The sequence below is a fragment of the Pseudomonas sp. BT76 TE3572 genome (assembly GCF_050435365.1).
GTDB classification, from domain to species: Bacteria; Pseudomonadota; Gammaproteobacteria; order Pseudomonadales; family Pseudomonadaceae; genus Aquipseudomonas; species Aquipseudomonas fluorescens_W.
Map to the genome: position 1 here is coordinate 6049069 of NZ_JBNDKE010000001.1, position 57671 is coordinate 6106739.

Below are 57671 nucleotides of genomic sequence, written 5' to 3' on the forward strand. Positions count from 1 at the left end.
CAATTCCAGCATACGCGCTAACTATTTGTATGCGTCCGGGCATCACGCCTTGCGTGATTAAACCGGCTGCCACCTATGCGGCAGCAACTGATCGATTTCACTCGCGCGCTGCGTCGGCAGGCGCGTGATGACATCTTTTAGATACGCGTACGGATCATGGCCATTCAGCCGCGCAGACTGGATCAAACTCATAATCGCCGCCGCCCGTTTGCCGCTGCGCAACGATCCTGCAAAGAGCCAGTTCTTGCGTCCAAGAGCCCACGGCCGGATCTGGTTCTCCGCCCAATTATTGTCAATGGGTACGGCCCCGTCATCGAGGTAGCGCGACAGCGCTGCCCAGCGTTTAAGGCTGTAATCCAGCGCTCTGCTGATGGCTGAACCTTCAGGCACGAGATCGCGCTGGGCCATCATCCACGCATGCAGCATATCCATCACCGGTACGGCTTTTTCTTGCCGTATTCGGCGCCGTAAATCCGGCTCCAGGTCGCGCACTTCACGCTCGATTTCGTACAGCCACTGGATGTAGCGCAGGGCCTGTTCGGCGAGCATGCTCTTGTTGGTCGCGTGCAGTTCGAAGAACTTGCGTCGCACATGGGCCATGCATCCGATCTCGGTCACGCCGAGTGCGAAGCTGGCCTTGTAGCCGCCAAAATCGTCACAGACCAGCTTGCCCTTCCAGTCTTGCAGGAAGTTGCGAGCATGCTCACCGGCTCGGCTGGGGCTGAAGTCGTAAACGACTGCCGCTGTTTCGCAGAATTGGCTGGTGGCGTAAGCCCAAACATAAGAGCGATGGGTTTTCTTTGAGCCCGGCACGAGCATCTGCACGGGTGTTTCATCGGCATGAATAACCTGCTGCCCAAGCACTACGTCGCGCAGTGCATCGACCAGAGGTTGCAGCTGCACCCCAGTCACACCCACCCATTGAGCCAAAGTTGAACGTGGAATCGCCAGGCCGGCACGACCGAAAATCGATTCCTGACGGTAAAGAGGCAGATGGTCAGCAAACTTCGCGATCATGACGTGGGCAAGTAACCGGCAGTCGGGATTCCCTTATCGATGACCTGCGCCGGAACCGGCGCCTGGATCAGCGTTTCGCAGTCATCACAGACCCACTTGCCACGGACATGGCGCTCAACGGTAAACACGCCGGGCGTGTAGTCCAGCTTCTCGCTGACGTCTTCACCGATACGCTTGAGTGCGCAGCCACATGGGCAGTGAGTGTTGTCCGGTTCGTGATGGATCAACGTACGTGGAAACGCTGCTGGCAACGCAGTGCGTTTGGGCTTTTGCTTTTTCTCGGCGGGCAACGCAACAGGTTGCAAGGCTTGAAGCTCTGCTTCAATCGCCGCGATATCGGTATCGATCAGGTCATAGAGCAAGCTGGCCTGCTCAGGATTCATCTGCTCGCTACGCTTGGCAAACTTCAAACGCTTGAGTTGGGCGATCTCGTGGGTGAGCTTCTCGATAACCGTTTGATCGCGGTTGATCTTCTTGCCCATCGTCTCGACTGTCTTACCCAAAGTGTCGACTTGATGGTCGAGCGTCTCGACACGCTGTAACAACTGCGCAGCCAAAGCGCGCAGTTGTTCAGGGGTAAGATGGTCGAGATTGGGGATCGAAATCATGGCGCCGATTTTGCCAGAGCAAGCGGTTCGCGGCGATAGACTGATAGGCTAATGGCAGCCGTTAAACCAGTGTGATCGCACCGCCGGAGCCGGCGCGTTGCCATGGCAGACCCAACACCAGAACCTGGAGTTGTTCGGTATCCAACTCCATTTCAGAGCCTTGGCGAATGCCTGGCCAATGGAACTTGCCTTGGTTCAAACGGCGAGCCGCCAGCCAGATCCCGAAGCCGTCATGCACCAGAACTTTCATGCGCGTGGCGCGGCGGTTGGCGAACAGATAAGCGCAGTGCGGCTTCGCCGCACCAAACACCGCGATCACCCTGGCCAATGCCGTCTCGGTACCGGCGCGCATGTCCATCGGCTCGGTGGCGAGCCAGATGGAATCGATGCGGATCAAAGGACAAGCCCTCGGACAAAGCGGGCGCATCCGTCAGGGTCGGAAGTTGGCCATTTCACGATGAGCGATTGCTCGCCAAGCGGCAGCTCAATGATCACCGATGCTTCGGTCTTATGTTTTGGTTCAACCGGCGCGACTTTCAAAGGAATGAAAGCTGGCACCGCGACTGCCTGCTGATCACGGTAAAGCGGTAACCACCGGCGAACGACATTGGCATTAATCCCGTGACTCATCGCAATAGCTGCCACGGAAACACCGTGCTGCTCGCACTCTTGAACGACTTGGGTCTTGAAGGATTTCGGGTATGACTTACGTTGGCGCATGGCGATCCTGGCATTAAGGGTAATTGCGTCCGCTTAAAAATACGCGGACACAATCGCCCTTATTGCTCGGGCTCGGAAGGTGTGTTCCCCGGCCCCTTACGCATTACCGTCGTCGGCGTCACGATCAGATATCACCCCAGCCATGATCTGCCTTGAAATCCCATACGCACGCGGCACCGTCAAAGTGAACCGACCGAGGGAAAGCGCGGCTGCCTGCGCGACCTTTCTTCGAGACATCGTGTCAGTCCGCGAACAAACCGGGCACACCCTGACGGGTCGGCCGCTGGCCATGTCAGGGTCAGGGCCCCTTGCTCGTACGGTATCTCGATGCTGACCGATGTCTCAGGCTTTGCCTGATCTGTGGGGGCAAGTCGTTGGCGAATGGGGATCCTAACGTTAAGGGTGATTGCGTCCGCTTAAAAATCGTGGACGCTATTGCCCTTATCGCTCTTGACCGGCTAGTCGGCTAGATGACTAGCCAGCCGCTTACCATGGTTGAACGCTTCTTGCGCGACATCAGCGGTGTACCTACGTGAGGGCCGCTTCAGCTCAGTGCGTGAGCTGGAAAGTTCGATCACTACGTTCCTGGCGCTGCGAAATGCACAGCCGACTCGCTAGTTTGGAACGGCAAAGGAGAGGATGTTTTGAACAAAGATACAGCGAGCCCGTGACGCAGACTGGGAGAGCTACTACCCTCAAGTCTCACCCGATTCCGTATCAGCACCTTAACGTAATCAATACCTGTTGCAAGCAGCGCTCAGCGACTTTATGGCGCGCTTGATTTCCTGTTTGATTTCATCGGGTATCCACTGTCCAGCAGCCGCACGAATGAGCTGGTTGTCAATATCGGAACCACTGAACTGCTCCACATAGTCAGGTATGACAGCTTCAGTACCCGCGCCTCTAATGCTTCCAGCGGTAACGATAACTATCCTTTTAGGCGTGAGCAATCCAGCCTCTTTATGCTCGTTGTACGCGTAGAGGGAAAGCCCGGTAGTCGAAGACCACGCTTGAGCATCCAGGCCTTCCATATACTGTTGCGCTACTTCGCACAATGCATGCTGCTTTCGATTTTTGGCGGCTTCCCATTCGAATAATACATATATCACCGTACCCATTAGCGCCAAGGATACGCTGACAAAGAAGTAGACTTTCATCTTGAATGATCCGAGTTTGAACGTTTCAATTTTCCAATCATCGCCGTCCGAATGCGTGGAAGGTATGCGCGGGTCACTACGTGGCGGGTCCGGCAGGTCTGTTCCGCTTCCGACCTCAACCCCATCGCCTGGAGACCTTCAAAATCAGCAGCGATCTTCATTTCGCCGACAAGGTAGTCGGAAGTAGTTGGGCTCTTTCTGAACCCGCCGGATAATGCCTTAGTGTTGTCGGTTGACGGAAAAACCGAATCCCGACTTTGGATAGCACCCAACCGATGCTGGCACTACGCCCAGATCAATTATCGATGCCCACATCATCGAGATCCCAATGGCAACCGAGGTTAGTGGGCTGTCACAGTGTATGAGTTCCGATTCGCATATCGACTGACGTTTTCAGGGTTGGCAGACCCAAATCATTAATGACCTGGCAGCTCAAAGATTGCTGCGTTTGCAGTGCAAGGTAAATGCTATTTGGTCGCCTGATCGCTTAGTTCGACCTGACTGCACATGCTGATTTGGGTGTGGCGCTATTGCTATCAGAGCCGCGCATCATCTGATTGGCCCTTTGCTGCTGAGGGTAGGGGGAATGGTGGCCGACATGGTACCTGGCCGTGATGGGCGAGCCGCTTTAAAAAAGACTATCGCGGCGAGCAAGAGATTCCCACATGTCCAGGCGCTGGCTGAAGAGGGTGTCTTTTTTCAAGTCAGGTGTCCAACCGGGATTACCTGCAAGCCGGTAGCCATGCCTGCTTGCGACGCTGATCAGTTGCCGTAACGCTTGTTCACTGTCAAGGACCAGCACCGGATCGAGGTCATGTAGCACGGGACAGATGACCGTTGCCGGCAGGTTTGTTTCTGGTTCAGTGGCCACGTTTCCTTCGTCGGAACCGTGATGCACCAGCTTCCAGGCATCTGCGTAGCCGCTTAGTTCGGTGGAGTTGAATTCAGGGCGCAGTTCATGGTTGATAGTATCGGCGATCCGCTGTTCACGTTCGGTGATGCGATTGATCATCCTCTCGGTGCTAGCAGCGACTGGGTGTCGGTGGCTGGCCTGCAAGGATTGGCCGCTAGCCAAGAAATATTGCTCTGACTGGAAAAAGTTTAGAGGGCCTCGAGCGTCCATTACTACATCCTTGCGCTGGTCGTGGCCGCCGAAATTCTTCATATTTGGCATTACCGCCAATAAATCGAAATCGGCGACATATGCCTTCTGAACATGGTGAGAGCCATAAGTGGCGAGGCGTGGGGCTAATACTTGAATTGGTACGTCGCCGTTTTGAATTAAATAGCCTTTGTCGTTGGCCCCGGCAAGGGCGGCGAAAGTCTGGTAGCTGCCGTCGGGCGCTTCGGCATCAAGAATATAACCCCCATCATTGGGGGCCATGTGTAGCAATCCCGCACTTTGTAGATAGAGCAAGCGTTCATGGGTCAGGACCAGAGGTATAGCTTGTGGACCATTCTCTTCAGTGCAGCTGGCCTGAGTCTTAGAAGAGGCAGCAATTGCCTTGTCGGGCTGAGCCTGCAGCTTGCTCAAGCTTTGATCAAGGCAAATGAAGCCATACTGCGGGCCCCAATTGGCACTTTTGCCTTTGATCTCTAGGCCTTTGGTTGGGTAGTTGTCGTTTATAAGAGGTGCGTTGTGCGGATCCACAGGGCGAAATAGGATCAGGCAGTCCTCCCTGCATGCAATATCGTGCAGTTTTTCTAGATGACCGGGGCTAATGCCGGTCTTGTCTCGCACTGCGTCAATGGCCTGGGTCAATATGGCGGAACGAATAACCGAAGGCTTGTTTGGCAAGGCGCGGTGGCCGCTGAGGGGTATGTTAGGGGCGAATTGCGCCGAATCGAGGGTGAACCGCTCCCGCTTGGCCGCGAGCGCGGTGTCCAGATCTATAGGTGATGCGCTTAGCGAGCGTAGATTATTCTGATGATCGACCTCGCCGCTCACTCTCAGGCTAATTTTATTGTTCTTCGGGTAATCGTAATCAGCATGGTAGAAAAACCTGCGATCCTGGTCCAGTTCAGGTTTCTGGCCAGAAACTATATTGTTCAGTGCAGCATTCAGCACCCTGCGTCTATCAGAGCTTAACCGGGTTTTCAAGACACCTATCCCAAAACTCAGGCCGCCTACTTTTATTTTCGAGGGTAAACCCAATCGGGGAGTGGGTATCGAATACTCCGAATCTGACGGGGTGGCGTGAGAGACCTGCCTTCCTGTTTGAACGGCATTTGAAGTCGCAGGGGAAGAGGGGAGGGGGGGCGACTGACGATACGAGGAGCTTATAGAAATCAAGTAAGTCACCGTGCTAAAAAAATGAAAGGACCAAGGTTGATATCTTGCCCCTTGCCATAATTACAGCTAAAAAATTCATTAGTCCAGTTACATCAGCTCACTCCACTTATGACATTTTTTTACCATCGAGTTGCTGCGTCCGAATACCTGTCCAGCCCCGAAGAGGGAGCGACAGCTTTGCAGACGCTATGATTTTCTTCGGGTAAGAGTTTTGTAGTGATCGATATCGATTGGGTTCCACTGGGCCGTATTCGTCCGAGATCACCGCAGCACAGCGAACCTGCGAACAGCGAGTTTTAGGGTACGGTCTCTAAATTAAAATCTTCGAAGACTGGCTATGTTTTGTCGGTCATCACGTCGTGGGAGGCGGGTAGATGAAAGCATCCTGCGACTGTGCAATGGGGCTCGTGTAAGCAACTGAAGACTTAGACTGTGTCTGGATGATTTTTAAATGCCAATATCGATCGAGTCTATGGAACCGTTTGCCCACCAGACGCCACGCAGTTTTTATCTTAGACAGGCAAGCCCATCCATTATGAATCCAATTAAAGCTTTCTTTGCCATGATCCATCCGCCAGAACGCTAGCCCGTCTCGACTGTGCAAGCTTCGCTTCCCTCTCATTCAGGCGACTCTGGCGCTTCAACGGATCACTGTAATTCTGAACTACGGGAAAGTGCTTTTTTACTCACCCTCGGTCGAACCAACAGCTTTGACTCCAAGCGAACCATTGTCGGACGATTTGGCCTTATTAAATGTGCTTAATTGAATATGGAGACTGAATATGTCGTCGGAAGAGTATTTCGAGGAGTCCAGAATCAACAGCGCGACAATCAAAGGTATCGAGCGAGTACCTGGTGGCAAAAGTATTGATCGAGTACCTGGTGGTGGTCTTTATACGGAGGAGGCCAGACAGCGACGAATCGAGTACTTATTCAAGAAAACAGGGACCGAATTGAGCGAAGTAGCAAAGATGAGGTTCAGCGCCGATCAACTCCGCAACAACTGTGAGTCCTTGGTGGGGTCGGTCGAAATTCCGCTTGGCGTGGCCGGTCCGTTGATAGTTAACGGCCAGAACGCAAACGGCCATTACTATGCACCACTCGCGACTTCTGAGGGAGCGTTGATCGCCTCTATTGCTCGAGGTGCGAAGGTCATCTCTATGGCCGGTGGCGTCAACGCGGCCTTCCTTGGAAAGCGGATGATCCGAGCACCGCTGTTCGAATTCAAGACGATGACAGAGGCATTGTTGTTCGTGCGCATCGTCAACGAGAGTTTTGCTGAGTTGAAAGCCCAAGCGGAAAGCTCTTCGCGACACGCCGTATTATGCAGCATTGAACCGCAGGTGAGTGGGAGGTCTGTGCACGTACAGTTTATCTACGAAACCGGCGATGCCGCAGGTCAGAACATGACCACCACTTGCACTTGGAACGCCGTGCAGTGGTTACAAAAAGAGATTGCCGAAAAACATGGTATCCGCCCAACGTCATATGTACTTGAAGCGAATCTCTCGAGCGACAAGAAGGTAACCTATCAGTCCTACATTCGTGGTCGTGGCAGTCGTGTAGTTGCAGACTGTCTGTTACCTGCATCAATGGTACGTCGGGTTCTCAGGGTCACACCGCAACAACTGGTCCGTGGATACCGGCAACTCGCTTCTGGCGCGTTATCAGCAGGAATGGTGGGTATGAACATTAATGTGGCGAATGCGGTGGCGGCGATCTTCACGGCGACTGGTCAAGATATTGCCAGTGTCCATGAATCATCTATAGGCCAGTTATTTGTCGAGCTGAACGAAGATGATTCCATTTATGCTTCGTTGGTCCTGCCTAGCTTGCTCATAGGCACCGTCGGTGGAGGAACTGGATTGCCAGAGCAACATGAGTGCTTACGATTGATGGGCTGTGCGGGTGCAGGAAAATCGGCGGCCTTTGCCGAGGTCATTGCCAGTTTCTGCCTGGCCTTGGAGCTATCAACCCTTTCTGCCCTCGCAGCGGACGAATTTGCAAACGCGCATGAGCGTCTTGGCAGAAACCGACCGAAAACTTAAGCAGTGCTTAAAGGAAATGCTCCGTATCGAAAGATACGGAGCATTTTTCGTTATGGCTTACATCTAAGACAGCCACGCAGGCGGACTGGTCTCACTGGAGGGCTTGATAGGTCCGGCGGAGGGGGCGTGCAAGACCTGGTCAATGACATCGGTGGGCAGTCCGTGAAACCAGATGAGCAGTTTCTATTCCACTGCTTCCAAAACCCAATACTGGCGATGGCTGTCTCTGCGATGTCGAATTTGCCTTAAGGATCGCTGTTCGTAAGAAACGCGGGGGAGGGTACGAACTATACGATTCTCGAGTGGCTCTGGTGTCGATGTCATTGGAGTCGAAATGGGGCGGATATTGTGTCTGGCACAACAGCGTGTGGGGCGGGCTGACTTAGGGAGTACGCGTTAGCATTGGTGATAGATTCCTTACGGTACAGAAGGCCAGGCACACCGACGCTGGAGAATTGCAGTGGATTGACTCACGGCCTTGTGTCTGAAGTATTGTGTGCTCTGAGAGGGATTCCAGACACGAAAATGAAATAATTGAGTTGTCCGGAATTGAAATCCCGAACCATCGTCAACCATTACCGAGATGCTTGGTTACGTCGCTATCACTGGCGAGCGCATCCTCAGCGGAGGCAGGTCGAGTCGTCGCGAACGCGTTTATAGCAAGCGCCCTTGTGCTCGCTATACCGTAGGTCGCGACACGGCGATCATCGCCCGTCATGTCAGGTCTCTCTCAGACCGGATGCTTGACAGCCTTCTAATCCGCGGTCTTAAACATTATTTCCACACAACACCTTCGACGACTTCAACACACACTTGAGCCGCGTAAGCATCCCAATGCTGAACTGACCGCGAAGCCCCCTGCGCAGGCTTCCTAGTCCACCGCTATGCTATTAATGAAGCAGCGGCTGCAGCGGCTGCATGTTGCAGGCGCACCACCTGCGTAATTACTTCAATCGGGCGTTGAGCCGTTTACTTGGGCAGATTCTTCGTCCGAAGATACTTCCGCTGACTCTTCGTGCTTTGGGAAATCATCAGTTCCGGATTTTCCGGGTCCCGCAGCAACTTCTGCTGACTCCGCGCGTTTTGGGAAATCATCTGTCCTGGATTTTGCGGGTCCTCCACCAGCTTCTGCTGACTCCGCAGGTTTTGGGCAATCATCTGTCCTGGATTTTGCGGGTCTTCCACCAGCTTCCGCCGACTCCGCTTACCGCGGGAAATCATCTGTCCCGGATTTTGCGGGTCCTCCACCAGCGTCTGCTGACTCCGCTTACTGCGGGAAATCATCTGTCCTGGATTTTGCGGGTCCTCCACCAGCTTCCGCTGACTCCGCATGCTTTGGGAAATCATCTGTCCCAGATTTATCGGGTCAGGGACCAGCTTACGGTTATCCAGCGCTCCTTTGGAGATCGTATGTCCCGGATTGGCCGGGTCCGGAACCTGCGGCCGATCATATTTCCGATGATTCAGCACGCCTTGGGTAGTCGTCATTCCGGGATTTTCCGGGTCCGGCACCTGCTGCCGATCATACCTGCGCTTATTCAGCGCGCCTTGGGTAGTCATCTTTCCGGGGTTTTCCGGGTCCGGAATCTGCCCTTGACGCACTTTACTCACAGAGGAAGTAGAGCTCTGTGAAGGCAATAAGGACGCCAAGGACGTCGGGGAGGGGGCAAAGTGCCCCGCTTGAACGGGCTTTCGCGAAACATCCTGAGAATTGCTTCGACCTATCGATGCCTGCGTGAACTGACTTCGGGAGGAGAGAGCCGCCAAATGGCTAAATTGCTGATCACCACACATTCCGGATGGTTCATTGTTGCTCGTGACGGCAGGAGGAGAATCAGGCAGGTTGATGGATGCAGTTGCGCCAGATGAAGGCACATGAAAGTTGATGCCAATAATATCGTATTGGGACTGTTCGTTTAGTTTCGCGCGAACGGTTAAATTGCCAACCTGCCTCGCGCCCATTGTGCCTCTTGCGCTTGGTGCATCCACTTCTTGCTTATAGTGAGCTTCTGCTCCCTGGCTCGATTGAATTTGCAAAGCACCATCGGCGATACCATTACATACCAGCAATGCCAAAAGCTGGTCGGGTCCATTGGGCTGGGCTTCGATTTGTTTTAAAGCAAACTGAGTGTTAAGGCTCAGCCTGGCAGGCGAGAGAGCATTAGGGTGACTGTGCTCTGCCTGCGAGCCAGATGGCTCTGGCAGCTGACTGGCATTTACTGGCAGGATTCGGTACGAGGGGATACCTAAGTTAGAATTCATAGCTGCCTGTCGTGCTTTCCTGGTAATTTTGAATCGATATCAACGATCTCGATCCCAGTGGGTGGTGAAAATGGCCTATAGGTTCCAATCAGGAAAAACCGACTTAAATTTTGAATTTTCTGCAATAAATGAAATAGCGTTACTGTCGGTTATAAACGTCATTTATATAAATCTGACTAGGATGCCTATGCAGGGGGCTTCGCGGTCAGTTCAGATTGAGACCTTGCGCGGCTCAGTTGTGTGTTAAGTCGTCGAAGGTGTTTTAGGGAGATAAGGTTTAAGACTGAGGGTTAGAAGGCTGTCAAGCATCCGGTCTGAGAAAACCCATGATAAGATGATCGCCGCCCGCGACCTACGGTACCCTTCCAGTCTTGCAGGACGTTACGAGCATGCTCACCGGCGCGGCTGGGGCTGAAATCGTAGAGGACCGCTGCCGTTTTGCCGAACTGGCTGGTGGCGTAGGCCCAAACATAAGAGCGGTGGGTTTTCTTCGAGCCTGGAGCGGGCATCTGAACCGGTGTTTCATTGGCGTGGATGACCAACTGCCTGAGCACTACGTCGCGCAGCGCATCGACCAGAGGCTGCAACTGCACGCCAGTAACGCCAACCCATTGAGCCAAGGTTGAACGCGGAGTTGCCAAGCAAGCCCGACCGAAAATCAATTCCTGGCGGTAAAGAGGCAGGTGGTCAGCAAACTTGGCGATCATGACATGGGCCAGCAACCCTGCGCTCAGGGTAACCTTGTCGATGACCTGCGCCGGAACGGATGCCTGGATCAGCGTTTCGCAGTCATCGCACACCCACTTGCCACGGACATGGCCTTCAACTGTAAATACGCCGGGCGTGTAGTCCAGCTTCTCGCTGACGTCTTCACCGATGCGTTTCACTGCGCAGCCACACGGGCAGTGAGTATTGTCGGGCTCGTGATGGATCAACGTGCGTGGCAACTCTGCCGGCAACGCGGTGCGCTTAGGTTTTTGCTTTTTTTCGGTCGCCGCTGGCACTGCTTGCAAGCCATGAAGTTTTGCTTCAATCGCCGCGATATCGGTATCGATTAAGTCATCGAGCAAGCTGGCCTGCTGCGGATTCAACTGCTCGCTGCGCGTGGCAAACTTTAAGCGCTTGAGTTGTGCGATCTCGAAGGTCAGCTTCTCGATCACCGTTTGGTCTCGGTTGATCTTCTTGCCCATAGTGTCGACCTGCGACAGCAAATGCGCTGCAAAGGCACGAAGTTGGTCGGGGGAAATTTGGTTGAGATTGGGCGAAGAAGTTATGCTGCGGATTTTGCCAGCGCAGGCAATTCACAGCGATAGACCAATAGGCTAATGGTGGCTTTTAAAGCAGTGTGATCGCGCTGTCGGAACCCACTCGTTGCCATGGCAGGCCCAGCACCAAGGCTTGAAGTTGCTAGGCATCCAACTCCATTTCAGAGCCATGCCGAATCCCTGGCCAGTGAAACTTGCCTTGGTTCAGCCGGCGAGCCGCCAGCCAAATGCCAAACCCGTCATGCACCAGAATTTTCATGCCAGTGGCGCGGCGGTTGGCGAACAGATAGGCGCAGTGCGGCTTTGCCGCACCGAACACCGCGATAACGCTGGCTAATGCGGTCTCGGTGCCTGCACGCATGTCCATCGGCTCGGTGGCGAGCCAGATAGAATCGATGCGTATCATTGAGCGAGTCCTCGGATGAAGCGGGCGCATCCCTCGGGATCTGAGGATGGCAACTTCACCGTGAACGTTTGCTGGCCAAGCGGTAATTCAATGATTGTCAATGCTTCAGCTTTTCGTTTTGGTTCGACTTCCAAAGGAATGAAAGCTGGCAGCACGACTGCCTGCTGATCGCGGTAAAGCGGTATCCACCGGCGAACGACATTGGCGGTGATACAGTGCCTCATCGCAATAGCCGCCGCGGAAACACCGGGTTGTTCGCACTCTTGGGCGACTTTGGTTTTGAAGGGGGTCGGGTAGGACTTACGTTAGCGCATGGCGATCCTGGCATTAAGGGTAATTGCGCCCGCTTAAAATACGCGGACACGCCCTTATCGGCCGGGCTCGGAAGGTGTGTTCGCCGGCTCCTTACGTTGTGGCTGGTCGCGGGAGGGACGGGATGGCTGAAGGCAGTCTCTACTGTAGAGCCAAGACTTGAGGCGGCTACCCGACAATCAAATCCGGCCCTCTCGGGCATTCTAACTGGCTATTCGCGGGCTCGTTACGCAGCTGCAAACGTGCGGCTGCGATCATGCGTTTGATCCAGTCGGCACGGCTTTCAAGTACTGCGCCTGACGGTCAAGAAGCGAATGCGTGCGACGCTTGGCTATTCGGGATGAGCTGAAGCACCGACGGCATTGGCTCGTCCGGGCTCAAGGGCCGTGGCTCACTCGGGTGGTGAATGGTTATTTCAATTACCTCGCGGTGCCAGGAAACTTGAAGCTATTGAGTGGCTTCAGGAAGGCCATATGCCGATAACCAGAAGTTGCTTTTGTTAGAAGGGGCGTTTTCTTCCATTGACCGACCAGTCACTCTTCTATACTGTTGCTATTAACGTAGGGGACCACCGATGGCACGACCAAGAAGTGATACTAAGCGCAACGCGATCATGTCTGCGGCGATCAAGACCATCGCCGCGAAGGGGTTGAGCGCTCCAACGGCAATGATCGCGAAGGAAGCAGGGGTCTCGAACGGCGCATTATTTACTTACTTCGAGACTAAGTCCGACCTGCTGAATGAACTTTATCTGCAGTTGAAAGCAGATATGGCAAAAGCGACAACAACAGATCTTCCGACTGAGGCTAGCGTGCGTGATCAAATGCTTCATGTTTGGAATAGATGGCTGCATTGGACTCTTTCTCACCCACAGGAGCGTAGGGCAATTGCGTACTTGGGTGTCTCTCACGACGTGACACAGGCGAGCCACGAGGCGGCAAGCCGGTTCTATAGTGGTGTCGCTGAACTCCTAGACCGCAGTCGTGCTTATGGGCCAATGCGTGATGCGCCACTGATGTATGTCGGCTCGCTCGTTATGGCCCTGGTCGATGTGACAACTAATTATATGGCATCAGATATGGCTAACGCGGAGAAGCACGCTTCCACCGGTTTCGAAGCACTGTGGCGTATCGTTGCGTAATTTTCCGTCATTTAGAAGAGTGACTGGGCAAGCATTATTAGCATGAAACATAGCACTGTAAACATAGCACTGTCGGTTTCGGCCGCTCACGCTACAGAAGTGAAGGGCGTCTCACTGGCGACATGATTACTACGCCACCTTAATGCGAGCAATCGCTGCTTAGCGCTAAGACGGCGTTGCGGGAAGTGGCGATCAAAAAAAAGGCATCCATTAAATCCGATCAACGCTAATTGCTTACCCCTACTCAGTTCCAAGTCTCAATGCAGGCATCGGTTTATGGTGTCGGGAGTTTCATCTGATTAGATCAACGGACCGTTTAACGATGCTCATCATTTTTCAGCTGTTTCTCTCATAACGGTATCAATCATGTCTCCCAGCACCGCCGTGCCATCGTCGTGCGCCAGCCAGTCTTCTCCGCAGTTTAAAGATAGTAAGTTCCGCAACCCGGTCGCCATGCAAAAACATAGCCTTGCCGAGCTGATACGCATCGGGTGGGCTTTCACTTTCAACAAGCCAGCCAACACCGTTCCTGCGCGCGTGATCCCTGTGCGGGCATTAACTAAGAGTATGCTGCTCGGCGCACCTGACAGTACGCTTTACCGCCTCGGCCATTCGACCATGTTGATCAAACTGGCTGGTGAGTTTTACTTGACCGATCCGGTGTTCTCCGAGCGTGCTTCGCCGGTGCAGTGGGCTGGACCAGCGCGATTCCATGAGGTGCCAATTAAAATTGAGGATCTGCCGCCGATTAAAGCCGTGATTCTTTCACACGACCATTATGACCATCTCGACCATGCCACCATTCTCGCGCTGGCGAAGAAGACCCGTTATTTCTTAACTCCTCTGGGTGTTGGTGATCGCCTGATCGATTGGGGCGTCAACAGGAGTAAGGTGCGCCAGTTCGACTGGTGGCAGGAAGGCAATCTTGACGGGGTAGTTTTCGTTGCAACGCCAGCTCAGCACTTTTCCGGTCGCGGTATCAGGGACGGCAACGCGACACTTTGGGCATCCTGGGTGATACTGCATGATAGCCTGCGGGTTTTCTTCAGTGGCGACACTGGATATTTTCAGGGATTTAAGGAAATAGGCGACAAGTACGGGCCGTTCAATATTGCACTGCTGGAAACTGGCGCCTATGACACACAATGGGCGGACGTCCATATGCAACCGGAGGAAACGATACAGGCGTTTCTGGACCTTAAAAGCGCTTGGCTGGTACCGGTCCATAACGGCACCTTTGATCTTGGCCTGCACCCCTGGCAGGAGCCGTTCGAACGCATCACTGCATTGGCTAGCTTGCACGGAGTGGCGATAGCGACGCCCGAAATGGGTGAGCCACTCGATCTGAAGTATCCCCATGCCGGTAGCCAGTGGTGGCGGAATGTGAAGTAAACCCGCAACAGTTCCGGAACCGCCTTTCATTGAAATACCGCTGTCGACTTTCTTCATGGTGGGGCGAGGTGAGGGGGAGTTCAGAGATCGCCGTAGTTCGGGTGATATCCGTAGACACAGTGTTAAGGAAAGGTATCTCGCAAAACGGACTTCGATAAGATCTTCATTGGAGCCTCCGCATGGGATTAATGGTAATCAGGCGCCAATACGCGCATCAAAGGCCAGCATCGCGACTTCGGCTACATTCTCAAGATCGGAGCAGTCCGCGCCATCTCGCGCCAAGATAGACATGCCGCTTTGTACCGTCTGTATAAATCGGGCTAGTGTGTGAACGTCAACTGAGGCGGGAATCTCTGTTTCCTCAACGGCGCGATCGAGTCGTGCCGTCAGGCGAGCCAATGTGACTTCACGGGCAGACCGCACAAGATGACCCAGATCTGAGTGACCTTCACTGCCGACAGCTGAGAGCGTCACCATGCAACCACGGGGAATATCGACAAGACACCCAGTCAGAGCCGCAGCTGAATCCAGAAAAAAGCATTCGATTGCTTCTCGAGCGGTGTTTTTTGAGAAGAACTTGCCCCAGACGAGAGCCTCATAGTTGTCACGGTAATAATCTAGTGCTTCGCCATAAAGCGCTTTTTTCGAGCCAAAAGCGGCGTAAAGGCTAGGCGAACCTATGCCCATTACCCCTGTGAGGTCAGCCACGGAAGTCGCTTCATAACCCTTTTCCCAGAACAAGCGGGTGGCTTGCGCTAAAGCCGCGGCCCGGTCGAACGCACGTGGCCGTCCGCGCAGGCGAGATTTTTGCGTAGCGTCCTCATTCATTGGACCTCCTGATTTCTGTGTCGATTGTTATATTAATTCTATTGACATCTGACGGCAATGCTCATAGATTTTGTGTCGATCGATACATAAATATAGCACCACAGGGGCACTGGTCAGCATATCTGCTAGCCCAGCGTTTTCATCTGCATGTGATCCACCTGAATGCAATGTAAGAGGCCACAATGAAACATTCGCTGAATCGCCAGATCGTCATTGCCACACGACCCAATGGGAACGCCACGCGAGGTGATTTCAACCTTGTTTCACAGGCCATGCCGTCGCCAGGTGAAGGCGAGGTATTGATTAGAAATATGTTGATTTCGCTAGATCCTTATCAACGCAGTCTGATGGGAAATGCTTCCAGCGAACTGCCGCCGATCGATATCGGTCAGCCAATGTCAGGCCCGACGGTAGCCGTCATTGAACAGAGCAGAAACGAAGACTTCGCTGTTGGCGATCATGTGGTCAGTTGGTCTGGCTGGCAAGAATATGCACTTTCCAATGGTGCCGATCTTCAAAAGATCGATGCTGAAGCTGCACCGCTTTCAACAGCACTTGGCGTGCTTGGACACACTGGTCTCACCGCTTGGGTCGGCGTCAACAAATTCCTGGATCCAAAACCGGGCGGAACTTTCGTCGTCACCGCTGCAGCTGGATCAGTCGGTTCGGTCGCGGCGCAACTAGCCAAGTTGCAGGGGCATCGCGTGGTCGGCATCGCCGGCGGAGCCGCGAAAGTGCGTTACCTGAAAGATGAACTCGGTCTTGACGACGCGGTGGACTATAAGTCGCCAGATTTTGCAGCCCAGCTTGCGCGTGTGCTACCCAACGGACTCGATATACTCTTCGACAATGTAGGTGGCTCTTTATTTGAAGCGCTGATGCCGTATTTCAATATGAAAGCCCAAATCGTTATCTGCGGCACGATCGCGCAGTATGCATTTCCGGAAGCATCGGACCGACCGAACAGGCTTCCTGAACTTTTAAAGGCCTTTCTCTACCGGTTTATTGTGATTCGTGGCTTTGCTCTCCAGAACCATTTTGGCAGCTACCCAGAATTCCTTGCTGAACTTGCTCCGCTTGTATCCCAAGGAAAAATCAAATATAGCGAGGACTTTGTGGAGGGATTTGAGAGCATTCCAGGCGCTTTTCTAAAACTTTTTGATGGCCGCAACAACGGCAAACTGATTGCCAGAGTGATCCTCCCGAAAAACACCACTACGCGCAGAGGAGAATAATGATGAGTAAGCTTACTGATAAACTCGGCTTGGTCACCGGAGCGTTGCATGGTATCCGCGAAGGCATTGTATTGGCGCTTGCGACGCTTGGGCTTGGGTCTTCGTTTTGGTCTCATCTGTCGTCATGGCGACGCCTGATGAAAGTCGTTATGGCATGATTTTTGCCTAAGATTCACGCATCCCCTATTTGAGCATCGGCAACTGGCTGGTCGAAATAGGTGGCGAGATTGCGCACTTCGCTCTTCGTCCTGACGCGTCCTTGGTCGTGCTTGCCAGTCTTGGCATTTTGTTCCCGCTGCAATGGGGGATATGGAGCGGGGAGGCGTCTCCGTCTCTCTGGCTTTCGAGGGGGGAGGCGGCGAGTATAGTTAGCTGGCCATTCGGCACAGATAAGCGTCGAAGCAATTGATGGTCGATTGCTTAAAGCCGATGCATTCGAGCTCTATGATATTGTCTCCCGCCAAGCGGCCACAGGCGCCCAAGGCGTGCGCTTTGATCTGCGATTGATGTCTCTTCCAGCCGCCGGCAGGGCGGCCCCACCTCAACTGAGGTAATCCTGGAGATTGAGGGGAGACTAGCGTTAGCCCCAGACAGCGCCGTTCGACGATTGAATTCACGGCAAGCCATGCTGATCGGCTTAAGCATCATGATGTCGTTGTCTACAGCTCTGGGTCTTGAAGGCCATCCTCTGGTCTCTCCTGGCCTTTATTTCCCTGAGCAGCTTTGGATGCTGAGTGGGCTCTAAATTAACTGATGAGGGCTGGCGCCACAGTAGTTGTGGACCTAAATTAACGCTTGTTCCGAAGCCGATCATTACGACTGCTTTACAGGTATTTTTTGAGAGCAATGGTCTTCACCGCAATGTGGTGCCGGTTGACTATCCGAAACAGGTCAAGGCCAAGCAGCAGGAAGCATTAGATCCGCCAGCGTCGTGACAATTTTGGACAACATCAGGCACGCGGATCAAACGGCTCGATGGTGCGAGCATGTTCAGCATGCTGGTGGTGAGCGATTCGGGAAAGCAGAGAAACTAGTGTCACGTGGGTTCAGGCAGTTGAACGCAGTGAACAGACTGATGACGCGACGGAATCTAGACGGTGTCAAAACGGGCTTGTGGAAGCCCCATCTGTGGACGCAGTTGATGATCAAGGAGTTGGCTGACAGCTTCAACCCTATCTTACGGGACTGGATAAACCAATACGGTCGGTTCTACAAGTCGAAACTCGCACCGATCTTCAACTAACTCGACTTTGCACTATTTCAAAAATTTAAGTCAATTCTTTGCTGCTTGGAACCTATAGGCCATTTTTACCACCCATAGGGATCGAGATCGTTGATATCGATTCAAAATTACCAGGAAAGCACGACAGGCAGCTATGAATTCTAACTTAGGTATCCCCTCGTACCGAATCCTGCCAGTAAATGCCAGTCAGCTGCCAGAGCCATCTGGCTCGCAGGCAGAGCACAGTCACCCTAATGCTCTCTCGCCTGCCAGGCTGAGCCTTAACACTCAGTTTGCTTTAAAACAAATCGAAGCCCAGCCCAATGGACCCGACCAGCTTTTGGCATTGCTGGTATGTAATGGTATCGCCGATGGTGCTTTGCAAATTCAATCGAGCCAGGGAGCAGAAGCTCACTATAAGCAAGAAGTGGATGCACCAAGCGCAAGAGGCACAATGGGCGCGAGGCAGGTTGGCAATTTAACCGTTCGCGCGAAACTAAACGAACAGTCCCAATACGATATTATTGGCATCAACTTTCATGTGCCTTCATCTGGCGCAACTGCATCCATCAACCTGCCTGATTCTCCTCCTGCCGTCACGAGCAACAATGAACCATCCGGAATGTGTGGTGATCAGCAATTTAGCCATTTGGCGGCTCTCTACTCCCGAAGTCAGTTCACGCAGGCATCGATAGGTCGAAGCCATTCTCAGGATGTTTCTGTGAGTGAAGTGCGTCAAGGGCAGATTCCGGACCCGGAATACCCCGGAAAGATGACTACCCAAGTCACGCTGAATAAGCGCAGGTATGATCGGCAGCGGGTGCCGGACCCTGATAATCCGGGAAAGACGATCTCCCGTAACTTGAGTAATAAGCGAGGGCACGTTGCACGGCGGGTGGAGGACCCAAGAAATTCGGGCGAGATGAACCCAAACGCGCTGAATAAGCGGAGTACGGTGGAGGCCCCGAAAAAATTCGGGCCAGACGATGACCCAAAGCGCGCTGGATAAGCGTAAATATGATCAGCGGCGGAAGTGGACCGTTAACTCGCAATGGTATTGTAATCTGAAAGATGATGCACACCTTGAGCAAACGCAGTTAGAGTCAGTCGCGCCGGCATGTTCGATCTTATTGCTTACCGTATTTTCAAGAGCTTCTGCCCGGTGTCTGACATGTCGAGCAACGTCGGCTACATAAAATACTTCAACGCCGTGCTCGCCCGTATCGACGCCAACTTCGTAAGTGATCTGTGTCGATAAAGACGTTGAGCCATGTAGCGCGCTTTCCAGCATTCACTTCCATCGGTAATTCACCACGCACGTGGGCGTGACCATTGTAGGATATGTGAAATCCATGCGGCGGCAGCGGGCGGCACATGACCCGGGGCTATCTCACAGATTACTTGTTTCTGGGGCCGAATCTGGTGCCTGCATTGAAAGTCCTTCGGCAGTTGCTGTGCGCTCAAACGGTCGATGGGTGTGACGCCGAATGCCATCAGTCTGACACCGAAACGGAAGGTCTGTGATGTGGTGTTCGTAACCCCTCACTTTTCTAGGAGCATTATTATGAAGGTACGAATCGTGGACTTTCCCGAAGTCCGGGTCGCAGCGCTTGAACATTGCGGCCCAGCCGGGCTTCTCGATGAGAGCGTGTGCAGGTTCATCGAATGGCGCATGTGGAGCGGACAATCCCCCGTGACATCGAGTCGAACCTTCGGAATTCCCAATGGCAATCCGGACATCACGCCACCGGAAGCATTCCGCTTCACTATCTGTGGTGAGACTCACGAGGCAGTATCGCCTAATGAGTTCGGTGTGCGCGAGATCATCATTCCTGGCGGGCGCTGCGTTGTGGTACGACACTCGGGATCGCCGAATCAAGTCGGCAAAACTATCTATCCTATCTACCGCGACTGGCTTCCAGCTAGCAAGGAAGAACGTCGCGACCAGACGTTGTTCTTCGAGTATCTGAGCGTTTATCCCGAGACACCGCAGGATCAATGGCAAACTGATATCTATATTCCGCTGCAATAGCGGTGGTGGCAGCCAGTTTATTCAAGGTGAACATAGGGGCCAGGGCACCTAACTTTCCGAAAGCCTCGACGGCTACGTCAGTAATACTAATCCGATGTGCGTAGTCGACCTGGTAAGTCTGGGTTTAAAGGCGTCATCTCAATTCCTGCGTCCGGCTTGCTGCGATGGGGCTTCACATTGTAGGCGCGCACCAAGTAACGCATCAGCCATTGACGTTTGCACTCGGTAAGGCCTTTCAGTTCGACTGGAGCGAAGAAGGTCCTCTGATTTTCGGCCTGTTCCGACGCATCCAAATCTACCATATGAAGCTGCGCGCTAGTCGTGCATTTTAGTTGGTTGCGTACCCCAGCCAAGGCCACGAAATGTTATTCGATGCAATACCTGCTCGTTTGGCGCGCTAGGTGGAGTGCCACTTCGCGGCATCTACGACAACATGAAAACGGCTGTCGATAAGTTCAACAAATGCAACGACCGTACGGTCAATACCCGGTTTTCCGTCGTCTGCGCGCACTACCTGTTCGATCCGGACTTCTGCAACGTGGCCTTGAGTTGGGAAAAAGACATCGTGGAAAAGAACGCGCAAGACAGCCGACGACGGATCTGGCTCGATGCTCAAGATTGCATGTTCCACACCTTTGAAGAACTGAATGTCTGGCTCGGACAACGCTGCCTTGCGCTCTCGAGCGAGCTGCTTAGTCCGTAGTACAGCGGGGCGACGGTAGCGGACGTCAGCTGGAACGGGTGGAAATGATGCCAATGCCCACTGATTTTGACGGCTATTTCGAGCGCACCGTGTCGTCTCCAGCACCTGTCTGATGAGAATGGCGCGAAACGTCTGTATCCCTCCCGCATGGTTGTGATCGCCGATGAAACGATGATTGCCAGTCACGAGCCGCTCTTTGATCGAGATCAGGTCAGTTTTGACTGGCAGCACTTCCCCACTGATCGAACGCAAGCCGGGAGCGCCGTAATGACGCTCCGTTTGCCAATCTGCCGAAGCCGTTGCGGCTTCTCAAGCGCGGATTGATACGTCACACCCATGGTGACCGAGTAAAGATGTAGGTACTGGCTGCGGTTCCCATCACCGGGCTCGATGCCGTGTTGTGACGGGCACGCTGCGACCGGCTCGGTACGACCGATGAGGAAGCTCGCAATGCGTGACCTTATGGCGGAGCTCAAAGAACTCTATTTTCCGGCGGCCTACCGTCCATGATGAACCAAAAATCTAGGGGTCAGAATTTAAGTCAATCTTTGTGCTCAGGACGCTGGGTAGCGCGCTCTTAGGTACACCGTGTTCCACAGCACGATCGCCGCCGTTACATGTTGAGGCAGCTGGCACGGTAGCGCTGCTGCTCGAAGCTTCGATCCCTGATCTCGCCCAGGCGATTAAAGAACACCGCCCTGGCCAGGCCGTTCTGGCGCGGATAGCTGCCGAGCTCGCGCACCATCAGCGAGGCGGTGATGGTGCCCTGCTTGATCGAGCTGGCTCGGCGCAGGATGTCATCCCAATGGGCGCGGACGTGCTTATGTTTAGGATGCCGCCGATTAGCGCCAGTTGGCGTTCCGGGTTCTGGTCGAAGCTACTGACCTGGATGTAACCGATGCGTTGTCCCTGCAAGATGCCTTCATGGGCTAGATGGTCGGCAGGGATTGGGGACCCATCGCGATGAGATTTTGTAGCAAATAATCGAACCCTAAACCGCTTGATTTTTACCTGATGCCAAGATAAATATGTTTGACATGCCAGACTCTTGAATATCTACATTAACAATCTGATAGTCATTGTTATCTTTAGATAACTGAATTTCATGAAGAGAAATATCGTTTTCCCCAAAAGGATAATTTTCGTCCAAGACGTAACCTCTTGGCGGATTAGAGGGATCAATCAAAATATTCAAGATGGCTTGGTTCGAGGCTTTTCCATCGTCCGTGTTAGCGTGTTGCCTAGACGCTGCAAATTCACTGGCAATTTCTTGGACTGTAGTGATGCTAGCCAATCCGTAGTCACCTGCCGTATTAGGAGCAAACTCTGCACTGTGTATAAGCGCTTTCGTAACTTCTCGGTTTTTATTCATGCCCCAGTTTTTGTAGTTGGTAAGCTCAGGCATTTTCTCCGCATAACAAGCGATCCCTCGAAAAATATACTTTCCTTGAATGGGCGATAATTCAACTGCGAAATTTTTCATTTCGGAGGCAATAAATTCAACCGTCTCATCATCTTTGTCACCAGATACATAGGCCAAGATAGCATCCTGGAAATTATTGGCATCTTCAGGGTTTTTGTTTTTATCCGAAGCCCTTTGCTTTTCTAATAAAGACTGCTCATCTGGCGTAGTACAACGTTCTGGCGGATAAGCGTTATTTTTTGACCGCACTCGGCTTGCGAAATTTGGGACAAGCTCGTCATCACTGCTATCAGGTTCGTCTTGATCATGGGGCGAGTGGGCGGAGCGCTCAAGACGGCCTCTAACTTGCTGACTTAACAAGGTAGACGGTTGCCGGGCCGTGCGCGCCATCGCAGCGCTTGGGCTTGGCAAAGTCATGGATGCAGGCGCCTCAGATCCCCTTCGAAAGCCTACCCCCAGAACGTCATACTCAGACCGTTCATTCAACTTCGCTCGGATGACTAATATATCCTGATTGCGCCGCATCCCAAATTGAGCGATCCCGTTCTCGGGCTGATTGGGCGAAATCTGCAACCGGCCACTTCTAATAGCCTCTTTTGCAAACCTAGCCAAGGTCTGTTCCTCTTTATTACCTTGCGCCTCTTTGGCATTCAACGCATCGAATGTGTGATGACTCAACATCGCCGACGTTAGCAGGTGGGCATGCCCTGATGGATGCAGTGCTGCCGCGGTTTGCGCGGCTTCGGCAGGATTTGCTGAACTGGCTTGAGTATTGTAGGCGCTTGAGCCTCTAATAGGATCCATTATCTTCCCCAAGTATTGATGCTAACACTGAGTCATGGGTGGTATGAAATCTTGCGCGGTTCCATTTGATCGCAGCGCACTTGGGACGACGAAGTGGGCAGTTCACTGGTCGCGCTGTATCTGCTCAAGCGTATCGTGATCATCGAGTGCCATCGGCTCCCCGGACGCCAGAGGCCTCAACCTTGTAACGGCGGCCATTGTGCTGTGGAATACGATGTGCCTGGAGCGCGCCACCCACTCCCTGAGCGAGATCGGCAGGCCGGTGGAGGGCGAGCTATTGCAATACCTGTCGCGGTTGGGCTGGGGAGCACATCAACCTGGCCGGCGACTACGTCTGGCGGCAGAACCCAGACTGGAGGACGGGAAGTTCAAACCGCTACGGTTGCCCGGAATACCTTAGCGTACGATTTTTTCAGAATTCTGCGGCCTTCCCATACTCAGAGTTTATCCAGGATTGGAACCGATAGGGAGATTCGTGCCACTCAATGCATCGTTTTGATATTTTGCATCTGGAGTATTTTATGGGTCCCATTAGAGGCGGAGTCTCAGTTAACTTGCAGGTCGGACCAACCCATATTGAAGGGGGCACACCGGAGCCTGCGAACACGCCACCATCCCTGCATGCGAGTTCTCTAACGCTTGCATATCTAAGCAATCACTCATTTATGTCTTTGAACGCCATGGAGAGTCAAGGTCGTGCAAGCGATAAACAACTTGCTACGCTTGTAAAAAAATTAATCCAGAGTGATTTTTTGCAACTATCGCCTGGTCATCAACAAACTGGTATTACTGGCGTTGTTCAATATGGGAGGCAAGAAAATAAAAATACCTTGGTAGTACGGGCGAAGCTGAATGAAAAATCTGAATATGACATTTTGGCCGTGGGGTTACGTAAGGCGTCCGGAGAACTGGTGTCGATGACGTTGCCCAAGCCGAGGGATGAGGCGGCGGGCATTGCCCGGTCGCGACCTTCTCTATTGAGTCTTCCAAACGAGCTCCTGCAACAGATCGCCGAACAGACAGGCCAACGCAACAACGGGGTGAATGTGAGTCTGCGAGGCGTCAATCGGCACATGAAAGCCATAGCAGACCGACAGCTATCTGACGGACAGCGCTTTTTGGTGCAGAACGGAGAGAGCCTAGAGGCGATGGGGCATAGCGCTGTTGATATGCAGTTCTTAGGCACGCGTTCCGCAGCGGAGCAAGGCTTTGTCCTTGCCAACGGAGCGCGCCTGAAGGAGTTGGGGCATAACTCTTTTGCTATACGGGAATTAGCCGCGTGTCCCGCAGCGCAGCAAAGCTTTGTCCTTACCAACGGAGCGCGCCTGAAGGCGCTTGGGTATAGAGCTGTTGTTATGCGTTTCTTAGCCGCGTGTCCCGCAGCGGAGCAAGACTTTGTCCTTGCCAACGGAGCGCCCCTGAAGGAAATGGGCCATAGTGTTGGTGCGACGCAGTTCTTAGCCACGCGTCCCGCAGCGGAGCAAGCCTTTGTCCTTGCCAACGGAACGCGCCTGCAGGCGCTGGGGCATAGCGCTGGTGCTATGCTGCGCTTAGCCACGCGTCCGGCAGCGGAGCAAGCTTTTGTCCTTTACGGAGTGCGTCAGTAATCGCCGAGATCAGGCTGGGAGGTGCCGTACATTTCCTGCAGTGCGCCTGGATTTCGCTGACACTCAAACCGCGAGCGTAGATGTAGTCGCTCGCGTTTGAAAACATGCGGGCTCGGATCCCATTTCTCAGATCAGATTATCTGCAAATGGCATGGGCTAGTTTTGGTAGAAATCCCGTCCTGCAAAGCTATCCATCCTCGCGGCTATGCCACATCAGCAAGCTAATTCATCGGTGCGCATGGACGGAACAGGGTCTAAGACTTCAAGTTGACAGTATAGATCGATCATGACGTCATCGCCCGGCAGGACAGTGAGTCGTATCTCTACTACGACTTGGGCAATTCCTATAGCACGAACCTTTTCTCAAGGTGTCGATACGCCGGTATAGGGAGGAGGTTGCGCTGACTACCGATGAGCGTGCCATCGTCGAAGGCGACAACGAAAAGATCCAAGATTGGAACCTATAGGTATACTCGTGCCACTCAATGCATCGTTTTGATATTTTGCATCTGGAGTATTTTATGAATTCAAGTGGTATAGGCCCTCCCTCAGGTAACTTGCAGGTCGGACCAACCCATATTGAAGGGGGCACACCGGCGCCTGCGAACACGCCACTATCCCTGCATGCGAGTTCTCTAACGTCAGCATATCTAAGCCAACACTCGTTTCAGTTTTTGAATGCCATGGGGAGTCAAGGTGTCGGAAGCGATAAACAACTTGCTAGCCTTGTAAAAAATTCAATGCAGAGTGATTCTTTGCAACTTTCGCCTAATCATCAACAAACTGGCATTACTGGTATTGTTCAATATGGGAGGCAAGAAAATAAAAATGCTTTGGTAGTACAAGCGAAGCTGAATGAAAAATCTGAATATGACATTTTGGCCGTGGCGTTCCGTGGCGCATTCGAAAAGCCGGTGTTGATGAGGTTCCCCGAACCGAGGGGTGATGCTGCAGGCACTGCCCCGTCGCAACATCCTCTATTGAGTCTTCCAAACGAGTTCCTGCAACAAATTGACGAACCGTTGCAGTTCACGCCGCCGCCCCCAACGGCAAGCACTCAGCCATCCACCGTAAACCCCGCAGCAGACTTCGCTCGCCTTCACTCGCCGCATCCCGGTCCGTTTCGGCTCTCCGGTGATGACAAGCCTGAAAGCGCCGAACGCAATCAGCGGCTACGTAGCGCTTTACTGTGCGGCTGGGACAACCTGAGACGGGTTGACCCTGATCTAGTAAGCGGCCTCTTAAACTACTATCAAGCCAACGTGTCCCTGTCGCAGGGGGAGTTTGGCATACTGGAGGCAACCTTCGAAAAAAACACCCAAGGGCTTTACCTGACAAGATTGGGTTATGGGGGCACTGAAACAAATTGGGAGAATGAGACTGGCGTGGTGCTTCCCGAACAGGCTTCCCCCCCTCCAAGGGGTGAACTTACGTCGTACACCCAACAGCCCCGATCACTGTCGCCGTTGTTAACAGAGGAACCGACTGGCAGCAAGGGCAAAAAGCGGGCCGCGCCCTCTCCGCCAGAGCCGCCATCCACTCGCCCAGGTTTTCAGCCCACCCAACTGGGGGGCACACAGATTCAGGGGATTCCCCTTGAACGAAAGCAATCGCTGGAGCAACTGGTTAATAACACCATACTCCATGCGCAAAAAAGTAAAGTAGGGAAAAATAGTCCGGCGGTAAATCAACGATTTAAAGAGGGTGTCGCAGCGATCAATGCCCAGCCCGGAAAGACACCCATTGATCAACAAGCGGCCGCTGCTTTCTACGCGAATGCCTCCGCTGGAGTTACGCCATTTCCAAAAGTATTATCTGAGAAATTCAGCGCGAGCAAAGACAAACTCGCGAAGACCAAGCTCGGTCCCGACGCCACTGCCGCCGATTACGCCCGCGCGAACAAAGACAAACTCGCGAAGGCCAGGTTCGGTCCCGACGCCACCGCAATCGATTACGACCGCGCGAACAGCACAAAACGCGCGAAGGCCATGTTCGGTCCCGACGCCACCGCCGCCGATTACTCCCGAGCGAACAAAGACAAACTCGCGAAGGCCATGTTCGGTCCCGACGCCACCGCCGCCGATTACGCCCGCGCGAACAGCGAAAAACGCGCGAAGGCCATGTTCGGTCCCGACGCCACCGCCGCCGATTACGCCCGAGCGACCAAAGACAAACTCGCGAAGGCCAGGTTCGGTCCCGACGCTACCGCCAACGATTACGACCGCGCGAAAAAAGACGAACTCGCGAAGGCCAAGCTCGGTCCCGCCGCCACCGCCAACGATTACGACCGCGAGACCAGAAAAAAACTCGCGAAGGACAGACTCGGTCCCGACGCCACCGCCAACGATTACGACCGCGAGACCAGAAAAAAACTCGCGAAGGCCAGGTTCGGTCCCGACGCCACCCCCGCCGATTACTCTCGCGCGAACAAAGACAAACTCGCGAAGGCCAGGCTCGGTCCCGACGCCAGCGTCACGGATTACAACCGCGCAATGATAGCCGCCCAAGCCGTTCGGGAATTAGGTCCGACGGCCACGGCTGCTGATCTTGCAACGCTTCAGGCTCAGGAACTAGCTTTGGCGGCGCAGCTAGGTGTCCGTGTCGAGGAGATTCGCAGTGCAAGAAAGCAAGGACCTGCTTCTGGGGAACCCTCTTTTCCCGGGCCAAACCAGCGATAGCACACACAAGGTCATGGCGCGGGCGATATGCCCCAGCGCCTTCGGTTCGAAGAATGAGGACGGCATTCCCACTAAACTAAAAGACAGGAAGGCAACGTCGCCAAAAGAGGGCGCCAAGCCCGCCCTTGTTTCGTTTCCCACTCGCCAATCAGGCCAAGTCATCGGTACCGCACGACATCAGTGTTAGTCGCCATCTTGCGGCTATCCGATGCTTGGTTAAGCCAGCGAAAGGCGCGATTCAACTCAAGCCAATTGAAACTATTGGACGTGACCAGGGCCAATTTGGGTGGTTGAAAGGCCGTTAGCGATGTGCAGCAAGATGAGCTGGGTGGACAGTTCAATCTGGCCCGTCCCAGTTGTGGGGGAGCACGGTGCAGTACGAACGTGCAGAATAGGTGTCGCGGCTGGCGTCTGAAAACACGCGGTCTCGCATTTATCCCATCTATCGGCTCAGATTCTGCAAATGGCATGGGCTAGTTTTGGTAGAAATCCCGTCCTGCAAAGCTATCCATCCTCGCGGCTATGCCACAGCAGCAAGCTAATTCATCGGTGCGCATGGACGGAACAGGATCTAAGACTTCAAATTGACAGTTCAGTTGAAACAATAATGACCATTCGCCATTTGCAGATAGTGTGGGCCCGTCGCGATGAGCGCGAGCCGCTACCCATATGTCCCCCATGATTTCACTATAGATCGACCATGACGTCATCGCCCGGCAGGACAGTGAGTCGTATCTCTACTACGACTTGGGCAATTCCTATAGCACGAACCTTTTCTCAAGGTGTCGATACGCCGGTATAGGGAGGAGGTTGCGCTGACTACCGATGAGCGTGCCATCGTCGAAGGCGACAACGAAAAGATCCAAGATTGGAACCTATAGGTATACTCGTGCCACTCAATGCATCGTTTTGATATTTTGCATCTGGAGTATTTTATGAATTCAAGTGGTATAGGCCCTCCCTCAGGTAACTTGCAGGTCGGACCAACCCATATTGAAGGGGGCACACCGGCGCCTGCGAACACGCCACTATCCCTGCATGCGAGTTCTCTAACGTCAGCATATCTAAGCCAACACTCGTTTCAGTTTTTGAATGCCATGGGGAGTCAAGGTGTCGGAAGCGATAAACAACTTGCTAGCCTTGTAAAAAATTCAATGCAGAGTGATTCTTTGCAACTTTCGCCTAATCATCAACAAACTGGCATTACTGGTATTGTTCAATATGGGAGGCAAGAAAATAAAAATGCTTTGGTAGTACAAGCGAAGCTGAATGAAAAATCTGAATATGACATTTTGGCCGTGGCGTTCCGTGGCGCATTCGAAAAGCCGGTGTTGATGAGGTTCCCCGAACCGAGGGGTGATGCTGCAGGCACTGCCCCGTCGCAACATCCTCTATTGAGTCTTCCAAACGAGTTCCTGCAACAAATTGACGAACCGTTGCAGTTCACGCCGCCGCCCCCAACGGCAAGCACTCAGCCATCCACCGTAAACCCCGCAGCAGACTTCGCTCGCCTTCACTCGCCGCATCCCGGTCCGTTTCGGCTCTCCGGTGATGACAAGCCTGAAAGCGCCGAACGCAATCAGCGGCTACGTAGCGCTTTACTGTGCGGCTGGGACAACCTGAGACGGGTTGACCCTGATCTAGTAAGCGGCCTCTTAAACTACTATCAAGCCAACGTGTCCCTGTCGCAGGGGGAGTTTGGCATACTGGAGGCAACCTTCGAAAAAAACACCCAAGGGCTTTACCTGACAAGATTGGGTTATGGGGGCACTGAAACAAATTGGGAGAATGAGACTGGCGTGGTGCTTCCCGAACAGGCTTCCCCCCCTCCAAGGGGTGAACTTACGTCGTACACCCAACAGCCCCGATCACTGTCGCCGTTGTTAACAGAGGAACCGACTGGCAGCAAGGGCAAAAAGCGGGCCGCGCCCTCTCCGCCAGAGCCGCCATCCACTCGCCCAGGTTTTCAGCCCACCCAACTGGGGGGCACACAGATTCAGGGGATTCCCCTTGAACGAAAGCAATCGCTGGAGCAACTGGTTAATAACACCATACTCCATGCGCAAAAAGGTAAAGTAGGGAAAAATAGTCCGGCGGTAAATCAACGATTTAAAGAGGGTGTCGCAGCGATCAATGCCCAGCCCGGAAAGACACCCATTGATCAACAAGCGGCCGCTGCTTTCTACGCGAATGCCTCCGCTGGAGTTACGCCATATCCAAAAGTATTATCTGAGAAATTCAGCGCGAGCAAAGACAAACTCGCGAAGACCAGGCTCGGTCCCAACGCCACCGTCGCCGATTACGAGCGCGCGAACAAAGACAAACTCGCGAAGGCCAGGCTCGGTCCCGAGGCCACCGCCGCCGATTACTCCCGCGCGAAAAGCGAAAAACGCGCGAAGGCCATGTTCGGTCCCGACGCCACCGCCGCCGATTACGCCCGGGCGACCAAAGACAAACTCGCGAAGGCCATGTTCGGTCCCGACGCCACCCCCGCCGATTACTCTCGCGCGAAAAAAGACGAACTCGCGAAGGCCAGGCTCGGTCCCGACGCCACCGTCGCCGATTACGACCGCGCGAACAAAGACAAACTCGCGAAGGCCAGGCTCGGTCCCGACGCCACCGTCGCCGATTACGACCGCGCGAACAGAGACAAACTCGCGAAGTCCAGGCTCGGTCCCGACGCCACCGTCGCCGATTACGACCGTGCGAACAAAGACAAACTCGCGAAGGCCAGGCTCGGTCCCGACGCCACCGCCAAGGATTACTCCCGCACGAACAAAGAAAAACTCGCGAAGGCCAGGTTCGGTCCCGACGCCACCGCCAGGGATTACGACCGCGCGAACAAAGACAAACTCGCGCAGGCCAGGTCCGGTCCCGACGCCACCGCCAACGATTACTCTCGCGCGAACAAAGACAAACTCGCGAAGGCCATGTTCGGTCCCGACGCCAGCGCCACGGATTACAACCGCGCAATGATAGCCGCCCAAGTCGTTCGGGAATTAGGTCCGACGGCCACGGCTGCTGATCTTGCAACGCTTCAGGCTCAGGAACTAGCTTTGGCGGCGCAGCTAGGTGTCCGTGTCGAGGAGATTCGCAGTGCAAGAAAGCAAGGGCCTGCTTCTGGGGAACCCTCTTTTCCCGGGCCAAACCAGTGATAGCACACACAAGGTCATGGCGCGGGCGATATGACCCAGCGCCTTCGGTTCGAAGAATGAGGACGGCATTCCTAAACTAAAAGACAGGAAGGCAACGTCGCCAAAAGAGGGCGGCAAGCCCGCCCTTGTTTCGTTTCCCACTCGCCAATCAGGCCAAGTCATCGGTACCGCACGACATCAGTGTTAGTCGCCATCTGACCTGGGGCGCTACCTGTAGCGGCTCGCGTTTGAAAACACGCTGGCTCGCATTCATCGGCATTTCTGGCTCACATTAACTGCAACCAGCGAAAGCCGCCGGCTCACATTAATTGCAAATGAGCTCGCATTCGACGGCGCGGGCTCGCATTTCATTGCGACGGGCTCACGCTATCTGCAAATGGCGGATGGCGGTTTTGCCTAACAGTGGAATGCCGGCCAGCGTGTTTTCAAACGCGAGCCGCTAGAGGTAGGCAGTCTCCTGCCAAGACTTTTTACAAAAAACTAATTACATTCTCTCGATTCCGGACAACTCAATTATTGTATTTTCGTGTCCGGAACTCGAATCGCTCTCAGACCACTCAATACTCTCGACACAAGGCCGTGAGTCAACTCACGGACTCTCCCAAGCTCGGTGTGCCTGGCCGTCCGCTGTACCGTAAGGACTCTATAACCGATGCGTATTTCCTCAGCCAGCCCGCCGCCACACGCGGTTGTGCCAGACCAGCCACCCTCGGCAGTCGCCCCCATTTCAACTTCGACTTCAACGACAGCGCCACCAGAGCCACCAGAGCCACAACGCGCGGCACGTACGGATGCGACAGGCGCACTGATCAAACCGGGCAATCCCTCACAAAAAACGTCGTTGTCCCAGGCTGCCCTTGATCCATCGTCTACGGGGCTACGCTTCTCAGTGAGGCGGCAGCCAATTATTGAGACATCCGACAATGTGCTGAGGCCTACTGTTAACGGCAACTTTATTAACTACGAGCCTGCCCTATTGGTCCAACCAAACCCCCACTCATGGCCCCTACAACGACACCCACAAAATCCTGTTCTTTCCACTGACCCCACTGACCCTTACTGTCGTAAGATAAATGAAATGGCACAGCAGGAAAGTGATGGAGAGAACAGTTTAAATAGCAAGTTCAATGGTTATAAGTATCAATCGTCTGACCTACGAGATGGAATTAACAACTTTAGATCGATTCCTGGTGTGGAATCAAACCCTAACCGCCCTTACTCTCTAGATCCAACATTTCAGGAGAAGGCACAAGTCAGCCACTATAGTGGCAGTTCTAATAATTTGGAGGCAGGGGAAGTTGCCGTTGGAGAACATGGGCATGTCAGTTTAGACGATTTTCCCGATCCCGAAAAGCGGTCCGGGCGCACCTTGGGGCACAGCCATCCACCCGGCCCGCATACAGCATGGGAACCATCCCTTAGGGATCAAGCGACAGCTCGACAGCTGCCGCATCTTCAAAGTTTTGTAAAGGTCCCTGACGTGGCAGGAAAGCCTGAGATGGACATTCTGCAGTTCAACGGTGCTTTCCCGCCACGCCACTATATTGCGCTACCCAACCCTCACGGGCATCCGGTGCCTCCCGACTCCCCGGACATCCCATCGTCTCCTGAGGGCACTTTTCAATATCCACCATTTAAAAATCCGCCTGCTACCTATCAAGGGCCGCCCGTCGCATCTCCAGGGCCTGACGGGTATGATTCCCGGTCTCCCTCACCAGATGATGAGCAAGGGAATCGATAATTGTAGCGACCTGCATTCATAAACACGCCGACCTGCAATTAGCGCGTTTTTCGACCGGAATTAATTGCGCCTATCCGGCCTGCGAACCGGGGTTAATGGCGAATGAACTTGCATTTATCCGCTTCGACCTGCAATCCAACACGGCCGACCAAGACTAATTGCAAGTGAGCGGCCGCCTGTACTGTTCCATATGGGTACACCCCAGATTGACAGTCAGCCACACTGGCAAATAACGCCAATTTAAGGTGGGTATCTCTATTGATTGACACGGATGGAGCAGGGTCTAAGATGTCAACTTGACAAAGTTGAGGTAAGAGAAAGATGCAAGGGCAACGCGTCGGCTACATTCGGGTCAGTACGTTAGAGCAGAATACTCAACGTCAGCTGGAGCATGTTCAGGTTGATCGTACTTTCATCGACAAGGCGTCGGGTAAGGATATCCAGCGGCTCCAACTCGACGCATTACTCGCATTTGTCCGCGAGGGCGATACCGTAGTCGTGCACAGCATGGATCGTTTGGCGCGTAACCTCGACGACTTGCGCGGTATTGTCCAAAAGTTGGTCAAGCGCGGAATTCGCATCGAGTTTGTTAAAGAAGCATTGACGTTTATTGGCGATGATTCGCCAATGGCCACGCTGATGCTTTCTGTGATGGGAGCCTTCGCAGAATTCGAGCGAGCTTTGATCCGCGAGCGACAGCGTGAAGGCATAGCGCTAGCTAAGCAGCGCGGTGTCTACCGGGGCCGGAAGAAATCACTATCCCCGGAGCGGATCGCGGAACTGCGTCAGCGGGTAGCCTCCGGAGAAACTAAGGTGCAGGTTGCACGCGATTTTGGCATTAGCCGCGAGACGCTGTACAACTACCTCGCGAAGGCTGATAGCGATGCCGTTCGCGCGGCATAAGCAAATCCCCACAGATTCGCTGTTGCAACTGCGACAGCGGCTTGATCGTTTGCCACGCAAAAGCCCTGAGCGCGCCAGGCAGGTACAGGCCGTTGCCGAACTATACGGTGTGTCGTCCACCACTGTTTATCGCGCATTATATGCCTTCAAAAAACCACACTCGGTACACCGCGCTGACCACGGCAAACCGCGCGTACTTCCACAAGCCGAATTAGAGCGTTACTGCGATCTAGTCGCGGCCTTGAAACTGCGCACCACCAACAAGAACAATCGCCACCTTTCCACACCCAACGCGATCAAGTTGCTGGAGAATTTTGGCGTCGAGACGAAACAAGGCTTAATAAAGGCGCCCAAGGGGCTGTTGACCAAGCCGACCGTCAATCGTTATCTCGACCGCTGGCACTTGGACCATTCACATTTGACGCGCGAGCCCGCTGCCGTGCGTTTCCAAGCTGAGCATAGCAACGATTGCTGGCAGTTCGACATATCTCCGTCCGACCTCAAACGCATCGACAAGCCAAACTGGATCGACCCCAGCAAGGGCGAGCCTACACTGGCGATTTTCAGTGTGGTTGATGACCGAAGTGGTACCGCTTACCAGGAGTACCACTGCATCTACGGTGAAGATGCGGAAACAGCACTGCGTTTCCTGTTCAATGCCATGACCCCCCAAGGCCGACGCGCAGAACCCGTTTTAGGGTCGACCTAACATGATCTATCTAGACAATGGCCCTGTCGCTACATCCCGCGTTTTCCAGAACGTGATGCAAGCACTCGCGATTGAATGGCAGACACATCTTCCTGCCGGCAAGGACGGCACGCGAACAACGGCTCGATCCAAGGGCAAGGTCGAACGTCCGTTTCGCACGGTCAAGGAAGCCCACGAGACTCTGTACCACTTTCACAAGCCGGAAACTGAGCAGCAGGCGAACGAATGGCTGTCGCACTATCTGGTGCATACCTACAATCAGCAGCGTCATCGTTCAGAGTCGCGCACTCGCATGGCGGACTGGCTCGCTATGCTGCCAGACGATGGCTTGCGCGAGATGTGTACTTGGGAGCAATTTTGTCGCTTCGCGCGCGAGCTTGAGCGGCGCAAGGTCGGTATCGATGCACGTATCACCATCGATGGTACGCAATATGAGCTTGATCCGGGCATGGCCGGCGACCATGCGATTCTGCTGTGGGGCCTGTTCGACAATGAGTTGTACGCCGAGTATGAGGGCGAGCGCTTCGGCCCCTACTATCCGGTAAACGGCCCTATTCCGCTGCGCCGCTATCGGGCCGTCAAACGAACCAAGGCGGATGAGCGCGCAGACCGTATTCGCTTGCTGGCTGACCAACTTGGACTGCCGATTGCCGCCCTATCAGGCACCGACGTGCGCTTGACGGATGCTCCCACATCGGCGGCAAGTATTCCTCGTCAGCCGTTCGACCCGCACGCACACGAGTATCACTATCCGACGGTGATCGCGGCCAAATTAGCCATCGCCGAAGAGTTGGCTAAACCACTGGCCAAGCTTACGGTTGAAGACAAAACATTCATCGACCAGATGCTGGCCGAAACGCTGACGCGCAGCCTTGTTCTAGCGCGCGTGCGTGAGAACTTCCGACATAAAAATAAAAAGGGGTCTCAACATGCGAGCTGAGGTGATGCAGCATTTCGGGTTGGCGGTGCCATTCAAGCAGTCAGGTTACTACGAGACGGAGCACCACAAGGATCTGATCAAGGACGTTCGCGGTGCCGTAATGGAAGGTCGCCTGGTCGCTATTTGTGGTGTGATCGGTAGCGGTAAGACTGTGCTGTTACGCAGGTTGACCAAAATGCTGCAAGACGACAAGAAAGTGATCGTCTCCAAGTCTGTCGCCGTGGATAAGCACAATATCAAGCTGGCCACGTTGATCGAGGCCCTTTATTACGACTTATCGTCTGAAAAACAGGTGCAGATACCTAAGAAGATCGAGCGCCGCGACCGACAGCTTCAAGAGATGATTTTGAAGGGAAAGAAACCCATCGTCATGTTCGTCGATGAAGCGCATGACTTGAACGGACGTACACTCACTAGCTATACATCCTCGCGGCTATGCCACAGCAGCAAGCTAATTCATCGGTGCGCATGGACGGAACAGGGTCTAAGACTTCAAGTTGACAGTTCAGTTGAAACAATAATGACCATTCGCCATTTGCAGACAGTGTGGGCCCGTCGCGATGAGCGCGAGCCGCTACCCATATGTCCCCCATGATTTCACTATAGATCGACCATGACGTCATCGCCCGGCAGGACAGTGAGTCGTATCTCTACTACGACTTGGGCAATTCCTATAGCACGAAACCTTTCTCAAGCGCCTGCGCGCATTGCAAGGCCTGCATTTGCTTTGGCTTCAATCTGCCTAAGGAGATAGGCATACGGATCATGACCATTCAGCCGCGCAGACTGGATCAAGCTCATGATCGCGGCCGCCCGTTTGCCGCTGCGCAGCGAACCTGCGAAGAGCCAGTTCTTGCACCCTGGTGTCCACGGGCGGATCTGGTTGTCGCACTCATTATTATCAATTGGTATGGCCCCGTCATCGAGGTAGCGCGACCGCGCTGCCCAGAGTTAAGCTGTAATCCAGCGCTCTGCCAATAGTCGAGCACGCACAAGATCGCCTTGGCGATCATTCAGGCGTGTAGGGTCTTCATCACCGGAACCGCTTTTTCTTGCCGTATTCAGCCGCGTAAATGGATCAGCGTTTCGCAGTCATCACCGACCCATTTGCCCCCGACATGACGTTCGATACTAAACACGCCGGGCGAATAGTCCAGCTTCTCGCTGACGTTGAGTGCGCAGCCACCTGGGCAGTGAGTGTTGTCCCGGTTGTGATGGATCAACGTGCGTGGAAACTCTGCTGACAACGCATTGCGTTTAGGCTTTTGCTTTTTCTCGGTCGGTGGCGGAGGGGTTTGTAAGGGGTGAAGCTCATCTTCAATCGCGGCGATATCGGTCTCGATCAGGTCATCGAGCAAGCTGGCCTACTGCGGATTCAACTGCTCGCTGCGCTTGGCAAACTTCAAGCGCAGCGAGCCGCGAGACTCGTGGGTCAGGTTTTCGATAAGCCTGGAAGCCGCCTGCCAGAGTGCGCTGGCACTGAGCGCATGCAGTTAAAAAGCCTCGAATCGATCCTGTGCCAAGGCTTGGAGCCTGGCGCGGGCCCCAGCAAAACTTACCTTTCTGCCTGACGAACACATCACCACTTTGGGCCAGCGGCCAACATCCCCGCTTGACTCTTTAACGCAAGCACTTCCATGAATTTATCTGTGAACTTGTTTTTCCGGCGATGCCGTAGAAAAACGCTCAACGTTGGGGTATTCACATTCAGTCTCGACAGATTAAACCGCTGGTGCGGGACTGTTGAGCAGCGAACGCATAGTGGCAGGCGTATTTCCAATTGATGCCGAAATAAATGCCCAGTGGAGGGAACCGAAGTGCCCGAAGGGGTCACTCACCTTTACTAGGCATTAACGCTTAGTATCAAAATATGGAGAGTTAATATGTTTCCTTTGATAGCTGCAGCGGTCACTAGATTACCTCAGGTACTTAAGGCTGCTGACACTGCCGCCAATGTGCTGCAAGGCGCTAGCGCGGCGAGTGATCTGGCAAAACTCAAACCACCAAAGCCGCTGGATCCAACAGACGTTGCCACCGCTGGCGGTGGGGACTCCAAAATCAATTACTAGTGTTCTGTCGCAAAATAAACTCTCCGAAAATCGGCTGTGCTTTCTCGGTGATCACAGCCTGGGAGGCGAACAAATGTTGATCTGGAGAAGTTCTTCGACCGGGTCGATCACGATATTTTGGTTGATCGCTTACGCAGGCGGATTGTGGATCGGGCGGTTATCCGGCTGCTTCGGACGTATCTGGATGCGGGAACGCTGATCAATGGCGTGGTCGAGGAGAGCGGCTGCGGGGCGCCGAAAGGCGGCCCGCTTACGGCGCGTACGATCTTGCATACGTTTTTCTCTTCTGTCTGGTTCAGTTGAACTCTCGCTGGCGTTAAAACCGAGATCCGGATCAACGAGGGCACCCAACTTGCGTTCATATTCACTCTTTAGCCTTACCGGGTGGGCAAGCAGTTCAACAACTTGCTGCCACACAAGTGCATCTAGACGGTCATTTATATCTGCTGATTCACACAGACATGTGCGCCTTCAAAGCGGTAGGCATCGGTTCCAATGCGATGATAATAGGCATAGTCCCGAAGCTGACTTTTGCCCGATGCCTTTTTGGATTTTTTGCCGTAATAGACCTAGTGACAATGGTCGCAAACATTCAGGTCCTGAAGCAGGTAAACAGAACCATGACGGCGCTAACGAGTCGCTCTGCGATAAAGGCTCCATAGCTACAACAAATACTTGTCGCCAATAGCTATGGAGCAAAAAGCGGCATACACACCGTAACCGGTGTCCGGATTTACTTGAACAGTTCAACACTGCGGTCTCCCCTCAAAAGTCACACTACGTATTCAATCTCGCGATTACGGATGATCTAGAGGCATTTCTCGCGCCTAGGCTTGACGAGGCTGTGTCTCGGGAGAGGCTGGGTATTCGATTTGCCTTTCTTCAAACCAACAGTTTGCTATGGAAAAATGCTTTTAACGATCCGGCGAAGGACTTGGTCATCTGCAGTGAACCTATGGCGATATCACTATTTTCTGCTTTGATTTTGCGAGGGCGGCGTCGGGGTTACATTTGCACTCGGCGCCCGGCCGGTCTCCAGATGCTCTGCTAGTTGTTGCCGGAGGCCGTTGTCGACAACCCTTCCAGCTCGCCGATTCGGCAGCGTTGGAGCCTGGTTAGTTGCAGAAGATGCCAAATCCTGATCCAGACGCTTTTGCAACTCTGCCTTTATATAGTCACCAGTGAATTGTCCGCGTCGCAGTTCTAACTGCGGTGAAATACCCGAATTTGGCGGGTTTACAACTTTATCCTCCTTGGAAGAAGAGGCGTTCTTTTTCTTCCGGACGGCCTCGACTTGCCGAGTGTTTTTCGGATCCATGAGCCAATGGTCCTCGAAAAAGTCGGCGAATTCTTGATGGCTGAATTGATACTGCGGACCACGGAGCGGGATAAGCGCGGAAGTAGCAGATGTCTTCGCCGACATAGTGGTCCGCTGTGGTTGTAATGCAGCGCTCTTGCCGAACATCTGCCGTAACTTGCCTTTTACGAGATAGGCATGGGCGGTGGGCAGCGCAGTCAGACGGCTACTGGAACGTCCGTCATTGACACGCCTATCCGCAAGCATACTTGCCATTTTCCGATGCATAGTCTGGCCATTAACGCGCTGGAGTTCTTTATGTATCGCCTTCCGTTCAGCGGCGATATCGCCCTGTGGCGTCTGCTCCGAATTTGCTGGCATTGGAGTGACCGTAGATTGGCTGGGATGTTTGTCGACTTCAACTTCTGGCAACTCTCGCGCATGCTCCAGCATCACCTTTTCCATACTGATAGATTCACTATCGAAAATGCGCTCTGCGCGAAAGGCTAACGCCTCAAGCTCAAATTTGTCGTCATGCGGCATGAAGTTGGCTAGCAAAATACCTATGCACCCATCAAGGCTCATCCCGACACCGAACTGGGACACTGGTTTATCCCGAGCCGGATTAGCCATGAATAGGTCGTTCATTAATCCAAAGGAGGCAGATTTGGCTAGTAACCGCTGCGTCGGAGTGCCATGCATTTGCAGACGTAAGAGATAATCCTCGGTACGCGGCGTGAGGCGATTTTTTAAGCTGGCCCTCGGAGGGACTGCTGCCTCAGTCGTGCTTGAGGCTGCAGCGGTATGAGTGGCAACGGAGGGGGGGGGAGTATCAATGGCTGGTGGACGATTAATCTGCATGAGGAGGACCCAATGTGGATAGTCGCACCCTGAGTGGTCAAAGGCTGAATGGGGTTCCTGAGACTTTTAGACGAGGAGATATCACAAAAGGCGATCGAGAAAAAAGGTGTTGTTATGCTCCCCTTTATGGGGAGGGGTTGTACATAGGTTTCATTCACGAACGGGGGGAGCACCGGTCGCTTTCTCTTTTTCATCCGCTCGCGAGATCAAATTTACCCACAGCAATGCAATGCAATGAACGAGCGGTGGAAGGTGAACGCTTCCTTGTTCTTTTGCGATATCGCGGCCATCGGAGCCGAGCTGAAGGCGGTCAGTCCGACCATCTATGCCTCTGCGGCTTAGGTGGCTTTTCACCGTTCTTGCTCTAATCTGGTGCGATCAGTCCAGCTCTACTGATAACAATCCAGAGCCCCATTTCCAATGCCGGCGGCCCAACCCAAGTAAGGGCGTGTTGTGGCTCCGAGTCCCTCGTTTCAACCTTCGCATTTTATTTTCTGGTGATTCCGTTTGATTTTCTAATGACCATTGAAGGAAAGGTAGGTAGTAAATGCAATAGGCCGTCTAAGCCACAAGTTTATAGTGGCGTCTATGGAAACCTTCAGCAGTATCGAATGCGTTGTGCGCAGCGCCGGAGTCGGCAGCTTCTCCGAGGTCGTTCAATGTTTGAGAGATACTAGCTGGGGAGCCAAGAGTATTGCCAAGTAGGAGGTGTGCTTCGGAGTGGGGCTGTTCAGCGCCGCACCGCGGAAATTCTTCTAGCAACGGCCCGACTTCACGACATAAAACCTTTCACAAACGGCGCCCATGTTGGCGTTCAAGGTTTTCGCGACACGGCTGGCTGTGGTTGGCTGGTTCCATTCTTAATGAAAAGAATTCCAATCGAAGTGAAAACTCATGACACCCGCGGGCACCCGGACATGGCCGCGTTCACCGCCGATCACGGTGAATACGCCAAACCCGGTCAGGCCTTCCGTTACTCCAGCGGTGATAGCAATCTGTTGTCCGCCGCGCTGAAAAACATCGTCGGCCCGACCCGCTATCCGGACTACCCATGGACTGCTTTGTTCGAACCCTTGGGGATTCGCCACGCCGTCTGGGAAAGCGATTCCACAGGCACCTTCGTCGCGTCGTCCTACGCCTATATCACCGCCCGGGACCTCGCGCGCATCGGTCTGTTGATGGCCCGTGATGGCCGTTGGGGCGAGCGGCAATTGCTGCCTAAAGACTGGGTCGCCTTCAACCGTGAACCGTTCGCCCGCTATCAAGCCAATCAGGACGACGCCGTGCCCGGCGGCCATTGGTGGCTTAACCGCGCGGTGAAAGGCGCCGCAAAACCATGGCCCGATGCACCCTCCGATACCTTCGCCGCGCTGGGTCATTGGGGCCAGGCGATGTACGTGATTCCCAGCGAAAACCTGGTGATCGTGCGCTACGGCGATGACCGCGACGGCAGCTACCGGCACAACGACTTGCTCAAACTCGCGCTCAAGGCATTTGCCGCGAAGGGGCAGCCATGAAGCGTCACAGCTTTGTTCGTCGCCGACCGTTCAGCACGCTGTTGTCGGTCCTGCTGGTCGCCTTGCTCGGCTGGATTTGGCAGGAGCGCGTGGCGCTGTGGGCATTCCCGGACATCATCAGCAGCTATACCGCCAAGGAATATTGTTCGTGCCGTTACGTGATGAACAACCCGGCCGAGTATTGCCACGGCTATGTGAAGCAGTGGCTGCCGACCAGTGGCTTTACCGATGACACCGCCAGCAAGCGCGTTACCGTCAGCGGCATGGGCCGCAGCAACAGCGCCGTGTGGGTCGGAGAACGCCAAGGCTGCCGCCTATCGCCATGACTGCGCAGATGCTCTTTGTGGCGAGGGAGCTTGCGCCCGCTGGAGTGCGAAGCGCTCCCAAAACCTGACAATGGATTTCTTCAGGAAGATCACATACTCAGGATTTGCGACTGCTGCGCAGCCGAGCGGGAGCAAGCTCCCTCGCCACAAAGGTCGAATTGGCATAACAGTTTGTTTGCAACCTGTCTCAGGGCGGTTAAGGTTCGTGCAGGTTTATCTGCCCCACGAGTCTCTATGTTCAACCGCTTCCTCTGCAAAACCCTCGCCTTCCTGCTGCTGGCCGGTGCCACGCTGTCGGCCCACGCCGATTGGTACCTGGATGGCGAGTCCTCGCGGCTGTCGTTCATCAGCACCAAAAATACCAATATCTCCGAAGTGCAGCGCTTTCTGGTGCTGCACGGCAAGGTCGATCCCAAAGGCCTGGCCGAGGTGGAAGTCGAGATGGACTCGGTCAACAGTGGCATCCCACTGCGCGATGAACGCATGCGCAAGGAGCTGTTTGAAATCCAGACTTTCCCCGAAGCACTGATCACCGCGCAGATTGATCTACGCCCGATCAACGATCTGGCGCCCGGCGCGCAACTTGAATTGCGCCTGCCGCTGACCGTCAACCTCCATGGCAAACAACACGAATACAACGCCGAACTGCTGGCAACCCGTCTCGATGACCGACGCTTCCAGGTGGTGACCCTCGAACCGCTGATCATCAATGCCGCGGATTTCGACCTGGCCCCCGGCCTGGACAGTTTGCGCAAGGTCGCCGGTTTGTCGGCTATCAGTCTGTCGGTGCCGGTGGGTGCGGTACTGATTTTCACGGCGCGCTGACATGGCCGGCGCGATTTTCCCCTGGCGTGAAGGCAACCGCTTTGAACTGCTGATCGACGGTCCGCAGTTCTTCCCCCGCATGTTGGTCGCGATTGCTCGCGCCGAAGAGCAGGTCGAACTGGAGTTGTACCTGGTGGAGGCGGGTGCCTGTGCCGAAGCGATGGTTCAGGCGTTGGTCCTGGCTGCCGAACGTGGCGTGCGCGTGCGCTGCCTGTTCGATGATTACGGCAGCCTCGCGTTCACTCTGACTTTGCGTCAGCGTTTGATGGCCGCGGGTGTGGAGCTGCGTTTCTACAATCGCCTGAGCTGGCGGCGTTGGGTGGGCAACTTCTACCGCGATCACCGCAAGCTGTTGCTGGTCGATCAGAGCTTGGCCGTGGTGGGCGGCACCGGGGTGACCGATGAGTTCTGGACGCCGGGCGAAGACACCAGCGAATGGCACGAAGTGATGGTGGAAATCACCGGTCCCTTGGTCATCGACTGGCAGTTGCTGTTCGACCGCCAATGGATCGCCAACCGCCATCGGCGCGCCTGGAAACCCGCTTCGCATTTCGGCTTGCCGCGTCTGCCACGCGTGCCGTCCACGGGCGAAGGCATGGGCCGGGTGGCGTACGCCGACGCCCGTCAGCACCGGGACATTCTGCAATCGCTGGTCCGTGCGCTGAACAGCGGGCAGCAACGGATCTGGCTGGCGACGCCGTATTTCCTGCCGACCTGGAAAGTCCGTCGCTCACTGCGCCGGGCAGCCGTCCGAGGTGTCGATGTGCGCCTGTTGCTGACCGGGCCACGCACCGATCACCCGTCGGTGCGCTACGCCGGGCACCGCTATTACCCGCGATTGCTCAAGGCCGGGGTGCAGATCTTCGAATACCAGCCGTGTTTCCTGCATTTGAAAATGGTCCTGATCGACGACTGGGTGAGCATCGGCTCGTGCAATTTCGATCACTGGAATCTGCGCTTCAACCTGGAAGCCAACCTAGAGGCGTTGGACCCGGGGCTGACGCGGGCAGTGGCGGCAAGTTTCGAGAGGGACTTTGCGCAGAGCCAGGAAGTCAGCCTGGAGGCATGGCAACGCCGGCCGCTGTGGCGGCGGGTGAAGCAAAGGATTTGGGGATGGGTGGATCGGCTGGTGGTGAATCTGCTGGATCGACGGGGATAGTCGTCACACCCAAAACAAAATGTAGGAGTGAGCCTGCTCGCGATGGCGTCATGTCATTCAGCATTGATCTAGCTGATAGACCGCTATCGCGAGCAGGCTCACTCCTACAGGGTTTTATGTGTTGCCTGAAAATTACAGCAATTCAAAGCTCTGCTGCGTCACGTCCTGGGAATCGAGGCCGATCTCCACGTTGAACTTGCCCGGTTCTGCCGCGTACTTGAGCTGGGTGTTGAAGAACTTCAGGTCATCCTCGGTGATGGTGAAGTGCACGACTTTCTGTTCGCCGGCCTTCAGCGTGATTTTCTGGAAGTTCTTCAGTTCCTTGAGCGGACGGATCATCGAGCCGGTCACGTCCTGGATGTACAACTGCACCACGGTTTCGCCGTCACGCTTGCCGGTGTTCTTCACCATGACGCTGGCGTCGAGCTTGCCGGTTTTGTTCAGTGTGGTCGACGACAGTGCCATGTCGCTCAGACTGAAATCGGTGTAGCTCAGGCCGAAACCGAACGGGAACAGAGGACCTGTGGTGTCATCGAAATACTGCGAGGTGTAGTTGCCCGGTTTGCCCGGCGTGAATGGCCGGCCAATGCTCAGGTGGTTGTAGTAGGTCGGAATCTGGCCTACCGAACGCGGGAAGGTGATCGGCAATTTGCCCGACGGGTTGTAGTCACCGAACAGTACGTCGGCGATGGCGTTGCCGCCTTCGGTGCCGCTGAACCAGGTTTCCAGAATCGCGTCGGCCTGTTCCTTCTCTTCGAGAATTGTCAGGGGACGGCCGTTCATCATCACCAGCACCAGCGGTTTGCCGGTGGCTTTCAGGGCCTTGATCAAATCGCGCTGGTTGGCCGGGATGTTCAGGTCGGTGCGGCTCGACGATTCGTGGGACATGCCACGGGACTCGCCCACCGCTGCCACCACCACATCGGCATTCTTGGCGGCTTTCACGGCTTCGTCGATCAGCTCTTGGGCCGAACGCGGATCATCCACCACTTCCGGTGCGTCGAAGTTGAGGAAGTTCAGGTAATCCAGCACCTTCTTGTCGCTGGTGATGTTGGCGCCGCGAGCGTAGATCAGCGTCGATTGCGCGCCCAGTGCAGTGGTCATGCCGTCGAACAGGGTCACCGATTGCGCGGGTTTGCCGGCGGCGGCCCAGCTGCCCATCATGTCGATCGGTGCCTTGGCCAGCGGACCGACCAAGGCGATTTTCGCGGTTTTCTTCAGCGGCAGGGTTTCGCCCTGGTTTTTCAGCAACACCATGCTGCGGCGCGCAACATCGCGGGCTTCGGCGCGGTGCAGGCGGTTTTCGGCGTAGGTGTCGGCCGGATCATCCTCAGCCTTGCCGATGCGCAGGTACGGGTCCTTGAACAGGCCCATGTCGTACTTGGCGGCGAGCACTTCACGCACGGCGTTGTCGATGTCGCTTTGCTGGATCTCACCTGCCTTCAACAACCCCGGCAGCTCTTTGCCGTAGAGGGTGTCGTTCATGCTCATGTCGATGCCGGCCTTGATCGCCAGCTTCGCGGCTTCGCGACCGTCACGGGCGACGCCGTGTTTGATCAGTTCGAAAATCGCCCCGTGGTCGCTGACGGCCAGGCCCTTGAAGCCCCATTGCTTGCGCAACAGGTCGTTCATCAGCCAGGTGTTGGCGGTGGCCGGCACGCCGTTGATCGAGTTCAGCGCGACCATTACCCCGCCAGCACCGGCGTCGATGGCGGCGCGGTACGGCGGCAGGTAATCCTGGAACATTTTGACCGGGCTCATGTCGACGACGTTGTAGTCGCGACCGCCCTCGACCGCGCCGTACAGGGCAAAGTGCTTGACGCTGGCCATGATGCTGTCGGCCGCGTTCGCGCCCGTGCCCTGGAAGGCTTTGACCATCACGCCGGCGATGCGCGACACCAGGTACGTGTCTTCACCGAAGCCTTCGGACGTCCGGCCCCAGCGCGGGTCGCGGGAGATGTCGACCATCGGTGCGAAGGTGATGTCGAGGCTGTCCGCCGCGGCTTCCTTGGCGGCGATGCGCCCGGACAGGCCAATGGCGTCCATGTCCCAGCTCGAGGCCAGGGCAATCGGGATCGGGAAAATGGTGCGATGGCCGTGGATCACGTCATAGGCGAAGAACATCGGGATCTTCAGCCGGCTGCGCATGGCCGCGTCCTGCATCGGACGGTTTTCCGGGCGGGTGATCGAGTTGAACGTGCCACCGATGTTGCCGGCGGCGATTTCCTTGCGGATCAGCTCCCGCGGCATTTCCGGGCCGATGCTGATCAGGCGCAGCTGGCCGATCTTTTCATCGAGGGTCATCTGCTTCATCAGGTTGCTGATGAACGCGTCCTTGTTTTCCAGAGGTGCGGGCGTCGTGGCGGCCAATACGTTATGACTGGCCAGGCTGACGAACAGGCCCAGCAAACACAGCTTCTTCATGAATAGTTTTCTCAAAAGCCTAAACGGCAGTGAATACGCGCCGGTCAGCCAAAATTTAGGGAGCGACTATTGTTGTTCAGGTAAATGCAGCACACTTCTGCGTGTTTTCGCGCTGGGGCATCTTTTAGCCCATTGGCTCGATGCAATCCAGTGGTGGCCGCAGATTATGCCCCAAGAGCCGGGTTCAAAGTTCGCAGGTTGTTTTTCAACGGAATGTGCAAGGGAGCGTCAACCAGATGAATGTACGACACCACTATCGGTCGAGCCTGCAGGTTGCAGCCTTGATGTTGCTGACCACACTGCTGGCCGGCTGCGGCATCAACACGATCCCGACTCTCGACGAACAGGCCAAGGCTGCCTGGGGCCAGGTGCAGAACCAGTACCAGCGCCGCGCCGATCTGATTCCCAACCTGGTGGAAACCGTCAAGGGCTACGCCAAGCACGAAGAAGAAACCCTGACCGCCGTGATTGAAGCCCGGGCCAAGGCCACTTCGATCCAGGTCGATGCCAAAACCCTGGATAACCCGGAAAAACTCAAACAATTCCAGCAGGCCCAGGATCAGCTGACCGGTGCCTTGAGCCGTTTGATGGTGGTGTCCGAGCGTTACCCGGACCTCAAGGCCAACCAGAACTTCCTGGCGTTGCAGTCGCAACTTGAAGGCACCGAGAACCGCATTGCCGTGGCGCGTCGCGACTTCATCCTCGCCGTGCAGAAATACAACACGGAAATCCGTACGTTCCCCGGTCGCCTGTGGCACAGCGTGATGTACAGCGATTTGCCGATCCGCGAAACCTTCGAGGCCACCAGCCCCGATGCGGAAAAAGCACCTCAAGTGAAGTTCCAGTAAGCGCCGCAAGGGGCTTGAAGCATCACCAAGGATGAGGTTGCCAATGCGTGTGTTGAAAGTTGGCCTGGTGCTGTTGCTCTGGGTGTTTGCCCTGACGGCCCAGGCTGCGTTGAAGTTTCCGGAACTGACCGGGCGGGTGGTCGATAACGCCCAGATGATCGAGCCTGCGGTGCGTGAGCAGTTGACGCAACAGCTTCAGGCCCATGAAAAAGCCACCGGCGAGCAACTGGTGGTGGTCACGTTGCCGGATTTGCAGGGCACCGACATTGCGGACTTCGGTTATCAACTGGGGCGCTACTGGGGCATCGGCCAGAAGGACAAGAACACTGGCGCGCTGCTGATCGTTGCGCGTGACGATCGCAAGCTGCGGATTGAAGTCGGTTATGGCCTGGAAGACCGGCTGACCGATGCGCAGAGCTCGGTGATCATCAATCAGGTGATCACCCCGGCGTTCAAGACCGGCAACTTCAGCAAGGGCATCAGCGACGGGGTCGCGGCAATGCTTGTGGTGCTGGGCGGCAATCCGCTGGATGAGCCGTCCACGGTGTATGACTCCGGCGGCAATCAGGAAAGCGACTTCGTCTCACGGCATCCGGGGATCTTCGTGTTTCTGGTGATGCTGTTCATCCTGACGGTGTTTGTCTGCCAGATGCTCGGGATTCTGCCCAGCGGCGGCGGTGGTCGAGGCGGTTCGAGCGGCGGTTTCGGCGGTGGAGGTTTTGGTGGCGGTGGCGGCGGCGGGGGCTTCAGCGGCGGCGGGGGCAGTTTCGGGGGAGGCGGTTCCTCGGGCGGCTGGTGATTACACAACAATAGCGAGCGGGCATTCTTAAACATGGCATTACTGACCGAACACGAACAACGCAAAGTCGCCGAGGCGATTGCCCGGGTCGAGCGTGACACCGACGCCGAACTGGTGACCGTGCTCGCGGCCCGCGCCGACGACTACGCGTACATCCCGCTGCTCTGGGCCAGCCTGCTGGCGCTGGTCGTGCCGGGTATCGTGCATTACCTGACCGGCTGGCTGACCCTGCACAGCTTGCTGCTGGTGCAATGGATCTCGTTCATCGTGCTGTGCCTGGTGTTCCGGATTCCGAAAATCACCACGCACCTGATCCCGCGCTCGGTGCGTCATTGGCGCGCCTCGAACCTGGCGCGCCGGCAGTTTCTGGAGCAGAACCTGCACCACACGGTGGGCAGCACCGGCATGCTGATTTTTGTCTGTGAGGCTGAACGCTATGTGGAAATTCTGGTGGATGAAGGGATTTCGAAACGGCTGGACAACAAGAACTGGGATGGAATTGTTGCGGCGTTTACCCAGCAGGTGAAGCAGGGGCAGACGTTGCAGGGGTTTGTGACGTGTGTGGAGGCGTGTGGCGAGTTGCTCAAGGTGCATGTGCCAGTGACGCATGTGAGGAATGAGTTGCCGAATCGGTTGGTGGTGTTGGGGTAGGCTTCTGGATTCTTGTTCGACTTGAGATCCACCCCTCACCCCAGCCCTCTCCCCAAGGGGGAGAGGGAGCCTACCGAGTTGGATGTTCGAGATACTGCGACCTGAAAATTTTGAGTCGAACTCAGGTTTTGAAAAGCCCCCGATCGGCTCCCTTTCCCCTCTCCCCCCTAAGGAGAGGGCTGGGGTGAGGGGTGGTTTTCAAACCGTTCGGTAAATAACTGCGTGTCCCCAACCCCCATCCCCCCTAAAATACCCGCCATTCCCCGATCCGCACCGCCCGAGGCCGTTTTTCCCATGTCTGTCACCGCCACTCCCGCCAGCCTCGCGCCGGATCACCACGCCCAGTTCATCGACTTGCTGCAAACCAGCCTCGACGATAACGCCTTCATCAAACTGGTGCTGGCCAAGTACGTCGGCACTGAAGTGGATTTGCAGCGACTGATCATCAAGCAGCTGACGGTCAAGGATCAGCCCTGCCTGTCCTTCGTCTACCGCTACAAGACGCGCGACATCACCAAGAATTTGCCGATTGCCGAGGGCGTAGCGACCATCGCCGCACTCTTGCAGGCATCGTTCAAAAATGCGCATTTGCTGTCGCTGACGGATGAAGCTCAGCTGGAATACAGCAAAAAGGGCAAGTCTTCGCTGTTCAAGAGCAAACCTCAGCAATTGCGTGAAGTGCCATCCGCCGAGCACAACCGCGAGAAGAACCGCTTTCTCGACCTGAGCCGGCCGTTCCTTGCCGACCTTGGTGTGACGAACAGCAAGCACGAGCTGATCCCGGCGATGTCGCGCAAGTGGAAGCAGATCAACAAGTTCATCGAAGTCTTCAGCCACGCGCTGACCACGTCACCACTGGCGCTGGACAAACCGGTTCAGGTGGCGGACTTCGGCTCGGGCAAGGGTTACCTGACATTCGCGATCCATGACTACCTGCGCAACACCCTGAAGGCCGAAGGCATTGTGACCGGCGTCGAACTGCGCGAAGAGATGGTGGATTTGTGCAACGCCGCAGCCGCAAAGCTCGAACATCCGGGGCTGGTGTTCAAGTGCGGTGATGTGCGCAGCGTGGCGCCGAGCGAGCTGGACGTGATGATCGCGCTGCATGCCTGTGACATCGCCACCGACTACGCGATCCACACCGGTATTCGTTCCGGCGCCTCGATCATCATGTGCTCGCCGTGCTGCCACAAGCAGATCCGCCTGCAGATCCAGAGCCCGGCGCTGCTCAAGCCGATGCTGCAATACGGTCTGCATTTGGGCCAGCAAGCGGAAATGGTCACCGACAGTTTGCGTGCGTTGTTCCTGGAAGCCTGCGGTTACGAGACCAAGGTGTTCGAGTTCATCTCACTGGACCACACCAACAAGAACAAGATGATCCTGGCGGTCAAGCGTGCCGAGCCGGTCGATCCGGCCCAGCTGTTGGTGAAGATTCAGGAACTGAAGGATTTCTACCACATCAGCGAACATTGCCTCGAAACCCTGCTGCGGGCCGATGGCTACCTCTGACCCTGTAGGAGCCAGGCTTGCCGGCGAAGGCGATCTTGAGGACGCCTTCGCCGGCAAGCCTGGCTCCTACAAAGTTATGCCGTTGCGACCTGCGCAGGCTTGACCGCGGTCTTGCGTCCCAACATCACGGTCACGATCACCCCGGCGGCAAACAGCCAGGTGATCGGCTCGATGTGTTCGCCGAAGAACAGCGCCGAAAAGGCGATGGTGAAGAAGATCTGCAACAGCTGGATCTGACTGACCCGGGCAATGCCGCCCATCGCCAGCCCGGCGTACCAGGCAAAGAAACCGATGAACTGCGAGAACAGCGAGACGTAACCGAAGGCCCACCAGGTCTTGGCCGAAATCTCGCCCTGATGTTGCAGTGCCAGGTACATCACCGGCCCGATCAGCAATGGCGTCGACAGCACCAGCGCCCAGCAGATCACTTGCCAACCGCCCATCTCCTTGGCCAATCGGCCGCCCTCGGCGTACCCCAAACCGCCCACGGCAATCGCCCCGAGCATCAGCAAATCACCGGCCTGAATGCTGCCGGCACCGCTGATCAACGCATACCCCAGCACCAGCGCACTGCCCAGCGCGGCGCAAGCCCAGAAGGCTTTCGACGGTCGTTCGTGGGACAACCACGCCGCGTACAGCGCCACGCACAACGGCTGTAAGCCGTTGACCAGTGCACCGTGGGACGCCGGCAAGGTTTGCATGGCCCAGGCCGACAACACCGGGAAACCGAGGATCACCCCGGCAATCACCAGGGTCAGGCCTTTGACCTGTTTCCACGTCGGCCACTTCTCCCGACGCCATAGCAACAGCAGCGCCGCCGGAACCGCCGCGAACAGCGCACGGCCCAGGCCGTTGAGCAGCGGATGGAGTTCCTGCACGACGATCCGTGTGAAGGGCAGGGTGAGGCTGAAGATCACAACGCCGAGCAGGCCGAGGGCCATGCCGGTGTTTTCGCGCGAGGACATGATGGCAACCAGAATCGAGGGTGGCGGGAAGACCTTCATCTAGCCATAAACCGTGGGCGTTGCTCTGTTACAGCTAGGTGCAGAGTTATCCGTACAGTTTGAGGACGCCATCGCGGTCCATCAGGTAGTAGCTGGTTATTACCCGACCCCGCAGATAAGGACTACTTTGAATACTCCTGCAGGCCCACGTATTTCCCAGAGGAGTCCTCCCCATGGCGGCTAAAAAAATTCTGATGCTGGTCGGCGATTACGTCGAAGACTACGAAGTGATGGTGCCGTTTCAGGCGCTGTTGATGGTCGGCCACACGGTGCACGCCGTTTGCCCGGACAAAAACGCCGGTCAGACCGTGCGCACGGCAATCCATGACTTCGAAGGCGACCAGACCTACAGCGAAAAACCCGGTCACCTGTTTGCCCTGAACTTCGACTTCGCCAAGGTCAAGTCCGAGGACTACGACGCCCTGCTGGTGCCGGGCGGTCGTGCGCCGGAGTACCTGCGCCTGAACGAAAAAGTCCTGGAACTGGTGCGAGCGTTCGACAAGGCCGGCAAACCGATCGCTGCCGTGTGTCACGGTGCTCAATTGCTGGCGGCCGCGGGGATTCTCGAAGGTCGCGAGTGCAGCGCCTACCCGGCCTGTGCCCCGGAAGTGCGCCTGGCCGGCGGTACGTTCATCGATATTCCGGTGACGGAAGGTCACGTACAAGGCAATCTGGCGACTGCGCCAGCCTGGCCGGCGCACCCGAGCTGGCTCGCCGGTTTCCTCGGGTTGCTGGGCACCAAAATCACGCTGTAACGAGGGACCTTTCCATGTGCGAGCTCTACGTCAAAGCCGATCCGATTCTCTACGAGTCGCGCTCCCGCTCGCTGCGCATCTGCGGGGTGGTCACCACCCTGCGGCTGGAGAATCAGTTCTGGGACATCCTCAGCGAAATCGCCGAGGTTGACGGCATGACCACCAACCAGTTGATCGCCAAGTTGTATGAAGAGGTGATGGACTACCGCGGCGAAGTGGTGAATTTCGCCTCGTTTTTGCGGGTCAGCTGTACGCGGTACCTGAGTCAGCGACGGGTGCAGCCACCGGAATTATCGGTGGTGCGTGCGGTGGTGAAGTAGGGGGGGCGCCATCTTCACCGGCCCCATCGCGAGCAGGCTCACTCCTACAGGGGATCGCATTTCCATTGTAGGAGTGAGCCTGCTCGCGATGGGGCCGGTACAGGCGACAGATGTCTGGGGTTGGTCTTTACTCTGAAGCGCGAAACCTCTCAATTGCCAAGGAGAAAGAGCATGTCTGGATGGTATGAAGTGAGCAAAAGCAGCAATGGTCAATTCAAATTTGTACTGAAGGCCGCCAACGCGGAAACCATTCTGACCAGCGAGCTGTACACCACCCGCGCGGCCGCTGACAAAGGCATCGTGGCGGTTCAGAGCAACAGCCCCAAAGATGAACGCTACGAGAAGAAAACCACCAAGGATGGCCATCCTTACTTCAACCTCAAGGCTGGTAACCACGAGATCATCGGTAGCAGCGAGGCTTACTCCTCCCCTGCTGCGCTGGAGAAAGGCATTGCCAGCGTGAAGGCCAACGGGCCGACCACGGTGATCAAGGACAAAACCTTGCCGGTGCTCTAAACACACCGCTGATCCGAGATCGTTCCCACGCAGAGCGCGGGAACGATCATCACATTCAGACCTCGACCGGCACCGTCAGCTTCGGGCTGCCCAGCGCATGCGTCTTCGAATCAAAAAACCGCAACTCACTCCCGGTGCCCTCAAACACCTTCGCGTAGTGGCGCTTCTGGTGCTGAATGAACGCTTTGCTGCGCGGATAAATCGAGATCGCCACCACAGGCGGTTTCGCCTGGCGCAAGGCGTGAATAATGTGGCTGTCCTGCTCGCCCAGGGCATGGCCAAACAGGCACAAGCCGTCGCCATGGCCAAGTAACTGGTCGTAGCAGAACGACAGATAGTCCGAGCTGCGAATGGTCTTGAGTTTGTCCTGCGCCGGACCTTCATTGACGAACAGCGGCACGTCGTCGAGGGTCTTGATCGTGTTGTTGATCGCGAAACTGCCGAGCAGCGTGCCCTCGGTCGACATCAATTTGCGCGCCGTGCCGTCCTGATTTCGTACCAGATGCAACCCGCCATGCAGATAAAGCAGGCGGGTTTTATCGGTCGCCGTGGTGCTCAGATCAAAGCTTGATTCTGCACCCTGAAACAGGTCGCTGATCGCATCAGGCTGGTGCTGGATCGACCAGTAGTTGAGCAAGTCGTAGTTGGTGGTGAACACCGTCCGATAGCGACCCAGTTCCTGATTGATCGTCGCCAGCGTCGAAGGCACCACCAGCCGCCACGGGATATGCACCGCGTGCACGGTGTTGATCAGCGCTTCCTTGATCGCGTAGTAACGATTGCGTGGTGCGGCGGAACTCACGGCCAGGGCTTTGTTGACCCGGCTGGTGGTTTTCAGCGCGCTGAGCACCTGCTCGAAGCTGCGCGTCTGCATCGCATCGAACACGCTCAGCTCGGACTGGCTCAGGGGTTTTTCTTCGACGGTACGGGCGTTTTCGAACAGCGAGTCGTAGCCGAAGTCGTCCCACACGGCGCGACTGGCGCCGTTGCCCACCAGCAGGCCGCTGAACGAGGCGGTGGCGCGCAAGGCGTTCCAGTCTTCAAGTTGGGCATCAACATCCTGGAAATCGGTCATTGCGTTCAAAGTCTCAAAGCAGAAGGTCTGATGGGCGGCGACTTTATCACGACCAAGACTTGAGCCAGATCAAGTTACTGCGTGACCGATAGGTCGATCCTGTGGGTACCCGCTGGATCGGCGCTACCGGTTCGGCCTCAGCCAGGAGACTCGCTCATGAGCAGCACGTTTTTCATCCCTTCCGTGAATATCATGGGCATCGGTTGCCTCGACGAAGCCATGGACGCCATTCGCAAGTACGGTTTTCGCAAGGCGCTGATCGTCACCGACGCCGGGCTGGCCAAGGCGGGTGTAGCGAAGATGATTGCCGAGAAACTGGCGATGCAGGACATCGATTCAGTGATTTTCGACGGCGCCAAGCCCAACCCGAGCATGGCCAACGTCGAGAGCGGCCTGGGTCTGCTGAAAGAAACCCGCTGTGACTTCGTGGTGTCCCTGGGCGGCGGTTCGCCCCATGACTGCGCCAAAGGCATCGCGTTATGCGCAACCAACGGGGGGCAGATTCGCGATTACGAAGGCGTCGATCAATCCAACCAGCCGCAACTGCCGCTGATCGCCATCAACACCACCGCCGGCACGGCCAGCGAGATGACCCGTTTCTGTATCATCACCGACGAATCCCGTCACGTGAAAATGGCCATTGTCGATCGCAACGTCACGCCGCTGTTGTCGGTCAACGACCCGGCGCTGATGGTCGCCATGCCCAAGGGCCTGACGGCTGCCACTGGCATGGACGCACTGACCCACGCCATCGAAGCCTACGTTTCCACGGCGGCCAATCCAATCACCGATGCCTGCGCACTGAAGGCGATCACGTTGATCAGCAACAACCTGCGCCTGGCCGTCCGCGACGGCAGTGACATGGCCGCGCGGGAAAACATGGCGTACGCGCAGTTCCTCGCCGGCATGGCGTTCAATAACGCATCCCTGGGTTATGTCCACGCCATGGCTCATCAGTTGGGCGGGTTCTACGACTTGCCTCATGGTGTGTGCAACGCGGTACTGCTGCCCCACGTACAAAGCTTTAACGCGCTGGTTTGCGCCGATCGCCTTACTGATGTCGCCCTTGCGATGGGCGCCAATGTTCACGGTTTCACCCCGGAAGCGGGCGCCCAGGCGGCCATCGTGGCGATCCGCAGCCTGTCCAAAGACGTGGAAATTCCCGCCGGTTTGCGTGAACTCGGCGCCAAGCTCAACGACATCCCGACCCTCGCCACCAATGCCTTGAAAGACGCGTGCGGCCTGACCAATCCTCGCGTGGCGGATCAGCGCCAGATCGAGGAGATTTTCCGCAGCGCCTTCTAGGAAGTCTTGCGACCGGGCGCGAGCATCACGCAGAGCATCGCGCCCAATGCCAGCAAGGTACACAACAGTGAAAGCGGCCATGCTTGCGGGCTGGCGATCAAACTGGCGATCCCGCCGATAACGGCAGCCATCAGTTGATGAATGAAACCGCTCAACGCCATCGCATACGCACCACCCACCGGCGAACCGTCATTGGCCAGGGACAGGCTGATCGGGTAAGTCAAAGACTGGCCGAACACCGCAACGCAATAGGGCAACCAGAACAGCAGCGCCACTGAAGTGCCCACCAGACTCCCCAGCAACATCACTGCGCTGCCAGCCAGCACCAGCCCTACACCCGCCGTCATCAACCCGCGTTGACCGGTGCGAAGTACAAAGCCATTGACCGCCAAAGCCCCCAGAAAATACGCCGCACTGATCGGCCAGCCCAACAACCCGTATTCCACGGCCGACCAGTTGAACGGTCCTTGCAGAATTAGCGGCGCTGCGGTGTTGAACGCCACAATCACCCCGTACCCAAGGCCGCCGGTGAGGGCCGGCAACAGAAAGGCTCGATGACGCAAAATGCGCCAGTAGCTCGGCCAGGCGGATGACGGGGCATTCTCCTCGGCCAGCACCGGGAACGTCACCCGAGCCACGACCACCCCCATCATCAGACTCACAGTACCCAACAGGTAGAAAATCGCTGGCCAGCCCAGCGCCACCTGAATGATCGACCCCAGGTATTGACCGATCCCCAGCGCGACCACAAAGGAAATCGAAATCCAGGACAACGCCTTGGCCAGCAGCTCGCCGCGGAAACTGTCGCGGATCAGCACCCGGGCCATGACCGAAATGCCGCTGGCGCCAATGCCCTGAATCAGTCGAAACGCCAGGAACGACTCAAGCGTCTGGCTCAGGGGCAGGGCCAGATTGCCCAGCCCGTAGATACCCAGCGCGGCGAGCAGCACCGGTTTGCGGCCGATGCGCTGGCCAAGACTGCCCCAGAACAACATCGGCAACGCCATGCCGATCAGATACACCGCCAGCCCCCAGGACACCTGCGAGGCGTCGGCGGACAGATCACGGGCCATGTCCGGCAGCGCCGGCAGGTAAATGCTCATGCCCAACTGGGCGAGGAAAACCGTGCAGCAGGTGACGAGGAGGGTGGTGCTGCTCTTCATTGAATCTTCCCTGATTTCAGTTCAACAGCCGATTTCCCGGCCTTGGGTGCGTAAAAGCTCGGAAATGAGTTCACAAAAGTGGCGGATCAGCGTCGGCTCCATGTCGGCGCGCAGGGTGATTCTGATGGCTGCCTTGCCTTGTGCGACCACCGGAAAAAACACGGCCGAGGTGAAGAAACCGTGATTGGCCAGTTCCATGGCGATGTTGTTGGCCAGCGCTGCTTCGCCGCAGTTGACCAGACGAATAGCCATATTGCTGTTGTATTGATCGGTGCGTATGAGGCTGTCGAACAGCCGGATATTAACCTGAAGTTTTTCCTGCAAGGCGGCAAATTCCAGCGTGCGATGAAGCAGGATGGACGCTCTGCCCGCGCCAATGGCTGCACTGTTCAGGCTTTGCGACCAATTGCTGGGGCCGCCGTAACGGGCAATGAGCTTCTTCTGCCGTTCATTACCCAGCATCACCAGACCACCGCTGGCGCCAAACGACTTGGCCAGCGAGGCGACGATCAGGCAGTCATCCTCCAGGGCATGCAACCTGGGGCGCACGAGGCCTGCGCCCGATGTTCCGACGGCGGACAGCGCGTGGGAATCGTCCAGATAGAGAAACAACCCATAGCGGTCCTTCAGATACAAAAGACTGTCCAGGTCCGCGACCCCGCCCATGCTGTAGGCGCTGTCGGCGACATACGCGACGGTGCGGTGCTGCTGGCACTGCTTCTCGAGAAAATCCATGTCGTTATGAGGGCAGGTCACGACCGTGGTTTCATCGGCGCAGGCGGCTTTGAGGTGATTCATCGAGTAATGCGCCAACCGGTCGAAGACCATCACGGGAGGGCGGTTGTCCGTGAACACGCCGCTGGCCAGCAGCGGCAGGATTCCGGCACTCGCCGCACTGCACGACAAGGTGCTCAGGCAACTGGCGCCGAACAACTCGGACAGTTCGGTTTCGTACTGTTCCAGAATGGCCAGCTTGCAGCGGTTCTTTGAATTGGCGACGCGTAGGGTGCCGGCTTCCCACAGGGTATTTATGGCGCCGTCGAGAATGTCGGGATGGTGATCCAGGCCCAGGTATGACGTCGTGCAGAAATGATGAAACGCGCGACCGTGCTGATCGAGCATCCGGTTGGCACTTTTGATTTCGACGTTAAGCCCTGAAATTTTCCCGGCTTCAGCGCTCTCCCAATCGTGATCGGCCAACGCGATGACTTTGCGGTAGTTGGTGTAGCGGTTTGCCGCGTGTGCTGTCTGGTCCATGTGAAGATGACTTTCCTTGAGTGAAACGATCCATGGGTGTGTTGCAGTTCGTGTGTGTTTCCAGACTTTACAGAGCGCGGCGGAGGCTTTGAATCGGCTGTTTCCGGTACGGCTGAGTGTTACAAGAGATTTATGTGTAGGGCGATGCCTCGTGATGTTGTGGGCTAAATGCTTTGCCGAGTCGCGGAGAAACCGGGCTATCCTGCCGACTCAGTCGAACAGAAGTCATCGAGCCCTCCATGCTGCAAAAAAGCCTGATCCGCCGCCTCGACCTGATCACTCTCCAGCTGTTTGTCGCCGTTCATGAGGAGGGCACGCTGACCCGTGCCGCCGCGCGTGAAGCCATCGCCGTGTCGGCGGCCAGCAAGCGGCTGATGGAGTTGGAAGAAGCGCTGGGCATCAGTCTGTTCGTGCGCCAGGCCAAGGGCATGACCCTGACGCCGGCCGGTGAAACCTTGTTGCACCATGCCCGGCAGATGCTGTTCAACGTCGAGAAAATGGGGCTCGAACTGGGCGAACACAGCCACGGTATCCGCGGTTATGTGCGGATGCTCGCCAACCTGTCGGCGATCATTCAGTTTCTGCCCGAAGACCTGCGGGACTTTTCCGAGCGTCATCCTGAGGTCAAGACCGACCTCGAAGAACGCCCCAGCAGCGGGGTGATTCAGGGTGTGCTGGATGGCGTGGCGGACCTTGGGATCTGCTCCAGCGACAGCGACGTCAAAGGTCTGCACAGCGTGCTTTATCGACAGGACAAACTGATGGTGTTGATGCTGCCCGATCATCCGTTGGCGAGTCGTTCCAGCCTGGCCTTCGCCGATACGCTGGGCAGCGATTACGTCGGTCTGCACTCCGCCAGTTCGATCAATATGCGAACCCATGCGGCCGCGCGAGAGGCCGGCAAAGTGCTGCGGCTACGGATTCATGTACCGGGTTTCGATGCGATGTGCCGGATGGTCCAGGCCAACATGGGCATCGGCATCCTGCCGCAAAAGGCCTATGAACTGTTTGGCCGGGCGCTGGGCTTGCACGCGGTGCCGTTGACGGATGACTGGTCGGATCGCGCGTTGGTTCTTGTCGTGCGCGATGAAGCGGCGCTGTCGCCAGTGAGCCGGATGTTGTTTGAGCATTTGCGCGGAGCGGGTTGAGCGTTCGCGTTTCGCGAACGAACGTTGCCAACTGAAGGTTGGATTCCTTCACCCGTGGTCCTCTAGCCTTGGCTCATATTCCAAGAACAACATGAGGTACCCCGCGATGACTGCCCCCTTAAGTGCAATCAAAGTGATCGAGATCGGCACGCTGATCGCCGCGCCGTTCGCCGCGCGCATGCTCGCCGAGTTCGGCGCCGAAGTGATCAAGATCGAAGCCATGGGGCAGGGCGACCCGCTGC

41 protein-coding genes and 13 pseudogenes (2 of these 54 only partly in view) are annotated in these 57671 nt (G+C 55.6%); 34 read left to right on the forward strand and 20 right to left on the reverse strand.

Annotated elements, in window-relative coordinates; genetic code table 11:
- Positions 1–61 carry the 3' end of a hypothetical protein gene (locus ABH912_RS27600; RefSeq protein WP_033060831.1) on the forward strand. It extends 1271 nt beyond the left edge of the window, so the window shows 61 of its 1332 coding nt (coding positions 1272–1332); its start codon lies beyond the left edge, outside the window; it ends in the stop codon at positions 59–61.
- Here ABH912_RS27600 and tnpC (ABH912_RS27605) read toward each other — a convergent pair.
- The 3 genes and pseudogenes from tnpC (ABH912_RS27605) to tnpA all read right to left on the reverse strand — a co-directional run bounded on the left by tnpC (ABH912_RS27605) (position 58) and on the right by tnpA (position 2345).
- A pseudogene (gene tnpC / locus ABH912_RS27605) lies at positions 58–1625 on the reverse strand (IS66 family transposase). The gene ABH912_RS27600 and the pseudogene tnpC (ABH912_RS27605) sit on opposite strands and share 4 nt — an antisense overlap.
- A 61-nt stretch (positions 1626–1686) precedes the next feature.
- The gene (gene tnpB, locus ABH912_RS27610) at positions 1687–2022 is read right to left on the reverse strand and encodes an IS66 family insertion sequence element accessory protein TnpB (protein WP_033060829.1); all 336 of its coding nucleotides are present in this window, start codon (positions 2020–2022) and stop codon (positions 1687–1689) included.
- Entirely contained in the window at positions 2019–2345 is a 327-nt protein-coding gene (gene tnpA, locus ABH912_RS27615; RefSeq protein WP_033060828.1) for an IS66-like element accessory protein TnpA, read from the reverse strand. Before tnpA ends, tnpB (ABH912_RS27610) begins: the two co-directional genes overlap by 4 nt.
- 485 nt (positions 2346–2830) lie before the next feature.
- On the opposite strand from tnpA, the pseudogene ABH912_RS27620 reads away from it, so the two are divergent.
- A pseudogene (locus ABH912_RS27620) lies at positions 2831–3074 on the forward strand (hypothetical protein); the annotation flags it as partial.
- Between the two features lie 5 nt (positions 3075–3079).
- On the opposite strand, the gene ABH912_RS27625 reads toward ABH912_RS27620, so the two are convergent.
- Positions 3080–3502: a hypothetical protein gene (locus ABH912_RS27625; RefSeq protein WP_033060827.1), complete on the reverse strand. Its 423-nt coding sequence runs from the start codon at positions 3500–3502 to the stop codon at positions 3080–3082.
- A gap of 54 nt (positions 3503–3556) precedes the next feature.
- Between ABH912_RS27625 and ABH912_RS27630 the strand changes: the two are divergent.
- Positions 3557–3816, forward strand: a pseudogene (locus ABH912_RS27630) (IS630 family transposase); the annotation flags it as partial.
- Positions 3817–4130: 314 nt separating this feature from the next.
- On the opposite strand, the gene ABH912_RS27635 reads toward ABH912_RS27630, so the two are convergent.
- Positions 4131–5603, reverse strand: a complete 1473-nt coding sequence (locus ABH912_RS27635) for an anthrax toxin-like adenylyl cyclase domain-containing protein (protein WP_197281776.1) — start codon at positions 5601–5603, stop codon at positions 4131–4133.
- Positions 5604–6577: 974 nt separating this feature from the next.
- Between ABH912_RS27635 and ABH912_RS27640 the strand changes: the two genes are divergently transcribed.
- Positions 6578–7843, forward strand: coding sequence for a hydroxymethylglutaryl-CoA reductase (locus ABH912_RS27640; RefSeq protein ID WP_050482854.1), 1266 nt, complete (start codon positions 6578–6580; stop codon positions 7841–7843).
- Between the two features lie 969 nt (positions 7844–8812).
- On the opposite strand, the gene ABH912_RS27645 is transcribed toward ABH912_RS27640, so the two are convergent.
- From ABH912_RS27645 to ABH912_RS27660, 4 genes and pseudogenes are all read right to left on the reverse strand, one after another.
- Positions 8813–10105, reverse strand: a complete 1293-nt coding sequence (locus ABH912_RS27645) for a hypothetical protein (protein WP_429512119.1) — start codon at positions 10103–10105, stop codon at positions 8813–8815.
- Positions 10106–10407: 302 nt separating this feature from the next.
- Positions 10408–11379, reverse strand: a pseudogene (gene tnpC, locus ABH912_RS27650) (IS66 family transposase); the annotation flags it as partial.
- Positions 11380–11512: 133 nt separating this feature from the next.
- Positions 11513–11776 carry an IS66 family insertion sequence element accessory protein TnpB gene (gene tnpB, locus ABH912_RS27655; protein WP_197281700.1) on the reverse strand — a complete coding sequence of 88 codons (264 nt, stop codon included), beginning with the start codon at positions 11774–11776 and terminating at the stop codon, positions 11513–11515.
- Positions 11773–12069, reverse strand: a pseudogene (locus ABH912_RS27660) (hypothetical protein); the annotation flags it as partial. The gene tnpB (ABH912_RS27655) and the pseudogene ABH912_RS27660, both read right to left, overlap by 4 nt.
- A 593-nt stretch (positions 12070–12662) precedes the next feature.
- On the opposite strand from ABH912_RS27660, the gene ABH912_RS27665 reads away from it, so the two are divergent.
- Positions 12663–13229: a TetR/AcrR family transcriptional regulator gene (locus ABH912_RS27665; RefSeq protein ID WP_033053912.1), complete on the forward strand. Its 567-nt coding sequence runs from the start codon at positions 12663–12665 to the stop codon at positions 13227–13229.
- A 366-nt stretch (positions 13230–13595) separates the two neighbouring features.
- Positions 13596–14621 (forward strand): MBL fold metallo-hydrolase, encoded by a 1026-nt coding sequence (locus ABH912_RS27670; protein WP_033053911.1) that lies wholly within the window; start codon positions 13596–13598, stop codon positions 14619–14621.
- A gap of 195 nt (positions 14622–14816) precedes the next feature.
- Here ABH912_RS27670 and ABH912_RS27675 read toward each other — a convergent pair whose 3' ends face one another.
- Positions 14817–15449, reverse strand: coding sequence for a TetR/AcrR family transcriptional regulator (locus ABH912_RS27675; RefSeq protein WP_033053909.1), 633 nt, complete (start codon positions 15447–15449; stop codon positions 14817–14819).
- A 182-nt stretch (positions 15450–15631) separates the two neighbouring features.
- Here ABH912_RS27675 and ABH912_RS27680 point away from each other — a divergent pair, with 182 nt between their 5' ends.
- From ABH912_RS27680 to istA, 6 genes and pseudogenes are all read left to right on the forward strand, one after another.
- Positions 15632–16684: an NADP-dependent oxidoreductase gene (locus ABH912_RS27680; RefSeq protein ID WP_033053908.1), complete on the forward strand. Its 1053-nt coding sequence runs from the start codon at positions 15632–15634 to the stop codon at positions 16682–16684.
- Between the two features lie 2 nt (positions 16685–16686).
- Positions 16687–16842: a hypothetical protein gene (locus ABH912_RS27685; protein ID WP_156363893.1), complete on the forward strand. Its 156-nt coding sequence runs from the start codon at positions 16687–16689 to the stop codon at positions 16840–16842.
- A gap of 576 nt (positions 16843–17418) precedes the next feature.
- Positions 17419–17619, forward strand: coding sequence for a hypothetical protein (locus tag ABH912_RS27690; RefSeq protein WP_156363892.1), 201 nt, complete (start codon positions 17419–17421; stop codon positions 17617–17619).
- A 441-nt stretch (positions 17620–18060) separates the two neighbouring features.
- Positions 18061–18915, forward strand: a complete 855-nt coding sequence (locus ABH912_RS27695; RefSeq protein WP_429512123.1) for a hypothetical protein — start codon at positions 18061–18063, stop codon at positions 18913–18915.
- Between the two features lie 153 nt (positions 18916–19068).
- A pseudogene (locus ABH912_RS27700) lies at positions 19069–19938 on the forward strand (AraC family transcriptional regulator).
- 206 nt (positions 19939–20144) lie between these two features.
- Positions 20145–20997, forward strand: a pseudogene (gene istA, locus ABH912_RS27705) (IS21 family transposase); the annotation flags it as partial.
- 222 nt (positions 20998–21219) lie between these two features.
- Here istA and ABH912_RS27710 read toward each other — a convergent pair.
- Positions 21220–21487, reverse strand: a pseudogene (locus ABH912_RS27710) (Tn3 family transposase); the annotation flags it as partial.
- Positions 21488–21632: 145 nt separating this feature from the next.
- Positions 21633–22868: a hypothetical protein gene (locus tag ABH912_RS27715; RefSeq protein WP_156363891.1), complete on the reverse strand. Its 1236-nt coding sequence runs from the start codon at positions 22866–22868 to the stop codon at positions 21633–21635.
- A gap of 166 nt (positions 22869–23034) precedes the next feature.
- Between ABH912_RS27715 and ABH912_RS27720 the strand changes: the two are divergent.
- The 7 genes and pseudogenes from ABH912_RS27720 to ABH912_RS27750 form a co-directional block, all read left to right on the forward strand.
- Positions 23035–23268: pseudogene (locus tag ABH912_RS27720) on the forward strand (Tn3 family transposase); the annotation flags it as partial.
- A gap of 85 nt (positions 23269–23353) precedes the next feature.
- Positions 23354–24475: a hypothetical protein gene (locus tag ABH912_RS27725; RefSeq protein WP_156363890.1), complete on the forward strand. Its 1122-nt coding sequence runs from the start codon at positions 23354–23356 to the stop codon at positions 24473–24475.
- 485 nt (positions 24476–24960) lie between these two features.
- Positions 24961–27153 carry a hypothetical protein gene (locus ABH912_RS27730; RefSeq protein ID WP_429512126.1) on the forward strand — a complete coding sequence of 731 codons (2193 nt, stop codon included), beginning with the start codon at positions 24961–24963 and terminating at the stop codon, positions 27151–27153.
- A gap of 899 nt (positions 27154–28052) precedes the next feature.
- Positions 28053–30308, forward strand: a complete 2256-nt coding sequence (locus ABH912_RS27735) for a hypothetical protein (protein WP_429512128.1) — start codon at positions 28053–28055, stop codon at positions 30306–30308.
- Between the two features lie 2062 nt (positions 30309–32370).
- On the forward strand, positions 32371–32952 hold the full coding sequence (locus ABH912_RS27740) for a recombinase family protein (RefSeq protein WP_033058928.1): 582 nt from the start codon (positions 32371–32373) through the stop codon (positions 32950–32952).
- A gap of 4 nt (positions 32953–32956) precedes the next feature.
- Positions 32957–34601 (forward strand): annotated as a pseudogene (locus ABH912_RS27745) (IS481 family transposase).
- Positions 34591–35196 carry an AAA family ATPase gene (locus ABH912_RS27750; RefSeq protein ID WP_429512130.1) on the forward strand — a complete coding sequence of 202 codons (606 nt, stop codon included), beginning with the start codon at positions 34591–34593 and terminating at the stop codon, positions 35194–35196. The pseudogene ABH912_RS27745 and the gene ABH912_RS27750 overlap by 11 nt, the downstream one beginning before the upstream one ends.
- Positions 35197–35348: 152 nt before the next feature.
- Here ABH912_RS27750 and ABH912_RS27755 read toward each other — a convergent pair.
- Positions 35349–35574: pseudogene (locus ABH912_RS27755) on the reverse strand (IS66 family transposase); the annotation flags it as partial.
- Positions 35575–35662: 88 nt separating this feature from the next.
- A complete protein-coding gene (locus tag ABH912_RS27760) occupies positions 35663–35959 on the reverse strand; it encodes a hypothetical protein (protein WP_197281756.1) in 297 nt (98 codons plus the stop codon).
- 783 nt (positions 35960–36742) lie between these two features.
- Here ABH912_RS27760 and ABH912_RS27765 point away from each other — a divergent pair.
- A pseudogene (locus ABH912_RS27765) lies at positions 36743–36925 on the forward strand (group II intron reverse transcriptase/maturase); the annotation flags it as partial.
- A gap of 712 nt (positions 36926–37637) precedes the next feature.
- On the opposite strand, the gene ABH912_RS27770 reads toward ABH912_RS27765, so the two are convergent.
- The gene (locus ABH912_RS27770) at positions 37638–38600 is read right to left on the reverse strand and encodes a hypothetical protein (RefSeq protein WP_033058921.1); all 963 of its coding nucleotides are present in this window, start codon (positions 38598–38600) and stop codon (positions 37638–37640) included.
- A gap of 1127 nt (positions 38601–39727) precedes the next feature.
- On the opposite strand from ABH912_RS27770, the pseudogene ABH912_RS27775 reads away from it, so the two are divergent.
- The 4 genes and pseudogenes from ABH912_RS27775 to ABH912_RS27790 all read left to right on the forward strand — a co-directional run.
- Positions 39728–40345: pseudogene (locus ABH912_RS27775) on the forward strand (serine hydrolase domain-containing protein); the annotation flags it as partial.
- Positions 40342–40671 (forward strand): amidase, encoded by a 330-nt coding sequence (locus ABH912_RS27780; protein WP_429512132.1) that lies wholly within the window; start codon positions 40342–40344, stop codon positions 40669–40671. The pseudogene ABH912_RS27775 and the gene ABH912_RS27780, both read left to right, overlap by 4 nt.
- 234 nt (positions 40672–40905) lie before the next feature.
- Positions 40906–41496 carry a YceI family protein gene (locus ABH912_RS27785; RefSeq protein WP_429512134.1) on the forward strand — a complete coding sequence of 197 codons (591 nt, stop codon included), beginning with the start codon at positions 40906–40908 and terminating at the stop codon, positions 41494–41496.
- Between the two features lies 1 nt (position 41497).
- Positions 41498–42655, forward strand: a complete 1158-nt coding sequence (locus ABH912_RS27790) for a phospholipase D-like domain-containing protein (protein ID WP_429512136.1) — start codon at positions 41498–41500, stop codon at positions 42653–42655.
- A gap of 132 nt (positions 42656–42787) precedes the next feature.
- Here the strand turns inward: ABH912_RS27790 and bglX are convergent, their stop codons facing one another.
- Positions 42788–45079, reverse strand: coding sequence for a beta-glucosidase BglX (gene bglX, locus ABH912_RS27795; RefSeq protein ID WP_033058914.1), 2292 nt, complete (start codon positions 45077–45079; stop codon positions 42788–42790).
- Positions 45080–45315: 236 nt separating this feature from the next.
- Between bglX and ABH912_RS27800 the strand changes: the two genes are divergently transcribed.
- From ABH912_RS27800 to ABH912_RS27815, 4 genes are all read left to right on the forward strand, one after another.
- On the forward strand, positions 45316–45927 hold the full coding sequence (locus ABH912_RS27800) for a LemA family protein (RefSeq protein WP_033058913.1): 612 nt from the start codon (positions 45316–45318) through the stop codon (positions 45925–45927).
- A 43-nt stretch (positions 45928–45970) separates the two neighbouring features.
- Positions 45971–46726 carry a TPM domain-containing protein gene (locus tag ABH912_RS27805; RefSeq protein ID WP_429512139.1) on the forward strand — a complete coding sequence of 252 codons (756 nt, stop codon included), beginning with the start codon at positions 45971–45973 and terminating at the stop codon, positions 46724–46726.
- Between the two features lie 33 nt (positions 46727–46759).
- Positions 46760–47377: a TPM domain-containing protein gene (locus ABH912_RS27810; RefSeq protein WP_033058909.1), complete on the forward strand. Its 618-nt coding sequence runs from the start codon at positions 46760–46762 to the stop codon at positions 47375–47377.
- Positions 47378–47671: 294 nt separating this feature from the next.
- Positions 47672–48886, forward strand: a complete 1215-nt coding sequence (locus ABH912_RS27815) for a class I SAM-dependent methyltransferase (protein ID WP_429512141.1) — start codon at positions 47672–47674, stop codon at positions 48884–48886.
- 74 nt (positions 48887–48960) lie between these two features.
- Here the strand turns inward: ABH912_RS27815 and ABH912_RS27820 are convergent, their stop codons facing one another.
- Positions 48961–49851 carry a DMT family transporter gene (locus ABH912_RS27820; protein WP_033061409.1) on the reverse strand — a complete coding sequence of 297 codons (891 nt, stop codon included), beginning with the start codon at positions 49849–49851 and terminating at the stop codon, positions 48961–48963.
- A gap of 212 nt (positions 49852–50063) precedes the next feature.
- Between ABH912_RS27820 and ABH912_RS27825 the strand changes: the two genes are divergently transcribed.
- From ABH912_RS27825 to ABH912_RS27835, 3 genes are all read left to right on the forward strand, one after another.
- A complete protein-coding gene (locus tag ABH912_RS27825; RefSeq protein WP_429512142.1) occupies positions 50064–50645 on the forward strand; it encodes a DJ-1/PfpI family protein in 582 nt (193 codons plus the stop codon).
- Positions 50646–50659: 14 nt separating this feature from the next.
- Positions 50660–50965 (forward strand): ribbon-helix-helix domain-containing protein, encoded by a 306-nt coding sequence (locus ABH912_RS27830; protein ID WP_076030022.1) that lies wholly within the window; start codon positions 50660–50662, stop codon positions 50963–50965.
- Positions 50966–51136: 171 nt separating this feature from the next.
- The gene (locus ABH912_RS27835) at positions 51137–51481 is read left to right on the forward strand and encodes a YegP family protein (RefSeq protein WP_033061359.1); all 345 of its coding nucleotides are present in this window, start codon (positions 51137–51139) and stop codon (positions 51479–51481) included.
- A 55-nt stretch (positions 51482–51536) separates the two neighbouring features.
- Here ABH912_RS27835 and ABH912_RS27840 read toward each other — a convergent pair whose 3' ends face one another.
- Complete coding sequence (locus tag ABH912_RS27840; RefSeq protein ID WP_033061360.1) at positions 51537–52556, reverse strand: DUF4917 family protein; 1020 nt, start codon at positions 52554–52556, stop codon at positions 51537–51539.
- Between the two features lie 156 nt (positions 52557–52712).
- On the opposite strand from ABH912_RS27840, the gene yiaY reads away from it, so the two are divergent.
- Positions 52713–53861, forward strand: a complete 1149-nt coding sequence (gene yiaY, locus ABH912_RS27845) for an L-threonine dehydrogenase (RefSeq protein ID WP_033061362.1) — start codon at positions 52713–52715, stop codon at positions 53859–53861.
- Here the strand turns inward: yiaY and ABH912_RS27850 are convergent.
- A complete protein-coding gene (locus ABH912_RS27850) occupies positions 53858–55024 on the reverse strand; it encodes an MFS transporter (protein WP_033061363.1) in 1167 nt (388 codons plus the stop codon). The two genes, yiaY and ABH912_RS27850, sit on opposite strands and share 4 nt — an antisense overlap.
- A gap of 21 nt (positions 55025–55045) precedes the next feature.
- Positions 55046–56281, reverse strand: a complete 1236-nt coding sequence (locus ABH912_RS27855) for an aminotransferase class I/II-fold pyridoxal phosphate-dependent enzyme (protein WP_033061365.1) — start codon at positions 56279–56281, stop codon at positions 55046–55048.
- Between the two features lie 239 nt (positions 56282–56520).
- Between ABH912_RS27855 and ABH912_RS27860 the strand changes: the two genes are divergently transcribed.
- Together ABH912_RS27860 and ABH912_RS27865 are read left to right on the forward strand one after the other, a co-directional pair.
- Positions 56521–57429, forward strand: coding sequence for a LysR family transcriptional regulator (locus ABH912_RS27860; protein WP_033061366.1), 909 nt, complete (start codon positions 56521–56523; stop codon positions 57427–57429).
- 106 nt (positions 57430–57535) lie between these two features.
- Positions 57536–57671: the 5' end (the start) of a CaiB/BaiF CoA transferase family protein gene (locus tag ABH912_RS27865; RefSeq protein WP_033061368.1), read on the forward strand. 1058 nt of this gene lie beyond the right edge of the window; only the first 136 of its 1194 coding nucleotides appear in the window; its start codon is at positions 57536–57538; its stop codon lies off the right edge, out of view.

What these genes read in the sequence shown, in the direction of transcription:
- tnpA (WP_033060828.1), bottom strand. Translation starts at nt 2,345, where the DNA reads ATGCGCCAACGTAAGTCATACCCGAAATCCTTCAAGACCCAAGTCGTT.
- ABH912_RS27625 (WP_033060827.1), bottom strand. Translation starts at nt 3,502, where the DNA reads ATGAAAGTCTACTTCTTTGTCAGCGTATCCTTGGCGCTAATGGGTACG.
- ABH912_RS27640 (WP_050482854.1), top strand. Translation starts at nt 6,578, where the DNA reads ATGTCGTCGGAAGAGTATTTCGAGGAGTCCAGAATCAACAGCGCGACA.
- ABH912_RS27645 (WP_429512119.1), bottom strand. Translation starts at nt 10,105, where the DNA reads ATGAATTCTAACTTAGGTATCCCCTCGTACCGAATCCTGCCAGTAAAT.
- tnpB (WP_197281700.1), bottom strand. Translation starts at nt 11,776, where the DNA reads ATGATACGCATCGATTCTATCTGGCTCGCCACCGAGCCGATGGACATG.
- ABH912_RS27665 (WP_033053912.1), top strand. Translation starts at nt 12,663, where the DNA reads ATGGCACGACCAAGAAGTGATACTAAGCGCAACGCGATCATGTCTGCG.
- ABH912_RS27670 (WP_033053911.1), top strand. Translation starts at nt 13,596, where the DNA reads ATGTCTCCCAGCACCGCCGTGCCATCGTCGTGCGCCAGCCAGTCTTCT.
- ABH912_RS27675 (WP_033053909.1), bottom strand. Translation starts at nt 15,449, where the DNA reads ATGAATGAGGACGCTACGCAAAAATCTCGCCTGCGCGGACGGCCACGT.
- ABH912_RS27680 (WP_033053908.1), top strand. Translation starts at nt 15,632, where the DNA reads ATGAAACATTCGCTGAATCGCCAGATCGTCATTGCCACACGACCCAAT.
- ABH912_RS27685 (WP_156363893.1), top strand. Translation starts at nt 16,687, where the DNA reads ATGAGTAAGCTTACTGATAAACTCGGCTTGGTCACCGGAGCGTTGCAT.
- ABH912_RS27695 (WP_429512123.1), top strand. Translation starts at nt 18,061, where the DNA reads ATGAATTCTAACTTAGGTATCCCCTCGTACCGAATCCTGCCAGTAAAT.
- ABH912_RS27715 (WP_156363891.1), bottom strand. Translation starts at nt 22,868, where the DNA reads ATGGATCCTATTAGAGGCTCAAGCGCCTACAATACTCAAGCCAGTTCA.
- ABH912_RS27725 (WP_156363890.1), top strand. Translation starts at nt 23,354, where the DNA reads ATGCATCGTTTTGATATTTTGCATCTGGAGTATTTTATGGGTCCCATT.
- ABH912_RS27730 (WP_429512126.1), top strand. Translation starts at nt 24,961, where the DNA reads ATGCATCGTTTTGATATTTTGCATCTGGAGTATTTTATGAATTCAAGT.
- ABH912_RS27735 (WP_429512128.1), top strand. Translation starts at nt 28,053, where the DNA reads ATGCATCGTTTTGATATTTTGCATCTGGAGTATTTTATGAATTCAAGT.
- ABH912_RS27740 (WP_033058928.1), top strand. Translation starts at nt 32,371, where the DNA reads ATGCAAGGGCAACGCGTCGGCTACATTCGGGTCAGTACGTTAGAGCAG.
- ABH912_RS27750 (WP_429512130.1), top strand. Translation starts at nt 34,591, where the DNA reads ATGCGAGCTGAGGTGATGCAGCATTTCGGGTTGGCGGTGCCATTCAAG.
- ABH912_RS27770 (WP_033058921.1), bottom strand. Translation starts at nt 38,600, where the DNA reads ATGGCTAATCCGGCTCGGGATAAACCAGTGTCCCAGTTCGGTGTCGGG.
- ABH912_RS27780 (WP_429512132.1), top strand. Translation starts at nt 40,342, where the DNA reads ATGAAGCGTCACAGCTTTGTTCGTCGCCGACCGTTCAGCACGCTGTTG.
- ABH912_RS27785 (WP_429512134.1), top strand. Translation starts at nt 40,906, where the DNA reads ATGTTCAACCGCTTCCTCTGCAAAACCCTCGCCTTCCTGCTGCTGGCC.
- ABH912_RS27790 (WP_429512136.1), top strand. Translation starts at nt 41,498, where the DNA reads ATGGCCGGCGCGATTTTCCCCTGGCGTGAAGGCAACCGCTTTGAACTG.
- bglX (WP_033058914.1), bottom strand. Translation starts at nt 45,079, where the DNA reads ATGAAGAAGCTGTGTTTGCTGGGCCTGTTCGTCAGCCTGGCCAGTCAT.
- ABH912_RS27800 (WP_033058913.1), top strand. Translation starts at nt 45,316, where the DNA reads ATGAATGTACGACACCACTATCGGTCGAGCCTGCAGGTTGCAGCCTTG.
- ABH912_RS27805 (WP_429512139.1), top strand. Translation starts at nt 45,971, where the DNA reads ATGCGTGTGTTGAAAGTTGGCCTGGTGCTGTTGCTCTGGGTGTTTGCC.
- ABH912_RS27810 (WP_033058909.1), top strand. Translation starts at nt 46,760, where the DNA reads ATGGCATTACTGACCGAACACGAACAACGCAAAGTCGCCGAGGCGATT.
- ABH912_RS27815 (WP_429512141.1), top strand. Translation starts at nt 47,672, where the DNA reads ATGTCTGTCACCGCCACTCCCGCCAGCCTCGCGCCGGATCACCACGCC.
- ABH912_RS27820 (WP_033061409.1), bottom strand. Translation starts at nt 49,851, where the DNA reads ATGTCCTCGCGCGAAAACACCGGCATGGCCCTCGGCCTGCTCGGCGTT.
- ABH912_RS27825 (WP_429512142.1), top strand. Translation starts at nt 50,064, where the DNA reads ATGGCGGCTAAAAAAATTCTGATGCTGGTCGGCGATTACGTCGAAGAC.
- ABH912_RS27830 (WP_076030022.1), top strand. Translation starts at nt 50,660, where the DNA reads ATGTGCGAGCTCTACGTCAAAGCCGATCCGATTCTCTACGAGTCGCGC.
- ABH912_RS27835 (WP_033061359.1), top strand. Translation starts at nt 51,137, where the DNA reads ATGTCTGGATGGTATGAAGTGAGCAAAAGCAGCAATGGTCAATTCAAA.
- ABH912_RS27840 (WP_033061360.1), bottom strand. Translation starts at nt 52,556, where the DNA reads ATGACCGATTTCCAGGATGTTGATGCCCAACTTGAAGACTGGAACGCC.
- yiaY (WP_033061362.1), top strand. Translation starts at nt 52,713, where the DNA reads ATGAGCAGCACGTTTTTCATCCCTTCCGTGAATATCATGGGCATCGGT.
- ABH912_RS27850 (WP_033061363.1), bottom strand. Translation starts at nt 55,024, where the DNA reads ATGAAGAGCAGCACCACCCTCCTCGTCACCTGCTGCACGGTTTTCCTC.
- ABH912_RS27855 (WP_033061365.1), bottom strand. Translation starts at nt 56,281, where the DNA reads ATGGACCAGACAGCACACGCGGCAAACCGCTACACCAACTACCGCAAA.
- ABH912_RS27860 (WP_033061366.1), top strand. Translation starts at nt 56,521, where the DNA reads ATGCTGCAAAAAAGCCTGATCCGCCGCCTCGACCTGATCACTCTCCAG.